This is a genomic window from Pseudomonas reactans (assembly GCF_013385825.1).
In the GTDB taxonomy this organism is placed as follows: domain Bacteria; phylum Pseudomonadota; class Gammaproteobacteria; order Pseudomonadales; family Pseudomonadaceae; genus Aquipseudomonas; species Aquipseudomonas reactans.
In genome coordinates this window covers 123,599-181,269 of the sequence record NZ_JACAPG010000024.1, presented here as the reverse complement: position 1 = coordinate 181,269, position 57,671 = coordinate 123,599, and the positions used below count along the sequence as shown (strand labels likewise).

At 61.0% G+C, this 57,671-nt stretch carries 49 protein-coding genes and 2 pseudogenes (2 of these 51 running past the window's edge); 27 read left to right on the top strand and 24 right to left on the bottom strand.

Features of this window, described 5'->3' with window-relative positions; genetic code table 11:
- From HX868_RS28785 to HX868_RS28730, 12 genes are all read left to right on the top strand, one after another.
- A protein-coding gene (locus HX868_RS28785) for a dermonecrotic toxin domain-containing protein (protein ID WP_177005182.1) crosses the window boundary here: on the top strand, positions 1-633 show its final stretch. It extends 1,035 nt beyond the left edge of the window; 633 of the gene's 1,668 nt are visible here — the last part of the coding sequence; its start codon lies beyond the left edge, outside the window; it ends in the stop codon at positions 631-633.
- A gap of 132 nt (positions 634-765) precedes the next feature.
- Positions 766-1,116, top strand: coding sequence for a hypothetical protein (locus HX868_RS28780; protein WP_425504254.1), 351 nt, complete (start codon positions 766-768; stop codon positions 1,114-1,116).
- Between the two features lie 237 nt (positions 1,117-1,353).
- Positions 1,354-2,313, top strand: coding sequence for an AAA family ATPase (locus tag HX868_RS28775; RefSeq protein WP_003174327.1), 960 nt, complete (start codon positions 1,354-1,356; stop codon positions 2,311-2,313).
- 5 nt (positions 2,314-2,318) lie between these two features.
- On the top strand, positions 2,319-3,251 hold the full coding sequence (locus HX868_RS28770; protein ID WP_025857778.1) for a DUF58 domain-containing protein: 933 nt from the start codon (positions 2,319-2,321) through the stop codon (positions 3,249-3,251).
- The gene (locus HX868_RS28765; RefSeq protein WP_177005180.1) at positions 3,248-3,742 is read left to right on the top strand and encodes a DUF4381 domain-containing protein; all 495 of its coding nucleotides are present in this window, start codon (positions 3,248-3,250) and stop codon (positions 3,740-3,742) included. Before HX868_RS28770 ends, HX868_RS28765 begins: the two co-directional genes overlap by 4 nt.
- Positions 3,735-4,823 (top strand): vWA domain-containing protein, encoded by a 1,089-nt coding sequence (locus HX868_RS28760; RefSeq protein ID WP_177005179.1) that lies wholly within the window; start codon positions 3,735-3,737, stop codon positions 4,821-4,823. Before HX868_RS28765 ends, HX868_RS28760 begins: the two co-directional genes overlap by 8 nt.
- A complete protein-coding gene (locus HX868_RS28755; RefSeq protein WP_177005178.1) occupies positions 4,820-6,565 on the top strand; it encodes a tetratricopeptide repeat protein in 1,746 nt (581 codons plus the stop codon). Before HX868_RS28760 ends, HX868_RS28755 begins: the two co-directional genes overlap by 4 nt.
- Complete coding sequence (locus HX868_RS28750; protein ID WP_177005177.1) at positions 6,562-8,202, top strand: BatD family protein; 1,641 nt, start codon at positions 6,562-6,564, stop codon at positions 8,200-8,202. Before HX868_RS28755 ends, HX868_RS28750 begins: the two co-directional genes overlap by 4 nt.
- A 568-nt stretch (positions 8,203-8,770) precedes the next feature.
- Complete coding sequence (locus tag HX868_RS28745; RefSeq protein WP_177005176.1) at positions 8,771-9,007, top strand: DUF6124 family protein; 237 nt, start codon at positions 8,771-8,773, stop codon at positions 9,005-9,007.
- Between the two features lie 168 nt (positions 9,008-9,175).
- Positions 9,176-10,417 carry an exonuclease SbcCD subunit D C-terminal domain-containing protein gene (locus HX868_RS28740; protein WP_177005175.1) on the top strand — a complete coding sequence of 414 codons (1,242 nt, stop codon included), beginning with the start codon at positions 9,176-9,178 and terminating at the stop codon, positions 10,415-10,417.
- Complete coding sequence (locus tag HX868_RS28735; protein WP_177005174.1) at positions 10,414-14,052, top strand: AAA family ATPase; 3,639 nt, start codon at positions 10,414-10,416, stop codon at positions 14,050-14,052. The genes HX868_RS28740 and HX868_RS28735 overlap by 4 nt, the downstream gene beginning before the upstream one ends.
- A complete protein-coding gene (locus HX868_RS28730) occupies positions 14,049-14,642 on the top strand; it encodes a glutathione S-transferase N-terminal domain-containing protein (protein WP_177005173.1) in 594 nt (197 codons plus the stop codon). The genes HX868_RS28735 and HX868_RS28730 overlap by 4 nt, the downstream gene beginning before the upstream one ends.
- Positions 14,643-14,781: 139 nt before the next feature.
- On the opposite strand, the gene HX868_RS28725 is transcribed toward HX868_RS28730, so the two are convergent.
- The 5 genes from HX868_RS28725 to HX868_RS28705 all read right to left on the bottom strand — a co-directional run bounded on the left by HX868_RS28725 (position 14,782) and on the right by HX868_RS28705 (position 20,074).
- Positions 14,782-14,961 carry a hypothetical protein gene (locus HX868_RS28725; RefSeq protein WP_016980181.1) on the bottom strand — a complete coding sequence of 60 codons (180 nt, stop codon included), beginning with the start codon at positions 14,959-14,961 and terminating at the stop codon, positions 14,782-14,784.
- A 156-nt stretch (positions 14,962-15,117) separates the two neighbouring features.
- A complete protein-coding gene (locus HX868_RS28720; RefSeq protein ID WP_177005172.1) occupies positions 15,118-16,293 on the bottom strand; it encodes a lactonase family protein in 1,176 nt (391 codons plus the stop codon).
- Complete coding sequence (locus HX868_RS28715) at positions 16,280-16,576, bottom strand: DUF5629 family protein (RefSeq protein WP_177005171.1); 297 nt, start codon at positions 16,574-16,576, stop codon at positions 16,280-16,282. The genes HX868_RS28720 and HX868_RS28715 overlap by 14 nt, the downstream gene beginning before the upstream one ends.
- Before the next feature lie 78 nt (positions 16,577-16,654).
- Positions 16,655-19,030 carry an efflux RND transporter permease subunit gene (locus HX868_RS28710; protein WP_177005170.1) on the bottom strand — a complete coding sequence of 792 codons (2,376 nt, stop codon included), beginning with the start codon at positions 19,028-19,030 and terminating at the stop codon, positions 16,655-16,657.
- Between the two features lie 15 nt (positions 19,031-19,045).
- Positions 19,046-20,074, bottom strand: coding sequence for a WD40/YVTN/BNR-like repeat-containing protein (locus HX868_RS28705; protein ID WP_177005200.1), 1,029 nt, complete (start codon positions 20,072-20,074; stop codon positions 19,046-19,048).
- 306 nt (positions 20,075-20,380) lie between these two features.
- Here HX868_RS28705 and HX868_RS28700 point away from each other — a divergent pair, with 306 nt between their 5' ends.
- A complete protein-coding gene (locus HX868_RS28700; RefSeq protein ID WP_177005169.1) occupies positions 20,381-21,499 on the top strand; it encodes a Gfo/Idh/MocA family protein in 1,119 nt (372 codons plus the stop codon).
- Positions 21,500-21,609: 110 nt separating this feature from the next.
- Here HX868_RS28700 and HX868_RS28695 read toward each other — a convergent pair whose 3' ends face one another.
- The 10 genes from HX868_RS28695 to HX868_RS28650 all read right to left on the bottom strand — a co-directional run bounded on the left by HX868_RS28695 (position 21,610) and on the right by HX868_RS28650 (position 35,229).
- Positions 21,610-23,313, bottom strand: a complete 1,704-nt coding sequence (locus tag HX868_RS28695) for an AMP-binding protein (RefSeq protein WP_177005168.1) — start codon at positions 23,311-23,313, stop codon at positions 21,610-21,612.
- Positions 23,314-23,344: 31 nt separating this feature from the next.
- Entirely contained in the window at positions 23,345-24,643 is a 1,299-nt protein-coding gene (locus HX868_RS28690) for an acetyl-CoA C-acetyltransferase (protein ID WP_177005167.1), read from the bottom strand.
- Positions 24,640-25,530 (bottom strand): MaoC family dehydratase, encoded by an 891-nt coding sequence (locus tag HX868_RS28685; RefSeq protein ID WP_177005166.1) that lies wholly within the window; start codon positions 25,528-25,530, stop codon positions 24,640-24,642. The genes HX868_RS28690 and HX868_RS28685 overlap by 4 nt, the downstream gene beginning before the upstream one ends.
- 3 nt (positions 25,531-25,533) lie before the next feature.
- Entirely contained in the window at positions 25,534-26,877 is a 1,344-nt protein-coding gene (locus HX868_RS28680) for a 3-oxoacyl-ACP reductase (protein WP_177005165.1), read from the bottom strand.
- 142 nt (positions 26,878-27,019) lie between these two features.
- Positions 27,020-29,545: an acyl-CoA dehydrogenase gene (locus HX868_RS28675; protein WP_177005164.1), complete on the bottom strand. Its 2,526-nt coding sequence runs from the start codon at positions 29,543-29,545 to the stop codon at positions 27,020-27,022.
- A 272-nt stretch (positions 29,546-29,817) separates the two neighbouring features.
- Positions 29,818-31,263, bottom strand: a complete 1,446-nt coding sequence (locus HX868_RS28670) for an outer membrane protein transport protein (protein WP_177005163.1) — start codon at positions 31,261-31,263, stop codon at positions 29,818-29,820.
- Positions 31,264-31,385: 122 nt separating this feature from the next.
- Positions 31,386-31,895 carry an alkane oxidation protein activator PraB gene (gene praB / locus HX868_RS28665; protein WP_095016522.1) on the bottom strand — a complete coding sequence of 170 codons (510 nt, stop codon included), beginning with the start codon at positions 31,893-31,895 and terminating at the stop codon, positions 31,386-31,388.
- Between the two features lie 132 nt (positions 31,896-32,027).
- The gene (praA, locus tag HX868_RS28660; RefSeq protein ID WP_016980194.1) at positions 32,028-32,522 is read right to left on the bottom strand and encodes an alkane oxidation protein activator PraA; all 495 of its coding nucleotides are present in this window, start codon (positions 32,520-32,522) and stop codon (positions 32,028-32,030) included.
- Positions 32,523-32,655: 133 nt separating this feature from the next.
- The gene (locus HX868_RS28655) at positions 32,656-33,936 is read right to left on the bottom strand and encodes an alkane 1-monooxygenase (protein WP_016980195.1); all 1,281 of its coding nucleotides are present in this window, start codon (positions 33,934-33,936) and stop codon (positions 32,656-32,658) included.
- Between the two features lie 294 nt (positions 33,937-34,230).
- Positions 34,231-35,229, bottom strand: a complete 999-nt coding sequence (locus tag HX868_RS28650; protein ID WP_177005162.1) for an alpha/beta fold hydrolase — start codon at positions 35,227-35,229, stop codon at positions 34,231-34,233.
- Positions 35,230-35,495: 266 nt separating this feature from the next.
- Here HX868_RS28650 and HX868_RS28645 point away from each other — a divergent pair, with 266 nt between their 5' ends.
- From HX868_RS28645 to HX868_RS28635, 3 genes are read left to right on the top strand one after another with little or no spacing between them, the layout of a single operon-like run.
- Positions 35,496-37,040, top strand: a complete 1,545-nt coding sequence (locus HX868_RS28645) for a flavin-containing monooxygenase (RefSeq protein WP_177005161.1) — start codon at positions 35,496-35,498, stop codon at positions 37,038-37,040.
- A complete protein-coding gene (locus HX868_RS28640; protein ID WP_177005160.1) occupies positions 37,037-37,927 on the top strand; it encodes an SDR family NAD(P)-dependent oxidoreductase in 891 nt (296 codons plus the stop codon). The genes HX868_RS28645 and HX868_RS28640 overlap by 4 nt, the downstream gene beginning before the upstream one ends.
- A gap of 15 nt (positions 37,928-37,942) precedes the next feature.
- The gene (locus HX868_RS28635) at positions 37,943-38,776 is read left to right on the top strand and encodes a metal-dependent hydrolase (protein ID WP_177005159.1); all 834 of its coding nucleotides are present in this window, start codon (positions 37,943-37,945) and stop codon (positions 38,774-38,776) included.
- Here HX868_RS28635 and HX868_RS28630 read toward each other — a convergent pair.
- Positions 38,773-40,848 (bottom strand): EAL domain-containing protein, encoded by a 2,076-nt coding sequence (locus tag HX868_RS28630; RefSeq protein ID WP_177005158.1) that lies wholly within the window; start codon positions 40,846-40,848, stop codon positions 38,773-38,775. The genes HX868_RS28635 and HX868_RS28630 overlap by 4 nt on opposite strands.
- A 277-nt stretch (positions 40,849-41,125) precedes the next feature.
- Here HX868_RS28630 and HX868_RS28625 point away from each other — a divergent pair, with 277 nt between their 5' ends.
- Positions 41,126-41,455 (top strand): DUF6388 family protein, encoded by a 330-nt coding sequence (locus HX868_RS28625; RefSeq protein WP_177005157.1) that lies wholly within the window; start codon positions 41,126-41,128, stop codon positions 41,453-41,455.
- A gap of 4 nt (positions 41,456-41,459) precedes the next feature.
- Here the strand turns inward: HX868_RS28625 and HX868_RS28620 are convergent, their stop codons facing one another.
- From HX868_RS28620 to HX868_RS28605, 4 genes and pseudogenes are all read right to left on the bottom strand, one after another.
- Positions 41,460-42,305, bottom strand: a complete 846-nt coding sequence (locus tag HX868_RS28620; protein WP_177005156.1) for a serine/threonine-protein kinase — start codon at positions 42,303-42,305, stop codon at positions 41,460-41,462.
- Positions 42,302-43,045 carry a PP2C family protein-serine/threonine phosphatase gene (locus HX868_RS28615; protein ID WP_218168849.1) on the bottom strand — a complete coding sequence of 248 codons (744 nt, stop codon included), beginning with the start codon at positions 43,043-43,045 and terminating at the stop codon, positions 42,302-42,304. Before HX868_RS28615 ends, HX868_RS28620 begins: the two co-directional genes overlap by 4 nt.
- Positions 43,012-43,674 (bottom strand): annotated as a pseudogene (locus HX868_RS28610) (type VI secretion IcmF C-terminal domain-containing protein); the annotation flags it as partial. The pseudogene HX868_RS28610 and the gene HX868_RS28615, both read right to left, overlap by 34 nt.
- Positions 43,671-44,630 (bottom strand): annotated as a pseudogene (locus tag HX868_RS28605) (TssA family type VI secretion system protein); the annotation flags it as partial. The pseudogenes HX868_RS28610 and HX868_RS28605, both read right to left, overlap by 4 nt.
- Before the next feature lie 477 nt (positions 44,631-45,107).
- On the opposite strand from HX868_RS28605, the gene HX868_RS28600 reads away from it, so the two are divergent.
- The gene (locus HX868_RS28600; RefSeq protein ID WP_010209954.1) at positions 45,108-45,623 is read left to right on the top strand and encodes an Hcp family type VI secretion system effector; all 516 of its coding nucleotides are present in this window, start codon (positions 45,108-45,110) and stop codon (positions 45,621-45,623) included.
- A 62-nt stretch (positions 45,624-45,685) separates the two neighbouring features.
- Here the strand turns inward: HX868_RS28600 and HX868_RS28595 are convergent, their stop codons facing one another.
- Positions 45,686-46,507 carry an aldo/keto reductase gene (locus HX868_RS28595; RefSeq protein WP_177005154.1) on the bottom strand — a complete coding sequence of 274 codons (822 nt, stop codon included), beginning with the start codon at positions 46,505-46,507 and terminating at the stop codon, positions 45,686-45,688.
- A 105-nt stretch (positions 46,508-46,612) separates the two neighbouring features.
- On the opposite strand from HX868_RS28595, the gene HX868_RS28590 reads away from it, so the two are divergent.
- The 5 genes from HX868_RS28590 (at position 46,613) to HX868_RS28570 (ending at position 51,370) form a co-directional block, all read left to right on the top strand.
- Complete coding sequence (locus HX868_RS28590; RefSeq protein WP_177005153.1) at positions 46,613-47,107, top strand: DUF1543 domain-containing protein; 495 nt, start codon at positions 46,613-46,615, stop codon at positions 47,105-47,107.
- A 97-nt stretch (positions 47,108-47,204) separates the two neighbouring features.
- Entirely contained in the window at positions 47,205-48,305 is a 1,101-nt protein-coding gene (locus HX868_RS28585) for a polyamine ABC transporter substrate-binding protein (protein WP_177005152.1), read from the top strand.
- A gap of 25 nt (positions 48,306-48,330) precedes the next feature.
- Entirely contained in the window at positions 48,331-49,749 is a 1,419-nt protein-coding gene (locus tag HX868_RS28580) for an aminotransferase (protein WP_177005151.1), read from the top strand.
- Positions 49,750-49,814: 65 nt separating this feature from the next.
- Positions 49,815-50,657 carry a helix-turn-helix domain-containing protein gene (locus tag HX868_RS28575; protein WP_177005150.1) on the top strand — a complete coding sequence of 281 codons (843 nt, stop codon included), beginning with the start codon at positions 49,815-49,817 and terminating at the stop codon, positions 50,655-50,657.
- A 35-nt stretch (positions 50,658-50,692) separates the two neighbouring features.
- Complete coding sequence (locus HX868_RS28570) at positions 50,693-51,370, top strand: class I SAM-dependent methyltransferase (protein ID WP_177005149.1); 678 nt, start codon at positions 50,693-50,695, stop codon at positions 51,368-51,370.
- A gap of 5 nt (positions 51,371-51,375) precedes the next feature.
- Here HX868_RS28570 and HX868_RS28565 read toward each other — a convergent pair whose 3' ends face one another.
- Positions 51,376-52,575 carry a TPM domain-containing protein gene (locus HX868_RS28565; protein ID WP_177005199.1) on the bottom strand — a complete coding sequence of 400 codons (1,200 nt, stop codon included), beginning with the start codon at positions 52,573-52,575 and terminating at the stop codon, positions 51,376-51,378.
- A gap of 128 nt (positions 52,576-52,703) precedes the next feature.
- On the opposite strand from HX868_RS28565, the gene HX868_RS28560 reads away from it, so the two are divergent.
- Positions 52,704-53,519 carry an alpha/beta fold hydrolase gene (locus HX868_RS28560; RefSeq protein ID WP_177005148.1) on the top strand — a complete coding sequence of 272 codons (816 nt, stop codon included), beginning with the start codon at positions 52,704-52,706 and terminating at the stop codon, positions 53,517-53,519.
- Positions 53,509-54,651, top strand: coding sequence for a PAS domain-containing sensor histidine kinase (locus HX868_RS28555; RefSeq protein ID WP_177005147.1), 1,143 nt, complete (start codon positions 53,509-53,511; stop codon positions 54,649-54,651). The genes HX868_RS28560 and HX868_RS28555 overlap by 11 nt, the downstream gene beginning before the upstream one ends.
- Here the strand turns inward: HX868_RS28555 and dapF are convergent.
- Positions 54,639-55,442 (bottom strand): diaminopimelate epimerase, encoded by an 804-nt coding sequence (gene dapF / locus HX868_RS28550; protein ID WP_177005146.1) that lies wholly within the window; start codon positions 55,440-55,442, stop codon positions 54,639-54,641. The two genes, HX868_RS28555 and dapF, sit on opposite strands and share 13 nt — an antisense overlap.
- 72 nt (positions 55,443-55,514) lie before the next feature.
- Here dapF and HX868_RS28545 point away from each other — a divergent pair, with 72 nt between their 5' ends.
- Entirely contained in the window at positions 55,515-56,090 is a 576-nt protein-coding gene (locus HX868_RS28545; RefSeq protein WP_177005145.1) for a P-loop nucleotide/nucleoside kinase family protein, read from the top strand.
- Here HX868_RS28545 and HX868_RS28540 read toward each other — a convergent pair.
- Positions 56,005-57,600 carry a L,D-transpeptidase family protein gene (locus tag HX868_RS28540; RefSeq protein ID WP_177005144.1) on the bottom strand — a complete coding sequence of 532 codons (1,596 nt, stop codon included), beginning with the start codon at positions 57,598-57,600 and terminating at the stop codon, positions 56,005-56,007. The two genes, HX868_RS28545 and HX868_RS28540, sit on opposite strands and share 86 nt — an antisense overlap.
- A 39-nt stretch (positions 57,601-57,639) precedes the next feature.
- Here HX868_RS28540 and HX868_RS28535 point away from each other — a divergent pair, with 39 nt between their 5' ends.
- Positions 57,640-57,671, top strand: the 5' end (the start) of a protein-coding gene (locus HX868_RS28535) for a murein L,D-transpeptidase catalytic domain family protein (protein WP_016977141.1). The gene runs 682 nt beyond the window's last position; 32 of the gene's 714 nt are visible here — the first part of the coding sequence; it begins with the start codon at positions 57,640-57,642; its stop codon lies off the right edge, out of view.

The following is a 57,671-nucleotide window of genomic DNA, read 5'->3' as shown; positions in this document are numbered from 1 at the left end:
AATGCCTCGCCTATCCACAGTTTTGATTCACCCGAGGCCATGAATAAATGGCTGGGAAGTCAATTGACGGATGAGCATAAAGTCGAAGCATTCAAAACGTATTTCTCGTTGAGCGACTTGGATTCATCGTTGTTTTTCAGAGGACTGAATGATCGCATCCACTTCCTCCACAATCACTTAAAAGAGCCCGGCGCAGTTGATTATTATGAACGAAGGGGCTACTGGAAAGAAGGTGGCGTCTTCAGTGGAGACACGGTTGAAGGCGACCCCTTCAAAGAAATGCAGGTGCGCACAGAATCGGAGATGAAGCGCACCACGGGGGAGCAGTTCGTGCTGAACTCCGATCACACTAAAAAAACGATTCTCAAAGCAAATCGTTGGTTGAGTACAGCGCTTTTGTTCCTGACGCCTTTGGGTATGGCACTGCCCCCCGTAGGTCTTTTGCTGACGGGCCTGAGTGTGGGAACAGGTGTAGTAGAGCTGGGTGTGGGTATTGATGACAAAGTCCACGGACGTCCTGGTGGCAGTGATCGTATTCTCTTTGGCGCATTCAACGCGCTTAAACCGGTTTTCACTGCGGGCCTGGGAAACGGCTTACCCCCGTTAAAACCGCTCATCCAAAAAATCGTTTAAGCGTAAGCCAGACTGGCAGAGGCATCAAAACCTCTGACCTACGCGTGCGGAGCGCTATCCACATCTAGCTGCGAAAAGCGCCATAATGGAAAGCTAACGACTGGTTCCACACGTTTCTCTATAGGCTTTATGATGAAATTGTCCACCACCCTCCTGATTGCAACCCCGTGCGATGACGAAGAAGACAACATGGCCATGCTCTGCTGCCACGGCAAGAACGGCGAGATGTTCATGCTGACCCGTTACCCGGATGAAGACGAAGTGGAACTGACCTGGGATTACGAGCCGTCGACGCTGGATGGGCTGAAAGTCACCCTGGGCGCCACAACCCTGCTGGTTGAACTGGCCGCAGGCGATGCCGATGCCTTGGGCGGCAAGGACCAGTTGGAGATCACCCACGCCACGAGCGTGTCGGACATGACTGAAGTCGAGGAAACGCTGCAAAACATCCTCAAAGGTACTGGCACCTATCTCCGTAGCTGAACCCTTCCCCTGTAGGAGCCGGCTTGCCGGCGATGGCTGCCTACCAGCCAGCACATCTGCCGACTGATGTATCGCGATCGCCGCGGTGCGACGATTCGACAAGCCGACGCCCACAGTAAATTCCAAATTTTACAAAAACGCCGTTAGTCGCCACCCCCTTCGATGCATTAAAGTAAGCCTCCCAAGCCCGGCGTTTTTTCTTGACCACCGGGCTCATCTCTCCAGGAACCGTCATCGATGGAACATCGTGAAGCGCTGCTTGCGCTGCGAACCTTTCTTTCTACGCAGATTCTCGGCCAGGAAAAACTCATCGATCGCCTGTTGATCGCCTTGCTCGCCGACGGCCATATGCTGGTGGAAGGCGCGCCAGGCCTGGCCAAGACCAAGGCCATCAAAGAGTTGGCCGAGGGCATCGAAGCGCAGTTCCATCGTATCCAGTTCACCCCCGACCTGTTGCCCGCCGACATCACCGGCACCGAGATCTATCGCCCGGAAACCGGCAGCTTCGTGTTCCAGCAAGGGCCGATCTTCCACAACCTGGTGCTAGCGGACGAAATCAACCGTGCCCCGGCCAAGGTGCAGTCAGCCTTGCTGGAGGCCATGGCCGAGCGCCAGGTCAGCGTCGGGCGCAGCACTTACGACCTGTCGCCACTGTTCCTGGTGATGGCCACGCAAAACCCCATCGAGCAGGAAGGCACCTACCCGCTGCCCGAAGCCCAGCTCGACCGTTTCCTGATGCATGTGAAAATCGGCTTCCCGGACGCCGCCGTCGAGCGACGCATCCTGCAACAAGCCCGTGGCGAAGCGCTCAACGGCGAAACCAAGCCGGAGCGGCGTGTCAGCCAGCAAGCCATCTTCGCCGCACGCAAGGAAATCCTTGGCCTGTACATGGCCGACGCCGTGGAGGAATACCTGGTGCAACTGGTGATGGCCACGCGCACCCCGGCCAAGTTCGACCCGGAAATGGCCGAGTGGATCGCCTACGGCGCCAGCCCACGCGGCTCCATCGCCTTGGACCGCTGTGCCCGCGCCCACGCCTGGCTGGCCGGTCGCGACTTCGTCAGCCCGGAAGATATCCAGGCGGTGCTGTTCGACGTGCTGCGCCATCGCATCATCCTGTCGTTCGAGGCCGAAGCCGCCGGCATTGACCAGGACCGTGTGGTGCAGCGCATTCTCGACGTCGTTGCCGTCGCTTGAAACCCATGAACGCCAGCGATGGAATCCGCGTCACGCTCAGCGAATTGATCGAGATGCGCCATCGCGTGCGCGAAGTGCAGCTGTTTTCCACACCGAGCCAGCGCAGCCCATTGATCGGCCTGCACCACTCCAAGCTGCGCGGGCGTGGCGTGGACTTCGACCAAGTGCGCGTGTACCAGGCCGGCGACGATGTGCGCACCATCGACTGGCGCGTCACCGCACGCACCCAGGAACCGCACACCAAACTGTTTCATGAAGAGCGCGAACGGCCGATCTTCATCATGGTGGAGCAAAGCTGCCGGCTGTTTTTCGGCTCGGGGCAGATGTTCAAGTCGGTGCTGGCCGCCCAGGCCGCCAGCCTGATCGGCTGGGCCGCGCTGGGGCATAACGACCGTGTCGGCGGGCTGGTGTTCGGCGACAACGAGCACTACGAAATCAAGCCGCGCCGCAGCAAGCAAAGCCTGCTGCAACTGCTCAACCGCCTCGTGCGCGTCAACCAGAGCCTGAGCACCGAAAGCCGCCCCGAGGCCGATGCCCTCGGCATGGCCCTGCGCCGTGGCCGCGAAGTGTTGCGCCCTGGCAGCCTGGTGATTGTGATCTGCGACGAACGGGCGCTGACCGAAGGCGCCGAGCAACAGCTGAGTTTGCTGTCGCGGCATTGCGATTTGTTGCTGCTACCGATTTCCGATCCACTCGACCACGCCCTGCCCGCCGCCGGGCTGCTGCGTTTCGCCGAACGCGGTGCCCAGTTGGAACTGGATACGCTGAATTTCGACCTGCGCCAGGCCTACAAGGCCCAGGCCGAAGCCCGTATTGCGCGCTGGGAGCTGCTCGCGCAGAAACTGCGCGTGTTGTTGATGCCCCTGAGCACCCAGAGCGAAATGGTCGAGCAACTGCGCGAATACCTCAACCCGCAACGTCCGGTTAAAAAACAATGAGCAGCCTTGACCAACTGCAACCGCTGATCGCCCCACCCGCCATCGGCTTCTGGCCGCCCGCGCCGGGTTGGTGGCTGTTGCTGCTGGTGATTCCGCTGCTCGGCTGGGGCCTGTGGTCACTGCGCCGCTTTCTGCCGACCCGCCGCCCCATCGCCCGTACCGAACAACCGCTGGACCCACTGCGCATCGCCGCCCTGGCAGAGCTTGCGCTCATGCCCAAGCCTTACGATGGCGCACCCGCCGGCGCCTGGCTGCAACAGCTCAATGGTTTGCTCAAGCGCCTGTGCCGCAACGACTACCCCTACAGCCAGAGCCACACCCTCAACGGCCGCAAATGGCTGGCATTCCTCGACAACCGCTGCCCCGCTGCCGGCCTTACGCGCTGGATGGTATTGGTAGAGGGCGCCTACAAACCCGAATGCAAGCTCGATGACAAGGCCATCGCCGGCCTGACCCAGGCCGTCGACACCTGGATTCGCAAACATGTTTGAGTTCGCCTGGCCGTGGATCTTTGCCCTGCTGCCCTTGCCGTGGTTGATGCGCCTTGTGCTGCCGGCCGCCGACAGTGGCGAGCCCGCGTTGAAAGTCAGCTACCTCAGCGACCTCGAAGGCCTGGCCCGTCGCCGCGCTCGCGTCAACCTGCCCGGCTGGCGCCAGCAAGCGCCGTTCGTGGTGCTGTGGTTGCTGCTGCTGACCGCTGCAGCTCGGCCGGAATGGCTAGGCGAACCGTTGCCGATTGCCGCGAGTGGCCGTGACTTGCTGGTGGCGGTGGACGTTTCGGGGTCCATGGACTTCCCGGATATGAATTGGCAGGACGAGGACGTGAGTCGCTTGAGCCTGGTCAAGCACCTGCTCGGAGACTTTCTTGAGGGGCGCGAAGGTGATCGCGTCGGCCTGATCCTCTTCGGCAGCCAAGCCTACCTGCAAGCACCACTGACCTTCGACCGTCGCACCGTGCGTACCTGGCTGGACGAAGCGCGCATCGGCATTGCCGGCAAGAACACCGCGATTGGCGACGCCATCGGCCTGGCCCTCAAACGCCTGCGCCAGCGCCCGGCGCAGAGTCGTGTGCTGGTCCTGGTCACTGACGGCGCCAACAACGCCGGGCAGATCGACCCGCTGACCGCCGCGCGCCTGGCGGCTGAAGAAGGCGTAAAAATCTACCCGATCGGCATCGGCGCCGACCCGGAGCAAACCGGTTCCCTGGGCATTCTGGGCGTGAACCCGAGCCTGGACTTGGACGAACCGGCGCTCAAGGCCATCGCCGAAGCCACCGGCGGCCAATATTTCCGTGCTCGCGATGGTGAGGAGCTGCAAGCGATCAAAGAAACCCTCGACCAATTGGAGCCAGTCGAACAGCAACCCACCCAAGCGCGCCCGGCCCTGGCACTGTACAGCGCGCCGCTGGCCCTGGCCTTGGTGCTGAGCATGTTGCTGGTGATTCAGGAGCGCTGGCCGAACAACGCGCTGCAACGGCTGTTCAACAAATTGTCGAGCAAGGGGATATTCCTGCAACAACACCCTGAGTGGCGCCAGCGCCTCAAACGCCTGCGTTTGCGGAGGCGTCGATGATCGACCTGTGGCCGCACTGGTTCCGTCCGTGGTGGTTGTTGCTGCTGCCGTTGCTTGGCTGGCTGCTGTGGCACCTGTGGCACCGGCAAAAGCGCGCCGGGCGCTGGCAGATGATCCTGCCGCCGGCCTTCCACGCCGTGTTGCTCAGTGGTGGCAACGGCCGCGAGAGCAAATCGCCGTGGGTGGTGCTCGGCATTGCCTGGCTGTTGGCCGTGCTGGCATTGCTCGGGCCGAGCTGGCAACGCGTGGAGCAATCCAGCCAGAAGCCTTCCGACCCGTTGGTGGTGCTGCTGGAACTGACGCCGGAAATGCTCGCCACCGACAGCCCGCCCAATCGCTTGGAACAAGCGCGGCGCAAGCTGTACGACTTACTTCAGGCGCGTACCGATGCGCAAACCGCCATCGTTGTGTATGCCGGCAGCGCCCACACGTTGGTGCCGCTGTCGGACGACCTGGCCACCAGCCGCAACCTGCTGGAAGCCCTGCGCCCGTCGATCATGCCTGAGCCGGGCCATCGCGCCGACCTGGCCGTCGAAAAAGCCCTCGGCCTGCTCAAGCAAGGTGGCCTCGGCCAGGGTCGCCTGCTGCTGATTGGTTCGTCGCTGTCCAAACAGGAACGCCAGGGCATTCGTCTGATACTACAAAGCGCCCAGGCGCCCACCCTGTCGATCCTCGGCATCGGCAGCCGCGAAGGCACGCCGGTCACCCAGGAAAGCGGTGAGTTCCTCAAGGACGAACAAGGCGCAATCCTGGTGCCGCGCCTCGACAGCCCGACACTCAAGGCCTTCGCCAGTGAAATGGGCGGCCGTTACCGCGCGGCGCGCCTGGACGACAAAGACCTGCGCCAACTCGGCGTGCTGGACCCGCCACAAACCCTGCGCAACGACGGCCAATTGCTGCACCTCGACACGTGGGCCGACCAGGGTTACTGGCTGTTACTGCCCTTGTTGCTGCTTGCCGCCTGCGCCGGGCGGCGCGGCTGGTTGTTCTGCTTGCCGCTGCTGCTGTTGAGCGCGCCGCAGCCCAGCTATGCGTTCGGCTTGCAGGACTTGTGGCTGCGTCCCAACCAGCAAGGCCAGTACCTGCTGAAGAAAAAGCGCCCCGCCGAAGCTGCCGAACACTTCGAAGACCCGCAGTGGAAAGGCGTGGCGCTTTACGAAGCAGGCAACTATGCCGAGGCGATCAAGCTGTTTGCCGAAGGCAATGACGCCTACTCCCACTACAATCGGGGTAATGCCCTGGCCAAGTCCGGCGAGCTGGAAGCCGCCATCGACGCCTACGAACAGGCCCTCGAAGCCCAGCCCGACCTGCAACCGGCGCTGAAAAACAAGGCGTTGGTGGAAGCCCTGATGCAGGAACAGGCCGAACCGGAACCCACCGAGCCTGCAAAAAACGAGGATGACGAAACCACCCAACCCGGCCAAACTGCGCAACCGGGCGCCAGTGGGCAAAACAGCACAGGTGGCGAGCAGTCGTCCCAGGGCCAGGGCCAGGGCGAAGCCGGCACCGGTGACACCCAGCCCGGCAACACGCCGCAAACCGCAGGCAATGAAGTGCCGGGCAGCGAATTGGGTGACGAACAGACCACCACCCCGCCGCTGCGCCCCAATGACGCCAGCCTCGACGGTGAACATCGCCAGGCTCTGGAGCAATGGCTGCAGGAGATCCCGGACAACCCCGGCGAGCTGCTGCGCCGCAAATTCTGGTACGAACAGCAACAACATCAGGACAAGACTCGATGAGCCGCCGCACCACCCTACTGCTCCTGCTCGCCCTCTCGGCAGGCCATGCCCAGGCGGCGAACCTGACCGCCAGCGTCGACCGCAGCCGCGTCAACTCCGGGGAAACGGTGGAACTGACGGTGGAGTCCAGCGACGTTACGCAGTTCGGCAAGCCCGACCTGTCGCCGCTGGATGCGCAGTTCGAAGTCAGCGGCACGCGTCAGATCAACCAGCTCACCACCCTGGGCGGCGATAACCACGCCACCACACGCTGGATCATCACCCTGCTGCCCAAGGAAAACGGCACAGTGGTCATCCCGCCCCTGCAAGTGGGCGAGTACAAGACCCAACCGATCAACCTGCAAGTAGTCGAAACCGCCAGCCAGAACACCGCCGCCGAGCTGGCACCGGTGTTTGTCGAGGCCAACCTCGACCAGACCAGCGTCTACGTCCAGGCCCAGGCACTCTTGACCGTGCGCGTCTACCACTCGGTGTCGTTGTATGACGACAGCAGCCTCACGCCCTTGCAGATTGCCGATGCGCGCGTGGAGCAGTTGGGCGAGTCGCGCACCTACGAAAAGGTCATCAACAGCATCCGCCACGGCGTGATCGAAACCCGCTACGCGATCTATCCGCAACACAGCGGCACCCTGGCGATCCCGGCGCAGACCTTCAGCGCGACACTGGTGGAGTCGCGCCCGCCCCAGGAAAACACCCTGCAAGGCACCAAGCCCGGCAAGCTGATCCACGTCAGTTCCGCAGAGTTACCGCTGGTGGTCAAACCCAAGCCCGCGCTTTACCCCGCCGATACCCCGTGGCTGCCAGCGCGCAGCCTCACCCTCAGCGAAAACTGGAACCCAGAGCCTGAGCATGTGCAGGTCGGCGACTCCCTGACCCGCAGCCTCACGGTCAAGGCCGAGGGCCTGTCCAGCGCGCAACTGCCGGCCCTGCCCAGCACCGAGATCAACGGCCTGCGCCGCTACCCGGACCAACCGGTGCTCGGCAATCTGACCAACGACCGTGGCCTGATCGGCAGCCGCGAAGACCGCGAAGCCCTGGTGCCCACCCGCGCCGGCAGCCTGGAACTGCCCGCCGTGGACGTGGTGTGGTGGAACACCCATGAAGATCACCTGGAGCGCACCAGCCTGCCGGCGCGCACCGTGCAGGTTGCGATCAACCCGAGCCTGGCAGTGGACACGCCCGCCACACCCACCGTCATCACCGCGCCGGATGATGAACGCCTGTGGCTGTGGCAACTGAGCACCTTGATCCTCGCCTGCACCACCCTGCTGGGTTTTGGCTTGTGGTGGCGTGCCCGCCGGCAACCGGCCGTGTTGCGCGCCGCACAAACCGGCCCGAGCCCGCGCACGCTGCTCGACGACCTCAAGCGCGCCACCCAGGCCAACGACCCGCAAGCCACCCGCCAGGCACTCGACGCCTGGGCGCGGCAGCAGCCGGAAACGCTCGCGGATATGGCAGCGCGGTTTGTGCCGCTCTCGGATGCGTTGGATGGGTTGAACGGCGCGCTGTACAGCGAGAGTGGGCATTTCTGGCTGGGTGAAGACCTGTGGCGTGCGGTGAAGGCGATTCCGATGGCTGAGCGCGAGGTGGACCCGGCGGCGGATACCACTAGCTTGCCGCCGCTCTATCCCAAATAACCCGCCTGCGGTGGTAAGCGGGCTTGTTGTGGTGAATGGGTTTGTTGTGGCCAGTGGGCTTCTTGTGGCGAGCGGGCTTGCCCCGCGTTGGGCTGCGAAGCAGCCCCAAAACCTGCCGATGAGATCTGGCTGAATGATGGAGTCGCCTGGATTAGGGCCGCTTCGCGCCCCAACGCGGGGCAAGCCCGCTCGCCACAAGAAGCCCGCTCACCACGAGAGGCCCGCTCACCACAGTCAGGTCGCTCGGCAAACCCTGTGTCATGCATTGTTAAAGGCCAGCAATCCATATCGCTTTAATTTGCAGGAAGTTTCCTAGACAATCCCACGGCCTTGCGCCTGCTCATTCCACTGGCTAGCCTTCGCTCCGTCGCTGCATATCAGCGATCGGGTGTGAGATCCCGTGAATTTGTAGGCGCCACGAGCAACATGCTCTATGGCAGCTGTGTGCGGGCAGACTTCGGTCTGGCCGGGTGCGCCTACAAATCCGGTATCTCACCCCGCACATAGCTGCCACCTTTTGACGTGTGAGATCGGCAAAAGAATGGCTCCAAACCCTGTAGGTATTTCCATGAACAAAATCGTCCCCGACCCACCGCCCACCTTCACCGTGCACCACGACCTCAGCTTCGAAGACGCCCTCGCCCAGATCTGCGACCTGCTGCGTTGCGCCGCCGCGACCGCTGCTGGCACCACCCAAGCGCCAAGCAGTGATCAGCGCTATATGGCCGGCGCCACCGAGCACTTGATCAACAGCGCCAAAACCCTCGCTGACCGGGCGCTGGACTGCCTGCAACCAACGCCTTAAGCAACGGCACAATCCTGTAGGAGCCGGCTTGCCGGCGATTGCGGTACGTCAGACACATTGGCAGTAACTGATTGGACGCTATCGCCGGCAAGCCGGCTCCTACAGGGGGTGCGCTGACGCATTTACAGGTAAACTCCCCTCCTTTTCATCTCTTCAACGGAGTTCGCCTTGCGTCTGTTTCACACCTCCGACTGGCACCTGGGTCAAAACCTCCACGGCCAGGAACGCGACTTCGAACACGCCTGTTTCCTCGAATGGCTGCTGGGTCAACTGAACACCCATCTGCCGGATGTACTGCTCATCGCCGGCGATATCTTCGACACGGTCAACCCGCCACTCAAGGCCCAGGAACGTCTGTATGACTTCATCATCAGCGCCCACGAACAGAACCCCAAACTGACCATCGTGATGATCGCCGGCAACCACGACTCCGGCTCCCGTATCGAACTGCCCGCGCCATTGATGCGCCGCCTGCGTACCCACGCTCTGGGCCGGGTGCTGTGGCTGGATGACGGCCAACTCGACGCCGAACGCCTGCTGATCCCCCTGCCGGACGCCAAAGGCAAGATCGCCGCCTGGTGCCTGGCGCTGCCGTTCCTGCGCCCGGCGGAAGTGACCGGTGCACAGTTGGGTGACGACTACCTGCGCGGTATCGGCCAGGTACATGAATGGCTGATTGCCGCCGCCAACGCCAAGCGCAAGAAAGGCCAGGCGCTGATCGCCATCAGCCACGCGCACATGGCCGGTGGTTCGGTGTCGGAAGACTCCGAGCGCAGCCTGATCATCGGCAATGCCGAGGCGCTGCCGGCCAGTCTGTTTGATCGAAGTGTCGCTTACGTCGCCCTCGGCCATTTGCACAAGCCGCAGAAGGTCAATGGTGAGGAACGCATTCGCTATAGCGGCTCGCCGATTCCGCTGTCGTTTTCCGAAATCGGCTACAAGCACCAGATCCTCGACGTCACCTTCCAGGGCCAATGCCTGGTGAGCGTCGAACCGCTGCTGATTCCGCGCTCGGTCGACCTGCAACGCCTGGAAGCCGCGCCTCTGGCCGATATCCTCAAGGCCCTGGCCGAGTTGCCCGATGTCGACCTGCTGGCCGAAACCCAGCGCCACCCTTGGCTGGAAGTCCGCGTACGCCTCGACGAGCCGCAACCCGACCTGCGCCAGCAGATCGAAAGCGCCCTGCAAGGCAAAGCCGTGCGTCTGGTGCGTATCGCTGCCGAATACGCGGGTAAAGGCAACCGTGAGGACGAAGGCGACGACCGCCTGATCGAACTCGACCAGCTCACGCCCCAGGAACTGTTCAGCCGCGCCTGGCAGGACAGTTATGGCAGTGAAGTGGATGAACAGACCTTGAAGGACTTCGCCGTGCTGCTCCAGGAAGTGCAACAGGAGGGTGAACAGCCATGAAGATCCTCGCCATCCGCCTGAAAAACCTGGCTTCACTGGCCGGCCCGTTTGAAATCGACTTTACTGCCGAGCCCCTGGCCAGTGCCGGGTTGTTCGCGATTACCGGGCCGACCGGCGCCGGTAAAAGTACCCTGCTCGATGCCTTGTGCCTGGCGCTGTTTGGCGCGGTGCCACGCCTGGGCGATACCGGCCAGGCGAAGATGCCGGACGCCGACAGCGACATTTCCATCGGCGACCCGCGCACTTTGTTGCGGCGCGGTACCGGTGGCGGTTATGCCGAGGTGGATTTTGTCGGCGTCAGTGGCCGTCGCTATCGCGCGCGCTGGGAGGCCAATCGCGCCCGCGACAAGGCCAGCGGCAAGTTGCAGAACAGCCGCCAGAGCCTGATCGACCTGGACAGCGACCAACTGCTGGCCAGCCAGAAAACCGAATACAAAACTCAGCTGGAATTGGCCCTGGGCCTGAACTTCGAACAGTTCACCCGTGCCGTCTTGCTCGCGCAGAGTGAGTTCAGCGCCTTCCTCAAAGCCAATGACAACGAGCGCAGCGAACTGCTGGAAAAACTCACCGACACGGCCCTGTACACCCAACTCGGCCGGCGCGCGTTCGACAAGGCCAAAGACGCGCGGGATGCGCATAAGCAGTTGCAGGACCAGGCGACCGGCGTGGTGCCCCTGGCGCCCGAGGCACGTGTGGAGCTGGATCAGCAGTTCGATGCCGCACAACAGCAACTCAAGACCCAGCAAGCCCAACTCAAGCAACTTGAGCTTCAGCACACCTGGCTCAAGGAGCTGCGCGAATGGCAGGAACGCCAACTCGCCGCCACCGAACAACTGCAGCGCGCACAGGCGGAATGGTATAACCAGGGCCAGCAACGTGAAGACCTGAGCCGCCTGGACCAATTGGCGCCACAGCGTCACCAGTTTGCGCGCCAGGCCGAACTCGTTACCGTGCTTGCCCCGTTGGCCGTACAGATTCAGTCGCATATCCAACAACAGGCCGAATTGCACACCCGCCAGGAGCAGGCCCAGCAACAACAAGCCACCGCTCAAACCGCTTTGGCGCAAGCCCTGAAAAACCAGAATGACGCCGTGCCGTTGCTGCGACAGGCGTTTGAAGAGCAAAGCACCCTCGCCCACTTGACCAAAGAGCTGGCCAAACGCACCGAGGAAAAACAGCAGCACGAAAGCGCCTGTACCGAAGGTCAGGCCCAACTCACCGGGCTGCTGGAAAAACAGCGCCACGTCGCCGAACGCCTGCAACGCCTGGCGACCGAGCTTGAGCGCAGCGCCGTCTTCGCGCCACTGAGCGATGCCTGGAGCGCCTACCGCGACCGTCTGCAACAGCTGATGCTGATCGGCAATCGCCTGAATAAGGGCCAGGCCGAACTGCCGCAATTGGAACAACGCGCGACAGGCGCCGCCGAACAATTCACTCAGCAACGCGAAGCCTTGGACCTGCTGTATCAGGAGGCCGGTGCCGAGCCTCACGCCGTGGCTGAGCAAATCCAATTGCTGGCGAGCCTGCTGCAAGACAATCGCAAGCAACAACGTGCTTTCGAAGACCTGACGCGCCTGTGGGACAACCAGCAACAGCTGGATCAGCAAGCCGCCAGCCTGACGCAAAAGCTCAGCGATGCCCAACAGCAACGCGAGCAATTGAACCAGACCGGCCTGCAAACCAAGGCCGAGCTGACCGTTGCCGAACAGACGCTGAGCGTGACCAAGCAATTGCTGGAACGCCAACGCCTGGCCCGCAGCGCCAGCGTCGAAGAGTTGCGCGAACAGTTGCAGGATGACCAACCCTGCCCGGTGTGCGGCAGCCACGAACACCCGTACCACCAACCCGAAGCGTTGCTGCAAAGCCTCGGCCGTCATGACGAAAACGAAGAAGCCACCGCGCAGAAAGCCGTGGACACACTCAAGGAAAAACTCACCGAGCTGCGCGGCGAAGTGGGCGGTTTGATCGCCCAGCAAAAGGAATACCTGCAACAACAGGAGCAACTGGCCACGCAACAGCAAGCACTCAAGCCAAGCCTGGATGCGCACCCGCTGGCCGCCTCGTTGCTCAACCAGGAAGCCGCCAAACGCAGCGTCTGGCTTGAACAGCAACTGGGCCAGCTGACCCAAAGCATCACTCAGGACGAACAACGCCAAGGCGCCCTGCTCAACCTGCAACAAAACGCCGGGCGCCTGCAGCAACAACTGCAAGCCGCCCAGGAAGCCAGCCAGCAGGCCCGTCAATTGCTGGTCGATCAGCAGCGCGAGCTGGCCAGCGACCGTGAACGCCTCGACCAGGAACTGAGCGCCTTCGCCAGCCTGTTGCCCGCAGAAATCCTGGAGGGCCTACGCGCCGAGCCGGCTGCTACCTTCATGCAGCTGGACCAGCAAGTCAGCCAGCGCCTGGAGCAGCTAGGTCACCAACGCGATGAGCTGGCCGAACAACAAGAACGCCAACAGGCGATCGAGAAGGAACAGACCCACCAGCAACATCGCCAGCATCAGCTTGATGCGCTGATGCAGCAGGTCACCGAACTGACTGCCCAGCAACAGACGGCCCAGGAAAAACTCAGCGCGCTGCTCGGTGAACACACCAGTGCCGAACACTGGCAGCAACAGTTGGATGAGGCCGTGACCCAGTCGCGCCAAAGCGAAACCGATGCCAACAAATACCTGCAAGAAATCCACAACGCCCTGATCCAACTGGCCGCCGACCTCAAGGCCCAGCAGGAGCGCGAACAGGCGTTGCAGGCCGAACAACAGGCCCTCGTCACGCGTATCAGCGAATGGCGCGCCTTGCACCCGGAACTCGATGACGCTGGCCTCACCCGCTTGCTGGCCTACGAAGACGCCCAGGTCAGCCAATTGCGCCAACAGGTGCAGCACAGCGAAAAAGCCGTCGAACAGGCCAAGGTGTTGTTGCAAGAGCGCGAACAGCGCCTCGCCGACCACCAGGCCCAGCACAATGGCAACCTCGCAGCCGAAGAGCTGAACGGTACCTTGACCACGCTCAATCAACAACTGGCCGAGAGCGAGAAACACTGCGCCGAATTGCGCGCGCGCCAATCCGAAGACCAGCGTCGCCAGGACGCCAACCAGGCCTTCGCCGAGCAGATCGCCAAGGCCTATGACGAATGGCAACGCTGGGCACGCCTGAACGCGCTGATCGGCTCTGCCACTGGCGACACCTTCCGCAAGATCGCCCAGGCCTACAACCTCGACCTGTTGGTGCACCACGCCAACGTGCAACTGCGCCAACTGGTACGGCGCTACCGCCTCAAGCGTGGCGGCAGCATGCTCGGCCTGTTGGTGATGGACACGGAGATGGGCGACGAGCTGCGCTCGGTGCATTCATTGTCCGGCGGCGAAACCTTTCTGGTCTCACTGGCGCTGGCCCTGGGCCTGGCGTCGATGGCCTCCAGCACATTGAAAATCGAATCACTGTTTATCGATGAGGGCTTCGGCAGCCTCGACCCGGAATCGCTGCAATTGGCGATGGACGCGCTGGATGGCTTGCAGGCTCAGGGCCGTAAAGTGGCGGTGATTTCACACGTGCAGGAAATGCACGAACGCATTCCGGTGCAGATCCAGGTCAAGCGTCAGGGCAATGGGTTGAGCACGTTGGAGGTCAAGTGAGCGAGGCGCTGCTGTATTCGTTCCGGCGCTGCCCCTATGCGATGCGGGCGCGACTGGCCCTGCGCTACTCGGGCATACCGGTGCACATCGTCGAGGTAAGCCTCAAGGCCAAGCCCGCCGAGATGCTGGCGTTGTCGCCCAAGGGCACCGTGCCAGTGCTGAACGTTGACGGGCAGGTGATTGAAGAAAGCCTGGAGATCATGCAGTGGGCCTTGGCGCAGAACGACCCGGATAACTGGTTGCTGCACGGCGACCCGGCGGTATTCGCGTTGATTGCCGAGAACGACCAGAGCTTCAAGTATTACTTGAATCGATACAAGTACGCCGAACGCTACCCCGAGCAACCGATGGAACAGTATCGGGCCGGGGGTGAAGTGTTCTTGCAGAAGCTGGAAGCGTTGTTGGCAGAACGGGATTACCTGATGGCCAACCACCTGACCCTGGCGGATGCTGCACTGGCGCCGTTTGTGCGCCAGTATGCCCATGTGGATCGAGTGTGGTTTGCCGGTACATCGTATAAACGGTTGCAGGCTTGGCTTGAGCGCTTCTTGGAATCGCCACTGTTTATCGCGGTAATGGCAAAGGCCTGAGCTCAACACAATCCAATGTAGGAGCTGGCTTGCCAGCGATGGTCGTCAACCATAACGCGGGAAGCCAGACAAAACGCGGCGCCCTCACGTTTTTCGCCGGCAAGCCGGCTCCTACATGGGGCCGTGGCTCAACGTCAGGTTATTGCTGGGTTTTGTGATCCAGTGCGGCGTAGAAGTTGGCGCTTTGTTGCAGGTATTTCTGGGTGTAGGCGCTGGTGCTGGATTTTTTGCCGGAGACTTCCACGCTGGCCGCGGCTGGCAGGGCAACAGTGGCGGAAACAGCGGAAGCGGCGATGATGGAGAAGAGATTCAGATTCATGTCGGTAACCCTTGTGTTCGTTTGGTTGAGTGGCCGGGGAAGGCCTTGGAACCAAACTTACGCCCGAGGGCTAAGCCTTAGAAATGCTTTGAAACAGTAGCCGCTATTAATGGAATTAATAGAAAGGCTCAGGCCCCGCATGGCGGGGCCTGTGGCTTATTGACGCACCAGGAACTTGAGGTCGCTGGGTGCATCGATCGGCAATTTCTGCACGGTTTTACCCAGCAGGCCAGTTTTGGGGTCGCGTTCGACCACCACGATTTCGTTGCTTTTCTGATTGGCTATCAGCAAGAACTTGCCGCTAGGGTCCAGGCTGAACTCGCGCGGGTGGTCACCTTCCACGGAACGGCGTTGCAGTTCCTTGAGGTGCGCGGTGGCCGGGTCGATGCTGAACACCAGCAGTTGATTGGCCGTGCCACGGTTGCTCACGTAGAGGAATTTGCCATCGCTGGAGGCGTGCAACGCGGCGCCGGCCTTATCGGCCACCGGTTGCCCGGCGGCGAAGTCCACCAACTGCGTCTGGGTCAGTTGGCCGTCCTTGTAGTCGAACACCGCCACCTGCGCGCTCATCTCGGTGGTCAGCCAGGCATGCTTGCCATCCGCACTGAACAGCAGGTGGCGCGGGCCGCTGCCGGGCGGCAATTGCACCGAGGCCGGGTTGGCCGGGGTCAACGGCAGCTCAGGGTTGGCCTTGGGATCGTAGTGGTAGGCAAATACCTTGTCCGCACCCAGGTCCTGCACAAACACGTACTTGCCATCCGGCGACGACACCACCGAATGCACGTGGTTGGACGCCTGGCGCTCAGGATTGACGCGACTGGCCGGGTGCCCGCTCAGTTGCACCGGCGCCGACAGCTTGCCTGTGGCATCCACCGGCAGCACCGCCAGGCTTCCGCCCGGATCTTCCAGCACCGAATAGTTGGCGACGAACAGGTAGCGTCCATCGGCAGCCACGCTGGAATGGGTCGGCTCATTGCCCAGGCTCTGCACCTGGTTGATCAACGTCAGCTGATGATTCTGCGGATCGATGCTGTAGCTGCTCACCCGCCCGACCGGGTCTTTTTGGCCGGCGCCGTTCTCGTTGACCACAAACAGGTGCTTCTGGTCCTTGGAGATCGTCAGCCACGACGGATTGGCCGCCTTGGCCGCCAATACCGGCTGGCCTTGGAACTTGCCAGTGCGGCTATCGAATTGCAGGCGATAGATGCCTTCGCTGCTGCCGGCGGTGTAGCTGCCCACCAACAGTTCATAGGTGTCGGCCGGCGCGGCTTGCACCGACATGGCACCGACACTGCCCGCCATCAGCAGGGGCCAGAATTTACGCATCATCATCCGCTTCATCCTCATCGTTATTGTTGTCGCCCTTGATCGCACTCAGGCAGACCAGACGGTGTTCACCGTCTTCGTTGCGCAAGAGCCAGCTTTGCAAACTGTCATCAAAGGTGGCGGCGTTCAGTTGTTCTGGACTGAACTTCCAACGCTTGAGTTCCCGGCCGTCCATGCTTTCGATCAGCAAGTGCTGGTCGAACGTGAAGTCGAAGGCGTGCAGCCCATTGATGATCAGCATGTCGCTGCCGGTCAGGGCGGTGCTCAGGTTGGGTTGCGAATCGGTCATGATGTGAAGTCACTGCGGGGGAAAAGACACATGATAGGTCAATTCCCCCGCGGTGCCTTGCGGCAATGGTCTAATCGATCAATGCGCGAAGAGTGAGTTGCCCTTCTGCCCCGCCAGTTTCTCCGGCTTGATCAGGAACCGCGCCAGCGCCGGCAACAGCCACAGCGCGCCGAACATGTTCCACAGCAGCATGAAGGTCAGCATCAGGCCCATGTCGGCCTGGAACTTGATGGCTGAGAAGATCCAGGTGCACACGCCGATTGCCAGGCACAGGCCGGTGAACAGCACGGCTTTACCCGTGGACTTGAGCGTCTGGTAATACGCCTCTTGCAGCGGCAGACCGGCGCGCAGGAAGCTTTCCAGGCGACTGTAGATGTAGATGCCGTAGTCCACGCCAATCCCCACGCCCAGCGCCACCACCGGCAAGGTCGCCACCTTGACACCGATGCCCATGAACGCCATCAACGCGTTGCCCAGCACCGAGGTCAGCACCAGCGGCAGCACGATGCACAGGGTCGCCGCCCAGGAGCGGAAGGTGATCATGCACATGGTCGCCACGCACAGGTACACCAGGATCAGGATGGTCAGCTCGGATTCCTTGATCACCTCGTTGGTGGCCGCCTCGATCCCGGCGTTACCGGCGGCGAGGATGAATTCCAGGCCGTGCTTGTTGTTTTCCTTGGCGAAATCCTGCACGGCATGCACCGCGCGGTCGAGGGTTTCGGCCTTGTGGTCGTTGAGGAACACCAGCACCGGTGCCAGGGAGCAGTTGTTGTTGTACAGGCCATCGGCACGGGCGATGGAGTTGTTCAGCACATCCGGGTTACGCGACAGGGTTTCCCATTTCAGGTTGCCCTCGTTCATGCCCTTGATCATTTGCTTGGACACGGTCACCAGCGAGATCGCCGACTGCACGCCCTCGGTGTTCTGCATCTTCCACATCAACTGGTCGATGGGCGCCATGGCTTCATAGCGCGAGCAACCTTCGGCCTTGGTCTTGACCATCACCACCAGCACGTCGGAACTGGTGGAGTAGTTGCTGATGATGAAGTTGTTGTCTTTGTTGTAGCGCGAGTCCGGGCGCAGTTCCGGCGCGCCCTGGTCAAGGTCGCCGATCTTGAGGTTCTGGCTGTACCAGAGGCCGCCCCCAAAGGCGATCAGGGCCAGGAAGATCGAGACCGGTGCGACTTTCGGGCTGGCGAATTTCGACAACAGGCGCCAGAACGGATGCTCGCGGTTCGCGTCTTTCTTGCTCTTGGCGATCGCGCGTTTGCTGATGCCGACGTAGGAAATCGCCACTGGCAGCAGGATCAAGTTAGTGAACACGATCACCGCCACGCCGATAGAGGCGCCGATGGCCAGTTCACGGATCACGCCGATGTCGATGATCAATAGCGTGATAAAGCCCACCGCATCAGCAAGAATCGCGATCATCCCCGGCAGGAACAGTTGGCGGAAGGTGCGGCGTGCAGCGGTCAGCGCGTTGTCCGCTTCGCTGGATTGCAGGGCGATACCGTTGATCTTCTGCACGCCGTGGGAAATACCAATGGCGAAGATCAGAAACGGCACCAGCATCGAGTAGGGATCCAGCCCGAAACCAGCGGCATGCATCAGGCCCAATTGCCAGACCACCGCCACCAGGGTGGTGCTCAACACCGCAATGGTGCTGCGCAGGCAGTTGGTGAACCACAGCAGCAGAACCAGGGTAATACCGAACGCCACGCCGAAGAACAGCACGACCATGATCAGGCCATCGATCAGGTCACCGACTTTCTTGGCGAAACCGACGATGTGGATCTGGACGTTGGGGTTCTGCTCCTGGAACTTGGTGCGGATCTTGTCTTCCAGTTCATGGGAGAACTTGCGGTAGTCCAGGGCCAGCAACTTGCCCTGATCCTGCGGGTCCGGGTAGGACTCCAGCAGCGGGATGTCGACGATGCTCGACTTGAAGTCGTTGGCCACCAGACGCCCGACCTGGCCGGACTTGAGCACGTTATTGCGCAGTTGATCGAGGCTTTCCGGCGAGCCGTTATAGCTCTGCGGGATCACTTCACCGCCGGCAAAGCCTTCTTCGGTCACTTCGGTCCAGCGTACGCTGGGGCTCCACAGCGACTTGAGGCCCGAGCGGTCGACGCCGGAGATGTAAAACACTTCGTCGTTGATCTGACGCAGGGTCTCCATGTACTCCTTGGTGAAGATGTCTCCGTCCTTGGCCTCCACCGAGATGCGCACCGTGTTGCCCAGGTTCGCCAGGTCATTGCGGTGCTCCATCATCTTCTCGATGAAGGGGTGCTTGAGCGGAATCATTTTTTCGAAGCTGGTGGACGGGCGAATCAAGGTCGCCTGCCAGAACAGGAAAATACTCACCAGCAGGCAGATCACGATCACTGCCGGGCGGTTGTTGAAGATCAGGCGCTCAAGAAAGGTCGCTTTATCGTTGTGATGACTGCTCATTCTTTCCCCGCCTTCTTATTGTTTTGTCGGTTCGGCGCCATCGGCTTTAGCGACGCGAACGCCCCCCTGCCCGGCCAGAATCAAGTTGCCATTGCCTGCCGCCGTGACGGACGACAGGGATATCCGGTCCGCACGGTTGAACACGCTGAAGGTCACGCCGTCGTCATGGCTGACCACCACGCTGCCGCCGTTGCCGACCACGACAATCGAGCCGTCCTCCAGCAAGGTCGCGCCCGACAACCCAAACTCCAGCGCTCCCCGCGCAGCGTTCAGTTCAACTTGCTCCCAGGTGCTGCCAAAATCCGTGGACCGGTACAGGTTGCCGCGCAAGCCATAAGCCAGCAGGGTTTGCGGCTGAGCGGTGCCGATCACGCCAAACAGCGAGCCCTCGTAGGGGCCTTCGAGTTTCTCCCAGGTCTGGCCGTCGTCGCTGGAGCGGAACATGCTGCCCTGCTCGCCAACGATGAACAGGCCGGCGTCCTTGATATGGGCAATGGCGTTGAGGTGATATTGGTCTTCGTTGTCGAGGCGGTCGCTGACGTCGTCCCAGGTCTTGCCGCCGTCGGTGGTTTCGATCAGCGCACCGTAGGCGCCGACGGCCAGGCCGTGGTTGGCATCGTTGAACCACACGTCGAGCAACGGCGCTTCGCGTTTAAGATCCTGGTACTGCTGGGTCCAGGTGGCGCCGCCGTCGGAACTGGCAAGAATCTGCGCATCGTGGCCCACCGCCCAGCCCTGCTTGTCATCGACGAAAAACACCGCCGTGAGCAACTGCCGGGTGGGGACTTTGGCTTGGGTCCAGGTGCTGCCCTGGTCATCGGAATAGAGGATGTGCCCGCGATCACCAACCGCCACCAGGCGCTTGCCCGCGTGGACCACATCGATCATCAGGCCTTTGGCGGCCTTGGGGGATTCAATCGCAAACGAGGTATCGCTGGCGGCCTGGACGGCTGCCGGTAATACGACAGCGCCAAACAGCGAGAGCGCTGCGGCCAGCATCGCGACCCTGCGTGCGGCGCGTGGGCGGCAGACAACCCAACCCATGACAGGCTCACTCATAGACCTTTCTCCCATTTATTATTGTTATCGCTGCCTTCCGGGGCCTTGAAACCTGCAATCTAGAGCGCCTGGAGGAAGCAGGGGCCATCCTATCGGGCTTTCGAATCGTCTGACAATCGGCGCTACGTTATCTTTTGTTAACTGAGCCCCTTTCGTCAGCGCCTGAATATAGCTGCATTCGCGGGGCTGATCGCCGGAGCATCAATGAATTTTTATTCCATCTATTGAAATATGGGAATTTTTATTCCATTAATAGTCTTCCTGAAAACAATAATCCAAAGGACCACGGCGATGCGTGAACTCGGAATCGGCTTGATCGGCACAGGCTTCATGGGGCGCGCCCACGCCTTGGCCTTCAATAACGCCCGTGCGGTATTCGAACTGCCGGTACACCTCAAGCTGGCAGCACTGGCCGACGCCGACACCGAGCGCGCCCACCGCTGCGCCAAGGATTGGGGCTTTGCCCAGGCCCATGGCGACTGGCAGGCGTTGATCAATAATCCCAACGTCGACGTAGTCGCCATCACCACCCCCAACCATTTGCACTACCCCATGGCCATGGCGGCCATCGCGGCGGGCAAGGCGGTGTACTGCGAAAAACCCCTGGCCGTGAGCCTGGAACAGGCCGACGCCATGCGCCGCGCCGCCAGTGCTGCGGGTGTGGTGACGCGGGTGGGCTACAACTACCAGCACAACCCGATGATCACGCTGGCGCGGCAGATGATTGCCAGCGGCGAGTTGGGCGAGATCATCAGCTTCCAGGGTGAGTTCAGCGAAGATTTCATGGCCGACCCGGCCTCGCCATGGTCGTGGCGTTGTGAAGTCGAGCATGCTGGCGGTGCCCTGGCGGACCTGGGCAGTCACTTGCTGTCGATGGCGCGCTATCTAGTGGGCGACGTAGTGAGTGTGTGTGCCGACACCCAGACCGTCCACGCCCGGCGCCCTGCCGTCAAAGGCAGCACCGACCACCTTAAATCGATTGCGGTGGATGACCAAGTGCACGCCCTGCTGCGTTTTGCCAATGGCGCACGCGGTACGGTGAGCAGCAGCTGGCTCAAGCAGGGCTACAAAAACCACCTGAGTTTCGAGATCAGCGGGACGAAAGGCACCTTGGCGTTCGATCAGGAGCGCTTGAATGAATTGCAGGTCTGTCGCGTTGGCCAGGACGGTTTCCAGCGTTTGCTCGCAGGCCCTGCCCTGCCCGGTTATGCGGCGTTCAGCCCGGCGGCGGGGCATCAGTTGGGCTACAACGAGCTGAAGACGTTGGAAGTGCAGGAATTGATTCTGGCGCTGGCCGGTCAAGGTGCGGATGGCACTGACTTTGAGGCAGCGTGGGAAGTTGAGCGGTTGGCGACGGCGATTCGCGTGGCGGCCAAAGAGGAGCGTTGGGTAACCGTGAACTCACTCTAAAATCCACCACAGAACTTTGTAGGAGCTGGCTTGCCTGCGATGGCGGTGTAACAGGTACACCGCTATCGCAGGCAAGCCAGCTCCACATTTGGATCACCTAAACCTTCAAATTAGCGCAGTGCCCGGCGCAGAACTTTGCCGACGGTGGTCTTGGGCAGCTCAGTGGTACGGAACTCCACGTACTTCGGCACCTTGTACCCCGTCAGGTACTCCCGGCAATGCGCAAGAATTTGCTCCTGGGTCAGGCTCGGGTCCTTGCGCACCACGATGATCTTGACCTTCTCGCCGGTCACGCCATCTTCCACGCCAATCGCCGCCACTTCGGCCACGCCAGGGTGTAGCGCTACCACGTCCTCGATTTCATTGGGATACACGTTGAAGCCCGAAACCAGGATCATGTCCTTCTTGCGGTCCACCAAGCGGATATAACCGCGCGCGTCCATCACGCCGATGTCCCCGGTCGACAACCACCCTTCGGCATCCAGCACCTCGGCAGTGGCCTCCGGACGTTTCCAGTAGCCCTGCATCACCTGCGGCCCGCGCACTTGCAGTTCGCCCTGCTCGCCAATCTCAGCCAACTCACCGTCTTCGCGGATAAACCGCACCCAGGTCGAGGGCAATGGCACGCCGATGCTGCCGGTGAACTCCATCTCACGCATGCGCGCAATGTTGATCGGGCTGATGCTCACCACCGGCGAGCATTCGGTGAGGCCGTAGCCTTCGATGATCGGCAGCCCGGTGACTTCCTTCCAGCGCTTGGCCACCGCCGTGTGCGTGGCCATGCCGCCGGCAATCACCATGCGCAGATCGGAAAAGTCCCGTGCGCAGAACTCCTTGTTCTCGAGCAGGCCGTTAAACAAGGTGTTGACCCCGGCAATCCCGTTGAAGCGCTCCTTGCGCAGGATCATCTGCACGCGCTTCACGTCCCGTGGGTTGGCGATCAGGATGTTGCGCCCGCCCAGGCACATGAACATCAGGCAATTCACCGTCAGGGAAAAGATGTGGTACAGCGGCAACAAGGTGACGTTGGTTTCCTGCTTGTCCTGGTCCAGTTGGTCGCCAACCCAGGCCTTGGCTTGCAGCAGGTTGGCGATGATATTGCGATGACTGAGCATCACACCCTTCGCGTCGCCAGTAGTGCCGCCGGTGTATTGCAGGAAGGCCAGGTCGTCGAGGTGCATCTCCACCGGGAAATGAGTGAGCGCCCGCCCCTGTTTCAGCACCTGGTTGAAGCGCAGCGAACCGCGCAGGTTGAACGCCGGCACCTGCTTTTGCACACGGCGCAGGATGAAGTTCATCGCGGCGCCCTTGAACGTCCCCAGCAAATCGCCGATGGCGGCGATCACCACGCGCTTGACGCTGCTGCCGGTGATGACTTTTTCCAGGGTGTGGGCGAAGTTTTCGAAGATCACCACAGTTTCCGCACCACTGTCCTTGAGCAGGTGCTTGAGCTCATGGGAGGTGTACAGCGGGTTGACGTTGACCACCACCGCGCCGGTCAGGATGGTGCCCAACAGGCAAATCGGATACTGCAAGCAGTTGGGCATCATCAGCGCCACACGATCACCTTTCTTGACGCCCTGCCCCTGCAGCCAGGCGGCAAAGGCATAGCCTTGCACCTGCCAGTCGGCGTAGGTCATTTCGGTGCCGATGCTGACATACGCCACTCGCTCGCGGAATTTTTCCAGGTGCTCCAGGAACACCTCGCGCAGCGACGGATAGTCCTCGATAGCGGCGTCGATATCCGCCGGGACGCCGGGCAGGTAAGCGTTCAACCAGATCCGTTCGGCGTGTTCCAGGCTTACAGCGTTCATGGCAGTGTCCTTATTGTTGTTTTTGATAGCGCTACTTTTCGACGATGGCAGTAATGCCCAGCCCGCCGGCCGCGCAGATGGAAATCAGGCCGCGCCCGCCGCCGTTCTCATGGATGATCTTGGCCAGTGCCGCCAACTGCCGGCCACCGGTGGCGGCGAAGGGATGGCCGCAGCCGAGCGAGCCGCCGTTGACGTTCATCTTCGCGCGATCGATGGTGCCCAGAGGCGCTTCCAAGCCTAGGCGCTCGCGGCAATAATCGGGGTCTTCCCAGGCCTTGAGCGTGCACAACACCTGGGCGGCAAAGGCTTCGTGGATCTCGAAAAAGTCGAAGTCCTTGAAGCTCAGGCCTTCGCGTTTCAGCATGCGCGGCACTGCGTAGGCAGGGGCCATCAGCAAGCCTTCGGTGCCGTCGACAAAGTTCACCGCCGCTGTCTCGCCAGTGCGCAGATAGGCCATTACCGGCCAGCCGTTGGCGACGGCCCATTCTTCACTGGCCAGCAGCACTACCGAGGCGCCATCGGTCAGGGGGGTGGAGTTGCCGGCTGTGAGGGTGCCGTTCTGGCGGTCGTAGGCTGGAGACAGGCCAGCGAGCTTTTCTAGGCTGGCATCGGCGCGCAGGTTGTTGTCCCTGGCCAGGCCGCGATGGGGGCTGATCAAGTCGTCGAAGAAGCCGCGTTTGTAGGCCGCATCCAGGCGCTGATGGCTGGTGAGGGTCAACTCATCCTGGGCCAGGCGCTTGATCTGCCAGCGCTTGGCCATTTCTTCGCAGTGTTCGCCCATGGACAGGCCAGTGCGCGGCTCGCCGTTGCGCGGCAACAGTGGTTTGAAGAACATTGAGGGCCGGACCTTGAGCAACGTCTTCAACTTGTCGCCCATGCCCTTGGCACGATTGGCTGCGAGCAAGGTGTGGCGCAGGGATTCATTGATACCGATGGGCGCGTCGGAGGTGGTGTCGGATCCCCCCGCAATGCCCACCTCGATCTGCCCGAGGGCAATCTTGTTCGCCACCAGCAATGCCGCCTCCAGGCCGGTGCCGCAGGCTTGTTGCACATCGTAGGCCGGCGTATCCGGCGACAAGGTGGTGGACAGCAACGACTCACGGGCCAGGTTGAAATCCCGCGAGTGCTTGATCACAGCCCCGGCGGCAAACTCACCGAGGCGTTGGCCGTGCAGGTTGTAGCGGTCGACCAAGCCCTGTAGCGCGGCGACCAGCAGGTCCTGGTTGCTGTCGTGGGCGTACACCGTGTTGGAGCGAGCAAACGGGATGCGGTTGCCGCCGATGATCGCGACGCGGCGGACCGGGGCCGGGTTGAAGCTGTAGTCACTCATTCCAGGTTCTCTTTCCAGATGAAAAGGCCACGCATATGGGGTTTGTCGCCGGCGAAATTGCGCACTTCGAATTCGCGGGGCGGGCTGGTCACCGGGTGGCTCCACAGCGCGACCTGGCCGGGCAGGAAGATCGGCAGCTTGAAGTCACAATAGGCCTCGGCCTGGTCCAGGCCACCGGGCGGTTGCTGGGCGGCGAGCGCACGGCCCAGGGTCCACATGCCATGGGCGATGGCGCGGCGAAAGCCGAACAGCTTGGCGCCGATCACCGAGGTGTGAATCGGGTTGAAATCCCCTGACACCTTGGCAAAACGCCGGCCCAGGTCGGCGGGCAACACCCAGCGCTGGGTGCGCAACAAGCCCGCCTCCTGCAAGGGCAACACGTCAGCCCAAGGTTCGCCAACCGGGTCCTTGACGTCCCGGCGCAGGTACAGGCTATCGCTTTCCCACACCAGCGTGTCGGCACCGTAGGCACGGGTGGCGATGCTCAGCGCCTGGCCCTTGGGATGGGCGACCCAGCGCTCGCAATACACCTCAATGCGCAACGCCTGGTCTTCGTGCAAGCGTTGGTGCTGACGGATGCGATTGGCCAGGTGCACCATGCCGCTGGCCGGGTACGGAAAGCTGGGGCGCGTCAGCAGCATCAAGTGCAAAGGGAACGCCAGCACATGGGGATAGGACAGCGGCACCCCCTGCTCGCAGCGAAAACCACAGGCACGACCATAGGCGGCGATGTCGGCGGCAGACAACGCCACTGCCGAACGCACCAGGCGTTCCGTGGGCAGCACAGGCGCACCGTCAAGCTTGGGCTTGCGCAAGGCGCGCACGCCGTCCAGCAGCAAGCGGGTGCGTGAAGGCGGCGGGTCAATGATCTGCGTCACGTAGTCCATGGCTCAGGCTCCCAGCAGGCTTTGGCCGCACACCCGTACGACTTGGCCGTTGACCCCGCCGGACGCCGGATGTGCCAGCCAGGCGATAGTTTCGGCCACGTCGATCGGCTGCCCGCCCTGGGACAGCGAATTCATGCGCCGCCCTGCTTCACGGATCATCAGCGGGATCTTGGCGGTCATCTGGGTTTCGATGAACCCCGGCGCCACCGCATTCACCGTCACTTGCTGCGCCGCCGCACGCGGTGCCAGGCCCTGCACCAGGCCGATCACACCGGCCTTGGAGGTGGCGTAATTGCTTTGTCCGAGGTTGCCGGCGATGCCGGAAATCGACGAGACACAGACAATTCGTCCCCCAGGATTCAAGCCTTGGCTGTCCAATAACGCATTGCTGAGCTGCAACGGCGCTTCGAGGTTCACCGCCAATACGCTACGCCACGCGGCCTCGGTCATTTTGGCGATGGTTTTGTCACGGGTGATCCCGGCGTTGTGCACCACCACGTCAAAGGCGCCGTATTGGCTGACATGGGCCTGCAGCAGTGCGGCTGCGTCCGTCGCGGTGATGTCCAGGGGCAGCGCCGAACCGCCGACGCTGTCCGCCGCCTGTTGCAACGCTGCCTGGGCCTGGGGCACATCCACGCACACCACGTGCGCGCCGTCCCGCGCCAACACCTGGGCAATCGCCAGGCCGATGCCACGGGAGGCGCCGGTGACCAGGGCGCGACGACCGGCGAAGGGTTTGTCCCAATTGACCGCGACTGGGCCGTCCACCGGTTTTTCCAGGCGCACCACCTGCCCCGACACATAGGCCGAACGGCGCGACAGGAAGAAACGCAAGCTGCTGTCCAGCGCGTCTTCAGCACCCGGCGCCACGTAGATCAATTGCACGGTGATCGCCCGGCGCAGCTCCTTGGCCAGTGAGCGCACCAAGCCTTCAAGGGCGCGCTGGGCGATGGCCTGGGGCAAATCCTGGCAATGTTCCGGTGCGGTGCCGAGCACCACGACGCGGCCATGGTGGCCAAGGCGCTTGGCGTTGGCGTGGAAGAACACATAGAGCTCGTCCAACTGTTGCAGGTCGGCCACGGCGCTGGCGTCATACACGGCGCCCTGCACTTTCACCGTGGACGGCGCCTTGAGCGTGGCCGGGGTGGCACTGACGGTGTCGGTTGCCGTGAAGATCCGCTGCACCTCGCCGGTCAGGCGCCCTGCCCCGGCGACGATCACCGGGTTGGCCAAGCCCTGCTGGCCGCTGCGATGACGTTGCAGTGGCAAGGGTTGCGGCAAGCCGATGGCCTGGGCCAGGCGACGGCCCCAGGCGGAATTGACGAAAGAAAGGTAGCTGTCGCTCATATAGGGTTCCACTCAATCCTGCCGTGTAAACCGCCCCTTGTAGGAGCCGGCTTGCCGGCGATGGCGGTGCATCAGTCACAGAGGTGTTTGCTGACAGATCGCTATCGCCGGCAAGCCGGCTCCTACAGGGGGTGGGGTTGAGTTAGTTCACCGAGGCGTTTTCGCTTTGGCTGGTGCGACGTTTCGCCGTCGGTTCCAGCGCTTGCTTGCGCTGCTGCAACGCCTCCAGCAAGCCGAAGTCCTGCGGGAAGTCATCCACCTGGATGCCGTGGTCGGCGTATTCCACGTAGCGGCCGAGCAAGGTGTCCTCGTCATCGCTGATCAAGTCCAGCGCGCGCGCCTTGACGCGCCAAGCGGTGAAGGCCGTGGCGGAGATCGGCATCGGTTCGATCACGCCTTGCTTGACGGCAGGCTTGAGCCGGGCATCGATCAACTCGACCTGTGGCAGCAGGCGGAAACCCAGTTCGCCGTAGGCCAATTTGTCGATTTCCGGACGTGGGATGTAGGAATTGGCCAGCAAGCGGTCGCGGGTTTCGCCCGGTGTCTGCACCACGTCAGCCACTTGGGCCAGCAGACGATCCGAGGGTTTGCGCAGTGGGATCCCGAACGGGAACGTCAGGCCACGCAGCATCGCTGCGGCAGGTTTCGACGGGTAGTTGTCGAGCACTTCCGCCAGCGCTTCGTGGGCCCGCAGCAACGCATCCTGGGCCGCCCAGTGCACCAGCGGCAGATCCGCCTGGGGCCGCCCATCGTCCTCAAAACGCTTGAGCACGCAGGACAGAATGTACAGCTGCGACAGAATATCGCCCAAACGCCCGGTGATACTTTCCTTGCGCTTGAGGGCACCGCCCAGCACGCCCATGGAAATGTCCGAAATCAGCGCGAGCACCACTGACAGACGATTAGCCTGGCGGTAGTAGGACGCCAGCGCGGGGTCGGTCTTGGCCGGGGCAGAAATCAATCGGCCTCCTGTCAGGGAATGCACCGCAGCACGGACGGTATTGGCCAGCACAAAGCTCACATGGCCGAACATCGCGCTGTCGAAGGCTTCCAGCGCTCGACGTTTGTCCGGATTGCGCGCCGCTTCCATCTCGCGGAATACATAGGGATGGCAACGGATCAGGCCCTGGCCAAAGATGATCAGGCAGCGGGTCATGATGTTCGCGCCTTCCACCGTAATGGCAATGGGGCTTTGCTGGTAGGCACGGGCCAGGAAGTTGTTGGGGCCCATACAGATGCCCTTGCCGGCAACGATGTCCATGCCGTCATTGACGATGATCCGCGCACGCTCGGTGACGTGGTACTTGGCAATCGCCGAGATCACCGACGGTTTCTCACCCGCGTCCAAGGACGCCACCGACACCTTGCGCACCGCATCGCAGGCATACAGATGCCCAGCCATGCGCGCCAAGGGCGCCTGCACGCCTTCGAATTTGCCGATGGGCAGGCCGAACTGTTTGCGCATCGCGGCATAGGCGGTGGTGCCACGCACCGCCACCTTGCCCAGGCCGACGTTGGCCGACGGCAAGGAAATCGCACGGCCGGCCGCCAGGCACTCCATCAACATGCGCCAACCGTTGCCGACTTGCTCGCGGCCGCCAATCACCCACTCCAGCGGAATGAAGACATCCTTGCCGGTGGTAGGGCCGTTCTGGAATACCGCGTTCAGCGGCCAGTGACGGCGGCCGCTGTTCACGCCCGGATGGGACGTCGGGATCAGCGCGCACGTGATGCCGAGTGAACCCGCAGCGCCGAGCAACCCATCCGGGTCTTCTGCGCGAAACGCCAGGCCAAGCACCGTGGCAATCGGGCCCAGAGTGATGTAGCGCTTGTCCCAAGTCACACGGAAGCCCAGGACGTCCTCGCCTTCATGGCTACCTTTGCAGACGATGCCCAGGTCGGGAATCGCCCCAGCATCAGAACCGGCATACGGGCTGGTCAGGGCAAAACACGGGATGTCTTCACCCCGGGCCAAGCGCGGCAGGTAGTAATTGCGCTGGGCATCGGTGCCGTAATGCAACAGCAACTCGGCCGGCCCCAGGGAATTGGGCACCATCACCGAAATCGCCGCCGCCGAACAACGCGTCGACAGCTTCATCACCACCTGCGAGTGCGCGTAGTGGGAGAAGCCTTTGCCACCGTATTGCTTGGGAATGATCATGCCGAGGAAGCCGGCCTCCTTGGTGTATTGCCAGCCTTCGGGCGACATGTCCTGCCACACCTGGGTGGTTTCCCAGTCGTTGGCGATGTCGCACAGGGTTTCCACTTCGTTATCGAGGAAGGCTTGTTCTTCGGCGCTCAGGCTGGCCGGTGCGGCTTGCAGCAAGCGCTGCCAGTCGGGCTTGCCGCTGAACAGCTCAGCGTCCCACCACACGGTGCCGGACTCGATGGCGGCGCGCTCAGTGTCCGACATTGCCGGCATGATCGTACGAAACAGGCCCAAGGCCTTGCTGGTCAGCAGGGTGCGGCGCAGGGGTTTGATCGTCATCAGCAGCGCGGGCGCGACCACCAGCACCGCCGCGACGGTGGCGCCGAACCCGGCAACCACGTTGAGCAGGTAACCCGCTACCAGCCAGACCAGGCCTGCACCCAACCAGTGAAGGGCAACGGCTTGTCGATACGCCAGGGCAATCGCAGCTGCGAAACCCACCAATAACCAGATAACCATGGGATACCTCTACTTGATTCAGGGCAAGGCTTGGGTGCGGCAGGTCGGAATGACCCGCGACGTAAAACCACCTTACAAACTCGGGAACAAAAATTAAAATATTATTTTAAATTTTTATTTAACTTCCAGGCAAAAAAATAGCCGCTGAACCCGTCAGGCAGATTTCAGTGGGCCGTTGGAATTGGAACGGGTCGCATGGGCGACCCGTCGATGCGGTAAACCCGCGGAGCAACAGAAAGATGCGCTGACTGACTGCTCCACCACCCCATGCATTAGAACTTGTAAGTGGCCGACAGGCTGACAACCTCACCTTTGCTGTCGACTTTGCCATCCAGGCGCGCCGCGCCCAGGCGGTCGACGTTGACGGTTTTGAGCTTCACCTGCTCGACAAATTGCCGTGAGTAGGCACCGTCGATACTCAAGCCGGGGATGGCCTTGATATCGTAGCCAAAGCCGAGAGAAGCGAAGTAACGATCGCCGTCGGGGATACGTGGGTCACGCGTGGAATTGCGGGTGGGGGTCTGGTCATAGGCAACACCGGCGCGCAGGGTGAAGTCATCGGTAAGCTTATAGTCGCCCCCGAGGGAATACATCATGACGTCCCGGTACTTGTAGGGAATCGATACGATGGTATTGCCATCGGACTTCAGGGTCAGCGCCTTGAATGACGACCATTGGGTCCACAGCATACTGGCGCCGAGGCTGAATCGGTCGTTGAACACATGCACCCAGTCGATGGCGGCGGTGGCCGGAATGTCCAACTGAGTGGATGCGTTCGCGCCGTCCGGAAACAGTTTGAGGCCGGGGTAAGCACGCTCGACCAGCGTCAAGCCATCCCCTCCGGCATCGGTCATCAGCAGCCTGCTGCCTGGATCAGCATAGATGTTGTATTTGCCTTCCATTTTGTTCTTGATCTTGGCGTGGTAGTTGAAACCCAGCGTGTCTTTCTCAGTGGGTTTCCAGGCCAGGCCGGCGAACCAGCCCACCGAGGTGTTATCGACCTTGACGCGCATCAGCGACTGCCCTACCCCCGATGGGAACGGGATGCCGAGACCACCCAGCCCCGGCGAGACCGCCGCCGCCGCATAAAGGTCGACGTTCTGGCTCACGAACCCTGTGCTGTGCTGAACAATGGCACCTGCACCAATAGAAAACTGGTCATTGACCTTGAACGACAGCGAACCGGTCAACCCTACGGTTTCAATTTTGGTGTCAACGGCGAAGTCACGGCCTTTCCAATCCTGATCCCAAGTGGACTTCATGCCCTGCGGAACGACCTGACTCAAGCCAAAACTGAAACGGTCGTTGATGGGTATCACCAGGAAGCCGGTGGGCAACCAAGCCGTAAAGCCCGCTTCACCCCCATTGCCTTCACGCGGCGTGGAGGTCACACCGCCGAATTCGTCCATGACCCCGGAGGACGTCGGGTCCCCTTTGTAGTCATAGGCATTTCCCTTGAATTTGATATTGATACGCGCATAGATAACGTTCTGCTGCGCGATGGTTTGGTCAATGAACGCCATGGCGGCCGGGTTGTTATAGGCTGAAGAAGGGTCATTCTTGAACAGTGAACCACCGCCAAACGCACGGCCCCAGCCTTGCGCGCCAAATGTAGGAGTCGAGTACCCGCCAGCCTGAACGGGCCCGGCTGCGACCATAAACCCGCTCAACAACGCCAGGCCAAGTAACGCCTGGGCCTGTTGTTTCTTATTATTCATGCTCCACTCCTTATTATTTTTATCCACCACAGCCGGAATCACCGTCTTGGCTTGCCTTAACAAGTGCCCTTTGCAGGGCACTTGCGTTTCAACGTGTGATCATCACGTCAAGCGCACGCCTATCAAGGGTTGACAGTGAGCGTTGGGGTTGGCGTCGCGGTCAGCGCAGTGATTTTGCAACTGCCGACGGTTTGTGCCGATGGAACAGTGATGGTGTGGGTGCTGTTGTTGTAGACCACATTGATGGTGGCGGGAGCGCTTGCGCAGTTGCTGACGATCTTGAAGTTCACGCCTGAAACAGTGCCTGCAAAGGTGTCAGGCCCGGTGGCGGTGGAGGCGGTCAAGGTCCATGGCAAACCCAGCAACACTGGCACACCGCAAAGTGGGTTGGAGCCGCTCACAGTGGCGCCGGTGATCGAAGCGTTGGCACCACTCGCAGCCACGCTGCCGGTAAAGACGATGGTGCAAGCCACGGGCGCCCCGAACGACGCAGGCGATGTAACAGTGATAGCACCTGCGGGCGTGGTGAAACCCGCGCCAGGAGGAGAAATGGTAGCGGCATTCACCATGGAAGCAGCACCCATGCAAACAGTCAAAGCAGTCAACGACACGAGAGTTTTCAAGCTTTTCATTGTTTTTCCTCACATGTTATGGCGAATTCATTTCGCCAGGGGTAATGGCCATGATCGAGAGGTCACGGTGTAACTGCAGAACTTCCCTTTCCAGCCAAATCTCAATTCAACTACCGAAACAACATCGAACGCTTATTCAACAACTTTGAAGTTCGGCGGCATCTTGATCGACACCGTCTTGATCTTGCAGTCTTCGCCGATCGGGACGTTGGCGGCTTCCAACTTACCCGTGGCGTTATCCCAGGTGCCGTCGGCCGTTGAGGGCCCACACTTGCCGCCCAGACCAAACGCGTGGACATCCACACTGATCTTCGACATAGAGCCGCTTTTGGTATCCTTGGCGACCAAGATCCACGGCAAGTTGATGGCTTCCACCCGGCTGCACTTGAGGCCACCATCGAATTCGACTTTATCGACATTGACCGATGAACCATCAGCCGCCACTTTGCCGGCCACCTTGATGGTGCAGTCGGCACTGATCAACGCGCCTTTGGAAAAGCTGATGGGGCCCTGGGCGGTAAATGCACTGCCGGCGGGTTCGATGCGCGCTGCCTGGGCCTGGTGATAGGCGATCAGGCCCAGCGCGGCCAATACGATATGTGTGGTGAATTTGGCAGGTGCTTGCATGGTGTACGTCCTTCCCTTTAATTATTTTTGTTCGGGTCAAACAACTTTCTGGCAACCGATCTGAAAAATCCCGGGCGATAGAGGCCTGCGCGGCACGCAGGCCCCGAGTACGCAAACAACGTGTTACTTGAACTTAAAACGGTTTGGCGCTGTTGCTGTACTTCTCCAGGTACTTCAACCGTTGTGAGGGCTGAAGATTGGTCAGGGTGATATCCCCGGCATAATGGTTCAACACTCGGTGATCCATTCGCCGCCGCCACAAGTACGGCACATACGCCCAGACAATCATGCTCGCGTAACCATAGGGAAGTTGCGGCGACTCATCAAAATGACGCAACGACTGATAACTACGGGTGGGGTTGGCATGGTGATCGGAGTGCCGTTGCAACTGGAACAGGAAGATATTGGTAACAATGCGGTTACTGTTCCATGAATGCCGTGGCGAACAACGCTCGTAACGGCCATTGGGCAACTTCTGACGTTTAAGGCCGTAGTGTTCGACGTAGTTCACCACTTCCAACAGCGAGAAACCGTAGATGCCCTGGATGATCAGGAACGGCACCACCGCCCACCCCAGCCAGGCGATCATCGCGCCCCACAGCACTACGCTGTACATCCAGGCGCTGAGCACACCGTTTTGCCAGTGCCAGGCAGGCAGGCCGAGCTTACGCAGGCGTTCGCGCTCCAGGTTCCACGCCGAGCGGGCGCTGAACCAGACCGAGCGTGGCAGGAAAGCCCAGAAGCTCTCCCCCAGTCGCGAACTGGCTGGATCTTCCGGCGTGGCGACACGTACGTGATGGCCGCGGTTGTGCTCGGTATAGAAGTGCCCGTAGAACGTCGGCGCCAGGGTGACCTTGGCCAGGAACACTTCGAGCGCGTTGGGTTTGTGCCCCAGCTCATGGGCGGTGTTGATCGCGATGCCGGTAGCGGCGCCGGTCGACATGGCCATGCCCAGGTAAGTGAACCAGCTCACCTCGCCATGCAGTTGCGTGCGCGCGGTGAGGTAGCTGGCCGCACGGGACAGCCAACTGGAAGGTTCCAGGTTCGCGGCAGCCTGTAACAGTCCACCCTGGATGATCCACTCGATACCGCCGGCGGCAAGCCAACCGGTGATCACCACCGACGAGATCACAAACAGCACGCCGGTGTAGACGATCCAGCGGTAGTAGCTTTGGGATTCAAGGTGGCTGACGGCGGATTCCGGCGGGTTGCTCACGTCTTCACCGAGCATGCCATCGATCAGCGGGATCAGGCCGAAGATCACCAGCACGCCGACCCACCAGAGTTGCTGGATACCGGTGGTGATGGCCAGTGCACCAGACAGCAAAGGCGTGGCCAAGGGCATGATGCCCAACCACCACAGGTGACGCTTGCCGTCGGTCCAAGTGCCTGGAGCTGCCAAAGTCTGATTCATGGCAGCCACCGTTGCGGGGCAGAAGACAGTAGGTTCAGGGAGCGTTGAATGCTCCGAGAATTCAACCATGCGATAAAAGACGTTTTTTTCATTTTTATTCGCTCTTAGGCATTTCAAAAATCATTTCAAATTAAACATTGAAATATTTTTTTAAAGAAATAGCGCGGAATCGTTAGGTCGTCAACTACTTTTTCGAGGCCTTTTTTATGTGACCAGGCAGTCTCTTTTTCAGCCGCTTGGTCAGGTCTCTACGGCAAGCGTTTCGGACGGTACAAACCGCAATGAGGGCCACGATTATTTGCTTGCCAGGGCAAACGGCGGATGCAGGATCGCGGCGGTTTGCCCTGGCCGCGCACGCTTGGCCAACTGTTGCACCGCCTCCACCACCCGCGCGGTGGCGGTGATCGGCAACATGTGCCCGCGCCCCTCCACCACCTGCAGCTTCAGGCCTGGGACCTTGTCGGCCAGGGCCTGGCCGTGTTTGCGAAAGTCCAGGACCTTGTCTTGCGCGCCATAGATCAGGCTGATGGGCAACGTCAGTTGCGGGTAACGCTTGACCATCTGCGGCAGGTCGTCGTTGACCAGGGCGATCTCGCTGGATGCAGCATAGAAGTTGCCGGGGCGCATCCCCAGCAGTCCGCCGCCACGGGTGGCGAAATCTTCAGGAGCGTTGTCGGGTGCAAACACACCTTTGACCACCGCACGGCGTGTCAACAGGCCAATGGGCACCGTGAGCGTGTGAGATACCCAGCGCCTCAGCCAAGCCGGCCGTACCGCCAGTGACCAGAACACCAGGGGCAAGGTGGGTTGCGGATGGGTCAGCGGCGCCACTAACACCAACCCCGACACTGCGTGGGGATGGTCAAGGGCCAGCGCCAGGGAAATCGCACCGCCTAGGGAATGCCCCAACACCAGGGGCTTATCCAGGCCCAGGGTGTTGATAAAGGCGGCCACTTGCCGCGCCTGGGCCGGCAGGTCCGCAGCGGTGCCTTTATGACGCGTGGAATAACCCGACCCAGGACGATCGAGTGTGATTACCCGGAAGTGTTCACGCAATTGCCCGGACAGCGCATACGTCAGGTTGCGGCTGCTACCCATCAGCCCGTGAATCATCACCAACGGTGGGCCCTTGCCCTCTTCGTAATAATGAAAGCGCTCGCCATTCACCTCCACAAAGCGCCCGTTGTTCGGAACGGCGGCTTCAATGCGTCGTGTCATCCACGCGCTGAACCCCCATAAAACGGCGCTCGCGCCTATGAAAACAGCCGCAGCGATAACCCATTCAACAGCCATAGCTCGGTCCTCTGCTTCCCTGCTGCTGTCGACCCGACCGGAATTGATCGAGCCTCAGCTATCGCCCAAACCACGGACCTGAACGTCGCGGCTATCCGTCGGACAAGTCGCACATGAGGAACCTGGGACTAGCGTAGGCGATATTTTCAGGTAGATTATTTAAAATCTTTTTTAAAATAAGTAATTCAATTTTTCTTTGCAATGGTGTTCTATCTAAAAGACACAACAAGAAAAGGACCACACCCGATGCCCATGAAGGAATGCTTATGAATGCCCTGAGCGACTCAATCGACATCGACATCGCCATCATCGGCTCCGGCTTTGCTGGCCTGTGCATGGCGATCAAACTCAAGGAAGCCGGGTTCACCGACTTCTTTGTCGCCGAACAGGCCAACACCCTTGGCGGCACCTGGCGTGACAACCACTACCCTGGCTGCGCCTGCGATGTGCAGTCCCATGTGTATTCGTTTTCCTTCGCGCCCAACCCGGACTGGACTCGGCAGTTCGCGCCTCAAGCAGAAATCCGCGCTTACCTGGAGCAATGCGCCACGCGTTTCGAGCTGGCGCCCTACTTGCGGTTCGGCATGGGCCTTGAACGGGCGGTATTCGATGAGCAGCACCAGCGCTGGCAATTGCGCTTCAGCAATGGTCGCCAGGTCAGCGCACGGGTACTGGTGTCGGGCATGGGCGGCTTGTCGCGTCCGGCGCTGCCGGATATTCCGGGGCTCGACAGTTTCAAGGGCAAGCGCTTCCACTCCCAGCAGTGGGACCACGAATATTCCTTGAGGGGCAAGCGCGTGGCGGTGATCGGCACCGGTGCCAGTGCCATCCAGTTCGTGCCGCAGATCGCACCACAGGTCGCTCATCTGGACCTGTTCCAACGCACTCCACCCTGGATCATGCCCAAGCCCGACCGGGAGATCTCGCCTGCCGAACGCTGGCTGTTCAAGCACCTGCCCTTCACCCAACGGCTGGTGCGTGGCGCCTTTTACTGGGCGCTGGAAGGCCGTGTGGTCGGCTTTGCCCTGCACCCAAGGCTGATGAAGATGGTGCAGAAAATCGCCCTGCGCCACCTGCACAAACAAGTGGCGCGCCCTTCCCTGCGCAAGACCCTGACCCCGGACTACACCATCGGCTGCAAACGCGTGTTGATCTCCAATGACTACTACCCCGCACTGTCGCGCAGCAATGTCGAGGTGGTCACCGACAATGTATTGCGCATCGAAGCCGACGGTGTGATCACCGCCGACGGTATCAAGCACCCGGCCGACTGCCTGATCTTCGGCACCGGCTTCCAGGCCACCGATCCCCTGCCCCGCGACTGCATCATCGGGCGCGGCGGCGTGGACCTGATGGACACCTGGCAAGACGGCGCTCATGCCTACAAGGGCACGACGGTGCCCGGCTATCCCAACCTGTTCCTGATCGTCGGGCCCAACACCGGCCTGGGGCATAACTCGATGATCCTGATGATCGAAGCCCAGGTGACCTACATCCTCGACGCGCTTGAGCAAATGCAGCGGCATCGCATCGCCAGCGTAGACGTCAAACCCAACGTGGAAGGCGCCTACAACCAACAACTGCAAGCCAAGCTCAAGCGCACCATCTGGAACACCGGCGGATGCCAAAGCTGGTACCTGGACCCACGCACGGGCAAGAACACCACGTTGTGGCCGGGCTCGACCTGGCGTTTCAAACGCGTCACCCGCCAGTTCGCGCTCAAGGACTACGTATCCAGCCTGGTGCCGGTCAATGCGCCCAGCCGCCCCGTGCCTACGCCCCACTCCACTGCCGAAGGGAGCCTGTCATGAAGTCATTCAACGGCCGCGTGGCGGCCATTACCGGCGCCGCCTCCGGCATGGGACGCGCCCTGGCGTTGGCCTTGGCGCGAGAGGGTTGCCACCTTGCGCTGGCGGACAAAAACAGCCAAGGGCTGGAACAGACATTGGCATTGGTCAAGGCCTCAACCCTGGCACCTGTGTTGATCACCACCCAGGTACTGGATGTGTCCGATCGCACTGCCATGGAGGAATGGGCTGCAAGCTGCGTGGCCGATCACGGTCAGGTCAACCTGGTGTTCAACAATGCCGGGGTGGCCCTGTCGAGCACGGTGGAGGGCGTGGACTACACCGACCTGGAATGGATCGTCGGCATCAACTTCTGGGGCGTGGTCCACGGCACCAAGGCGTTTCTACCGTACCTGAAAGCCTCAGGCGACGGCCATGTCGTCAACACCTCCAGCGTGTTCGGCCTGTTTGCCCAACCGGGCATGAGCGGCTACAACGCCACCAAGTTTGCCGTGCGCGGCTTTACCGAATCCCTGCGCCAGGAACTGGATATGCAGCGTTGCGGCGTATCCGCCACTTGCGTGCACCCTGGCGGCATTCGCACCGATATCTGCCGCAGCAGCCGTATCGACGCAAACATGACCGGGTTCCTGATCCACAGCGAACAACAGGCCCGCGCCGACTTCGAAAAACTGTTTATCACCGATGCCGACCAGGCCGCCAAGGTGATCCTGCACGGCGTACGCAAAAACAAACGTCGCGTGCTGATCGGCCGCGACGCGTATTGCCTCGACCTGCTCGCCCGCTGCCTGCCGGCGGCCTATCAAGCCCTGGTGGTGTTCGCCAGCAAACGCATGGCGCCCAAGCCACGCACGCCGGTGTTTGAAACCAACGACGAGCCCCGTCTCTGAACAGGAGCACGCATTATGTTGCCGATCCGCCGTGACATCCGTTTCGCCCTGCCCGCCGAGCGCATCAAGGACTGGCATGAACAGGGGCCGTTCATCACGCACTTCTTCAATGCCCTGTCGCTGCTGTTCCCTCAGGGCGAGCTGTTTTTCATGGACAGCGTGCGCCACTACCGTCAACGCATCGACGACCCTGCGCTGAAGAAAGAGATCCAGGGTTTTATCGGCCAGGAAGCCATGCACAGCCGCGAGCACGTGGCCTACAACGATCTGCTGCAAGCCGCCGGCTTGCCCGCGCATACCCTGGACCGCCGACTGAAATTCATCCTCGACCTGCAGAAAAAACACCTGCCAGCGTCCTTCAACCTGGCCGTGACCATTGCCCTTGAACACTACACAGCGATGCTGGCCGAGATCCTGCTGAGTGACCCGTCCCGCTTCGGCGAGTCACTCAAGGGCTACCAACAGATGTGGTACTGGCACGCCCTGGAGGAAACCGAACACAAGGCCGTGGCTTTCGATGTCTGGAACACGGTGATCAAACCCGGGCCTAAGCGCTATCTGCTGCGCACCGCAACCATGCTCACCACTACGGTGTTTTTCTGGCTGGTGGTGCTCGACTTCCATTTGCGCCTGCTGATCGCCGACCGCACGTCCGGCGGGCACTTGAAAGGCTTCTGGAGAATGCTGAAGTTTCTGTATGGGCCCAAGGGCGTTTTCCCACGAATGCTGGTGCCGTGGCTGCATTACTTCAAACCCGGATTTCATCCCTGGGACCACGACAACCGTGCCCGCCTGGCCGGGATTGACAAGCTGGTCGACGACATCGAGCGGACCCAGCGCGGGTATTAGGCTTGCGCCAACGCGGCGCGCTCACGCACAAAGCCTTCCAACTCGTCCCCCGGCAGTGCCTTGCTGAAATACCAGCCTTGGATGATCAATTCGGCGCCGGTGTTCAGGAAGGCCAACTGCTCGGCCGTCTCCACGCCTTCCACTACCACCCCCAGGTTCAGCGCCTCACAGAAGCGCAGCATGCCAGTCATGACCTGGGCACCTTTGGGGTCGTGCTGGGCCACCACGAAACTGCGGTCGATCTTGATGAAATCCACCGGGAACTGATGCAGGTAACTCAAGGCCGAAAACCCGGTGCCAAAGTCGTCGATATAGACCTTGGCGCCGATGGCTTGCAGCTTCTGGATGGTCTGGCGCGTAACCTGGATATCGTTGACCAATGCATCTTCAGTGATTTCCACGGAGACTTGCCCGTGGGCCTGGGCCAGGATTTCTACCAGGCGGTCTCCGTAGGCGGCGTCGGTCAGGGTCGCGCTGGAAATATTGATGGTCATCGGCAGGGCAAAGCCGAGCTTCTGCCACTTCTGGTATTGGCGCACCGCTTGGGACGCTACCCACACATCCACGTCGGGCATCAACCGCGCCTGGGCCAACCATTGCAGGAACTCCCACGGCGAATGCACCTTGCCCTGGGCATCTCGGGCACGCATGAGGGCTTCACAGCCGGTGCACAGGCCGGTGCGGGTCGAGACTTGTGGTTGGAATTCGAGGTAGAACTCATAGTCGCTGATTTGCTGGATGCGGCTCAGTTCATTGGCCTGACGCGCCAGGGTCTTGTGGGACGCGAGCACCGAGTCCAGTTCACGCAGCCGGCCCTTTTCCTCAAGACCACGGAAGGTCATGTCCAGGGACTTGAGGTAGACCGTACCGCCTTCAGCGGCCTGGCGATGAATGGCACGCACGTACGGCGCATACACCAGAGTGCCCAGGCCCAGAAGCCCGAGTTGCAGGGCCACTGCCGCGAGGTCGCCATGCGTGCTCAGGTAGGCATTGAGCAACACCGGCGCGGTGAAAGGAACGCTGACCACCGCCGGCGAGACCCAGCCCATCTGCACCACTGTCAACGCCACCATGGCATTCAACGCGGGCACGACCAGAAAGGGAATGAACAAGCGCGGATTAAGGATGATCGGCAAACCGAACAACAGCACTTCACTGACGTTGAACAGTGACAGCGGCAGGCTCGCCATCGCCAACAAGCGCATGGACTGGCTCTTGGAGAACAGCAGGATCGCCAGCAACAGGCATAACGCTCCGCCCGAACCGCCGATAAACGCGAAGCTGCCCAACAAGCCGCTGTTCAGCATGTATTTGATCGGCTCGCCCGCCGCCGACGCCGCATTGTTCAGCACCACGGCCTGGTCCAACACATCGAACAGCGGCTGCATCGCATACACACCGTGGATGCCGAAGAACCACAGCAGCGAATTCATCAGGGTCACAAACAGGCCACTGCCGTAGGGCGACTCCAGGGCATGGAGCACTTGGGGCCCTTGAAGCTGCGCCACATAAGGGATCTGCAGCAGCAAAGACAGCACCACCACCAACAACAGCGCGGTGATGGCGCCCGGTACCACCATATTGATGGTGCCCCGCAGGTTGTGGCCTACCAAGTCTTCATTGACCAACCGAGTCCAGCGGTAACGGTGCAGCCAGGCAATTGCCGGCACATTCAACAACGGCGAGGCAATCGCTATAAACAGGACGAAGGTGGCCGAAGCCCGTGGGTATTCACGCAGGATAAACGTTGCCACCACCACATGGGCCAGGCACAAGAACGCTACCGGCAGTTGTGGCAGACGATGCTGGATTGCCAGCATGTAACCGATGGACGCAGCGACCAGCAGCGGGATCACGGAGCTGATCTGGTTATGCAAGCCGGCGAGGAACGCCACCACTTGCGCATCGAAACCCAGCACCCGCGCGCATTCAGACAGGATCAGGAAGCCTGCCGACACCAACAGGCATGGCAGGATCCACAACAAACCTTCGCGAATCGCTCGAAGAGACTCAGTGCTGGCCAAGGCAGCCAGACGTTGGGTGAAGAAAAGCTTGAACAGCGTTTGCGCCATGACCCATCCCTCTGCCCATCACCCACTGTCCCTGGAAGGCAGGGCCGGAAACACAGGGTTAACGCTACACGTGCTGGCACAGTGAGCGAAAGCCTTTTGCCATTCACCCTGATGTTTTTTCCGTAATGGATGACAGGTAATTCCCTAGATTTTCTAAAATAATTGAATTTTCTTACGCGGACCACTGACCGAATCTGCTTCGGCACTGAGGACCTACCTGCTATTGTTTTTACTCAGCGCCATAATCCAAAGCCCGGCCATCGAATGGAGTAAGTCCTTGTCACCACCCGGCGATAACCACCAGTTGGCATTGAACAGGTTCCTCAACGAACACCCCGATGTCGCCGCAGAACTCGATACCCTGAACCCGCTGGCCGCACAAGCCAAGGGTGAAACCCTGGCGCACTACCGCGCCGAACGGCTGCACGAGGCCTTCGAAGCCGAGGCCGAACGCCAGGGCCTGTTTGCCTGGGAGTTGACCCTGAAACTGACCGCCGAGTCCCCCGAAGCGTTTGAAACCCAACGCCTTGAAGTACACAAGGAAGTGGCGCAGATGGCGGGGTTGAGCTGGGAAGAGTACCGTCAGATGCATGATTTGGCCGGTTGACGCACTAGCCCATGAACCATAGGCACCGGCGGGCTGCCAAGCCCTCGTACAGCTCGGCAACATCGACGGTTCGCTGCTCGGGGTCCATGGCCAGTGCTGAACATAACAAAGGCCAGTACTGCCTGGGCAGTTGCCTGGGCCGAGGCAATCGTTGATTGCGTTGACGCTCTACGGGCCGGCGTCCCTCAGCCATTTCGTAGAGTACTCGGGCCGCCCCATACAAGTCCGCGCTCGCCGACGGCAACCCGCCTGCCATCAGCTCCGGCGCTGCATAGGCGGGAGTCCAGGCATTCAGCCGATTGCGGCTCAAAACGGGTAATCCTGCCTCTGCCTGGGCTTGCGCGTGACCCAAGCCAAAATCGAACAGGCGTACCCCCTGCTCCCCCACCATGATATTCGCCGGTTTCACATCGCCATGCAGGACACCTTGCCGATGGGTATAGGCCAGTGCCTCCAGCAGTTGCAGGGCCATGGGCTGCAACGCTTGCCATGGCAATCCCTGCGGAGATGCCGGAAGTACGCGGTCGAGCGTCAGGCCAGACATCAGTTCCATGGTGAAGAACGCCACTTGGTGCGCCGTGTCTACCTCGAAAGAAAATGCACGCACCACATGGTCATGTCGCAGGCTTCGGGTCAGGGCGAATTCGCTGTAGAGCAGCACATGCGCGTCGGTGGCCGCGGATAGGGTCTCGCCTGACAATTTCAGCGCCACGCGACAGTCTGGCTCGCCGAACGCTTCATGCAGCAAGTCCCGCGCGCGATAAACCACACCCATGCCCCCGGCACCGAGGATTCGCTCAAGCTGATAGCGCCCCGCCAGCACTTTCGGCAGGCCTGTCGCCGCGCTCATGGCTGGATCACTACGGCGGTGAGGTCATCCCGCGCCGGCCCCTGCAGCACGCCACTGAACAACCGATCCACCACCTGCCGTGGCGTGCCCGCGCTCATGGCACTCCCCAATTGCTGGTGACTGAGCCCCTGGTACAGCCCGTCGCTGCACAACAAAAACACATCACCGGGCTGTACGCACAGTTCTAGTATCTCAAGGCTCAATGGCTGCCTGGCACCCACCGCGCGGGTCAAGGCTCTTGCGCCAGGATGAGCCTGGGCCAGGTCCGGGCTCAACTGTTGCGTGTCAATCAGTTGCTGCTGCAAGGAATGGTCCCGCGACAGTTGATACAGCCGCTGCCCTCGCCACAGGTAGCATCGGCTATCCCCGGCCCAGACACAGGCGGCGCGATGGTGCTCCAGCAACAGCACCACCACCGTACTGCCCATGATGCCCGCTACGCCATCCGCGGGTTGTAACTGGCTGTCGAGGCCGCGCAAGCAACGCCGAACAGCCTCGATCCGTTGCTCAAAACCGCCTTGGCCTGGCAGTGCAGCAAGGCTGCGGACTACCCATTGGCTGGCCACATTCCCGGCATGATGCCCGCCCATACCATCCGCCACCGCCCAACAGCCACGTTGCGGGCAATCGAGGAAGGCATCCTCGTTGCGTGCACGGCTCTTGCCTTGCGCCGTGCGCCCGGCACTGCGCCATGGCTGCGCACCGCTCACAATTGCTCCGGCAGGCGGAAGCTGCGCCATGTCGCCATATGGAACGGGCTTGGGTCGCGTTGACTGGTCAGCAGGTAATTGGCCCGTAGGCCAGCCAGGTCAGCCTTGAGCACCTGCGCATTCCTGCCGCTCGCGGGCTCGCTTTGCATCAGCTCGAAAAAGCGGAACATAGACCAGGCGCCACTGTCTTTCTCAATGCCCATTGGCCGTTCGGCACCGCGCTCCAGTATCAGGCTGCTGCGACCATTCTGCGCCTCGCTTGGCCAACGGAACGTCATCGGCACGATCGGGCCGTGGCGGTATTCCAACTGCTGATCACCCACCCGCAACGTCGCCCGACTGACCGCCTGGTCAAGGCTATAGGGCGCCAGCGTGAAGCGTACGGCCCAATCCCCCTGATCCTCGGTAAAAAAACCTTGGCGAATGATCTGGGCCCTGGTCAGTTGTTCCAGCAAAGAGCGCGACATCGGCAGGCTGCGCCCCTCCATCCCCCGCAGGCGATAGCGGTTGCCCTCAACGATGACGAACGGCCGCAGGTAACTCTCATAAAAGCGCGCCATGGCGCCCCGTGGCTTGAAAAACGCTTGGAAGTCCGCCAGGGCAACGTCACTGCCCGCATGCGCATCGAAGGGGTAACGGCGCTGAATGGCTTTCGCATATGCAACCCGTCGAACCAGAACATCGCGCCGGCGAGACTGGTTTCGAGTTCCAGTATCAGATCGGCGTAATGCCCCTGAGCAAAACGCTCCTGATAACGCTTGAGCTTGTCAGGGGCAGGCCCGCGCAAGGCGGTAATCCGTTCACTGTCGGCATCCGGATACCCGCTCAGTACGAGCCAGTTCAAGGTTCGGTTGAGGCGCAAGGCACGCAGATCGGTAGCGTTCTGGCGCAACCACCAGGCACACAAGGAACGGGCCTGCTCCTGCAGAGTGCGTAGCAACTTGTTGGCGTCTTTTTCGTTGTCCACCACGGCTTCAGGTTTGAGCAGTTGGCTGGTCGCGTGCCTGACCTGCGCTATGACACCGCTAATCCCCGCCGCCGGAACATCGCCCTGAACAGCCAACTCCAGCCGCTGAGCCAATTGCCTGCGGATCGGCAGCAGCAAAGGCGCCTCATCTCCCAAGTGCCTGGTCCATACCTCATCCAGGCAAACCAGTTGCTCAAGTACTGCACGAAACAAGGGCTGCTGGCTCTGCAGGGGCAGGCCTTGCGTAAACAGAGCTTCGAGACGCAGTACCAACCAAGCGAATGCCGCACCACGAGTACGCAGTTTTTCGGGGTAGACCTCCGACCAATGGTGCTCGCAGAGATAACGCAGCAATCCGAGCCCGGCTAGCAGGCCTGTATAGGATTCGCACTGGTGCAACGCCCAGGTCAGCCAGACGGCCGAGCGCAGATCCTTGGACTGATGTCGCAACATTAGCTCGCTGGTTTCCAGGACCTTGCGCCAATCGGGCTGGCTGCTGCCATGAATCGATTGCGCCTTTGCCAACTCGGATTCCAGGCATTCATATTCACTCGAAAAGCGCATATCGCTGCCCGCAAAACTCGATTGCGCACAGGGTGACCTTGCAACTTCAAGATAATGATCACACAGAGTGTCCGAATAAGACATTTCACACCAGACGCAACTAACCAAGACAGGAATAGCCAACTAACCACACGTAAAGTGCGCAGCAGAAAGCCATCTAAACCTTGCAAGAATCTCTGCAAAGCTCCGGAACCTTAGCTACGACTAAAACATTCAGCAAGCGAAGAAATAATACTTAATCCTTTTCCTACAACCCCGTTAAATCAGCCACTGCGCAGCATTTTGCGCACTCATTCATGCCCGCTCGCTTGGATTGACGTTACAACCCAGCCATTCAAATAAATTCTCGCCTGAGCAACTAAGTGCGCACTGATGCGCAAGAAAAACCAGTTCAAACCAACCAAACATACCCTGACCGCTCAACAACCCTAACTTATATAAAGCCTAACCCTAACAATCATTACCCCACACACTTTCAGGCACGCTTCTTGTAATAGGCAAATTCCCAGCCGCTGCATTTATCGCTGGGACTACCCCTTCAATCAGACAAGGAAACCCGTCATGCCAACACCCGCGTATCTCTCCGTCACCGGCGTCAAACAAGGTTTGATCACGGCAGGCACGTTCACCCAGGACTCGGTAGGTAACATTTATCAGGAAGGCCATGAGGATCAGATCCTGGTCCAGGCCTTTTCCCACCAAGTGATCATTCCGCGCGACCCTCAATCCGGCCAGCCAACGGGCCAGAGAGTGCATAAGCCCATGATGATCAGCAAAGTCTTCGATAAGTCCTCACCGTTGCTGTTCAGTGCATTGACCAGCGGCGAAGAGGTCAAGTGCCGACTGGAATGGCTGCGCACCTCTTCAGCCGGCACCCAGGAGCACTACTTCACGATTGAGCTGGAGGGGGCGACCATCGTGGATATCCAGTCACGTATGCCCAACTGCCAGGATCCGGACAACGCCCACTTCACCCATCTGGAGGATGTGTACTTCACCTATCGCAAGATCGTGTGGACCCACGAAGTGTCCGGCACTTCCGGGTCCGATGACTGGCGTAGCCCGGTTGCCGGTTAACCCGGATCAGCCCGGATTAGCCCGGGAACGGTGCCAAGGAAGGCGCCGCTCCTGAGGGTTGGCTAAACCATCGCCAAAGGGTGCTTGCGCTTGGGTGCACCAAACACGCGATCAATCGCGTCCAGGTCGTGCTCATCCAGCACCAATTTGGCGGCGGCTGCGTTGAGTCGCACATGTTCCGGGGTGACGGCCTTGGGGATTGCGATCACGCCGTCATGGCGCAGCACCCAGGCCAGGGCGACCTGTGCAGGTGTGACCTCATGGCGACGGGCAATCTGCTTAAGAGTCGGACTGGACAACAGCTCACCACCCTGGGCGATCGGGCAGTACGCCATCAAGGGTAAGTGATGCTGTTGCCACCAGGGCAGCAGGTCGAATTCGATGCCGCGCTCTTCGATGTTGTAGAGCACCTGATTGGTGGCGCAGGCCGGGGATGCGAGTTCCTGCAGGTCAGCCACATCGAAATTGGAAACACCCCAGCGGCCAATCTTGCCGGCTTCACGCAGACGTTCGAAGGCTTCGACGGTTTCTTCAAGAGGGTGTTGGCCGCGCCAGTGCAGCAGATAAAGATCAATGTAGTCCGTGCCCAGTCGCTGGAGGCTGGCTTCACAGGCACGGGGCACGCCCTTGTGGCTGGCGTTGTGCGGGTAGACCTTGCTCACCAGAAACACCTGGTCGCGCCTGCCTCGAATCGCTTCTCCAACAACGGTTTCAGCACCGCCCTCGCCATACATTTCGGCGGTGTCGATCAGGGTCATGCCCTCGTCGATACCCAGTTGCAGAGCGGCGACTTCGGCGCGGTGCTGGTCGGGATCTTCGCCCATGCGCCAGGTTCCCTGGCCGATGACAGGAACGGGAGCGCCCGCCAGATCAATGGTACGCATGACAACCTCCTGGAGTGTTCGCGGATTAACAGTGTGGCATTGGCCGGACAAAAGGGTTCAATCGAAGTAAGGTTAGCCTCTGCCAATCGCCAGGAAGAATCTGCAATGCTGTTTGTCGTCATGCTCGGGGGCAAGCACCCACGGGCAAAGATTGAGGTTCACGATGTGGTGTTCGCTGTGGCGGACACGCTGGAAGCGGCCTACCCGCAACTACGCGCCGACTGGTTCGGCAGCCCCAAGGGCGTACATATCGATTCTTGGATGGCAGTAGAGGGCGTGGACGGCTGGAAAATCGAACTTAGCCATCTGGCACCGGCTGCTGGCGCGCATCACCTGTATTTCATCAACCTTGGCGGTTACGAAGCCAACAGCTTTGGTGAAGCCCATCACTACCTGCTGGTGGTAGCCCGCAGCAAACAGGAGGCCATGAACAAAGGCAAGCAACACACGCATTGCCAATGGTCCCAAGCCCACACTGATGGAGTGCTGGACATCGACGACTGCCTGCCCATCGACCTGGTGAGCGGTCGCTATATCCACTTGGTGCAGGGCCCACACCGACCGATCCTGCAGCAGAACGACTACATCGTCCTGAACTGAACCCTACCCGAACGGGGTATGGCGCCTAACGGCCATCTGCCTGACAGTGCAATCAGTCCCTCAGCCTGATAACAAGCACAACTCAAGGTGGGTCCCCATGCGTAAAGCCTTTATCGCTCTGTTCAGCGCCGCATTGCTCGTCTCCTCCACCTTGACTCAGGCCGCCGACGACCCAGGCAATACCTTGCGCATCTACAACTGGGCGGACTACATCGGCGACACCACCCTGGCCGATTTCCAGAAGGCCACAGGGATCAAAGTGATCTACGACACTTACGATTCCTACGAAACCGTGCAGGGTAAGCTGCTTTCCGGGCACTCCGGGTACGACCTGGCCCTGCTCAACGCCTCCCTGGTGCCGCTGCTGATCAAGGGCGGAGTCTTTCAGCCGCTGGACAAGTCCCAACTACCCGACTGGAAGAACCTTGACCCTGTTGTGCTGAAAAGCCTGCAAGCCCACGACCCCGGCGTCACCTATTCCGCGCCCTACACCTGGGGCAGCAATGGGGTGACCTACAACGTCGACATGATCAAGGCGCGGATGCCGGACGCCCCGCTCGGCTCCCTGGCGATGATCTTCGATCCCAAAATCGTGTCGAAATTTGCCGACTGTGGCATCACCTTCATGGACTCACCCACCGACATGATTCCTCTGGCCCTGACCTACCTCGGCCTGGACCCCAACAGCGTCGCGCCAAAAGACTTGAAGGCGGCCCAGGACGTGCTGATGGCCGTACGACCGTACATTCGCAAATTCGACTCCAGCGGTTTCATCAATGGCCTGGCCAACGGTGACCTGTGCCTGGCAACCACGTGGTCAGGCGACTACGCCACCTCCCAGGCACGGGCGACGGAAGCCGGTGCCACTATCAAGCTGGACTACTTCATTCCCAAAGAAGGCTCGTTGATCTGGTTCGACAACTTCTACATTCCCACCGACACCCCCCATGTCGCCAATGCCCACAGGTTCATCGAATTTCTCCTGCAACCCAGCACGATGGCCGGTGTCAGCAACACCATTCACTACGCCAACAGCAACCTGGCGTCCAAACCGTTGGTCAACGCCGATATCCGCGACAACCCGGCTATTTACCCGGACCCAGCGACGATGCAACGCCTGTTCACCCAGCAAAGCCAGTCACCCGCCGCCGTGCGCCTGATCACCCGTACGTGGAACGCCGTTAAGACCGGCAAATGACTTCCAGCCATTGAAGGTAAATGCCATGACTCTGCCCAATCCTGAATTCTTCGCCCAGTTCAACCACGAGCAACTGGACGCTGCGGATAAAGCCCACTATATGCACGGCTTCCACATGTTCGACGAGCACCGCGAACAGGGCTCATTGAATATCGCCGCAGGAGACGGTGCCTATATCTATGACACCCACGGCAATCGTTACCTGGACGCGGTCGGCGGCATGTGGTGTACGAATATTGGCCTGGGCCGTGAGGAAATGGCCGACGCCATCGCCGACCAGGTGCGCCAACTGGCCTACTCCAACCCGTTTTGCGACATGGCCAACGTGACCGCCATCGAACTGTGCGCCAAATTGGCAAGCCTGGCCCCGGGCGACCTCAATCATGTGTTCTTGACCACCGGCGGTTCCACGGCGGTGGATACGGCCTACCGGCTGGTGCAGTTCTATCAGAACAGCCGCGGCAAACCGACCAAGAAACACATCATCTCGCGCTTCAGTGCCTATCACGGCAGTACATTCCTGACGATGTCCATCGGCAACAAGGCCGCGGACCGCGCGCCGGAATTCGATTTCATGAGCGACCTGTTTCACCACATCTCCTGCCCCAATTACTACCGGGCGCCGGAAGGGATGAGCGAAGCGGACTTTCTCGACTTCCTGGTGAATGAGTTCGAAGACAAGATCCTGACCCTGGGCCCGGACAACGTGGCCGCGTTCTTTGCCGAACCCGTCATGGGCTCCGGTGGTGTGATCATTCCCCCCAAGGGCTATCACCGGCGGATGTGGGAAATCTGCCAACGCTACGACCTGCTGTATGTCGCCGATGAAGTGGTCACCTCGTTTGGACGCCTGGGCGCATTTTTCGCTTCCGAGGACGTCTTTGGCATGCAGCCGGACATCATCACCACCGCCAAGGGCTTGACCTCCGGCTATCTGCCGCTGGGCGCGTGCATTTTTTCGGAGCAGATCTGGCAGGTGATCGGCGAGCCAGGCAAGGGCCGCTGCTTTACCCATGGGTTCACCTACAGCGGACATCCTGTCAGCTGTGTAGCGGCACTGAAGAACATCGAGATCATTGAGCGGGAGAACCTGCTGGCCCATGTCGAGGAGGTTGGCACCTACCTGGAGCAGCGCCTGCAAACCCTGGCCGCACTGCCGCTGGTAGGCGATATTCGCTGTCAGCGCCTGATGGCCTGTATTGAGTTTGTCGCCGATAAACACACCAAGGCATTGTTGCCGGATGCGGTGAATATTGGCGAACGCATTCACCTGCGGGCCCAGGCAAAAGGTTTGCTGGTACGCCCTATCGGGCATTTGAACGTGATGTCGCCGCCGCTGATCATCACCCACGCACAGGTGGACGAGGTGGTCGAGACCCTGCGCCAGTGCATTCTCGACACCGCGAGCGAACTTCGCCAGAGCGGCGATTACCAGGGACGATGAGCCGCAACGCCGAGCCTGCTTCGAGGTTTTTGCCGGGACGCTGGCCGGCGGGTAGACTGGCCAGCATGAACGCACCGATCGACCCGTCCCCTGCCCTCGGCCCCCAGGCTCTCGAAGCCTGGCACGACGCCTTGGCCCAGGCGTTTATCCAGGTCGATGAAGCAGCATTCCTCGAACACCTCGCCGCCGCGCTGTGTGCCCTGTGCCCCATCGAATCGATGATGATCAGCCTGGAGCGTCAGGGCCAGGCGCCACGCCTGCTCTATCAGCAAGGCATCCCACCGGATCATCAGGACGAAATCATCCATCGCTACTTTTCCCGTGGTTACCAGTTGGACCCCTTCTGTCTGGCCGTCGATAAAGGCTTGGCGGAGGGCTTCTACTCGTTGGCGGAAATCGCGCCGGATGACTTTTTCAACAGTGAGTACTACAAGACCTATTACCTGCGCAGCGGCGGCGCGCTGGAGAGTTACTACATCGTTGACCTGTGCCCACGCAGCAAGCTTTCCCTGTGCATGTTCCAGGGACTCAGCGCCGGCCAATTCAGCGATGCACAACTGGCCATACAGCGCTCAGCGCACCCGGTGATCCGCGCGCTGTTGCACCGGTTTGGCACAACAGGTGGATTGGACAAGGTGGTGGGCGACCCAGCCTTAAGCCAAACCCGCGTGCATCAACAGATCGAAGCGGCCTTCATGGGCTTTGGCGGTGGGCTGCTGACGGTGCGTGAGCGGGAAATTGCGCACTTGATCCTGCGCGGGCACTCGGTGAAATCGACAGCGCAAGTGCTGGGGATTTCGCCGGAGACGGTGCGCATGCATCGCAAGCATGTGTACACCAAGTTGGTCATCAACTCCCAGGCGGAGCTGTTTGCATTATTTATTGAATGGATGACGCGACAGCAGTAGGGTTTACGCCCCTCCCTTTTCGCAGGCGCCCACCGATGACCTGGTTTTCCGACCCCGATGCCGTCGCCCGCTACGCCGAAGGCCCTGTGCGCCTGGTGCCCGGTTTCGATGGCCTGCAGCGCATGACCACCCTGTTGTTGCGCGAACACGTACCGGCAACGGGCAATGTGCTGGTGCTGGGTGCGGGTGGAGGCCTGGAATTGAAGCGGTTTGCGCACGCCGAGCCCGGATGGCGGTTCGTGGGGGTGGACCCCTCGGCTGAGATGCTGAAGCTGGCCGAGGCAACCTTGGGCCCGTTGATGGAACGGACCCAGTTGCATGAAGGCTATATCGACACGGCGCCGCTGGGGCCTTTCGACGGTGCTACGTGCTTGCTGACTTTGCATTTCATCCCGGCCGAGCAGCGCCTGCAAACCCTCAAAGCGTTGTGGCAACGCCTGCTGCCGGGCGCGCCGCTGGTGGTGGCCCATCACAGTTTCCCACAAGCACCGCAGGACAAAATCCGTTGGTTGAAGCGCTACGCGGCGTTCGCGGTGGACTCGGGCGTGCCGGCGGCGGATGCCGAGCGGGCGATTGCGGCAATCAGTGAAAAGTTGCCGGTGTTGTCACCCGAGACCGATGAGGCCTTGATGAGAGAAGCCGGGTTTGAAGGTGTCGAACTGTTCTACGCCGGCTTCAGCTTCAAGGGATGGGTGGGCTACAAGCCGCGCTAGCGAGTTTACCAACTGCCGGAGGCGCCACCGCCGCCACTGGAGCCACCACCCCCTGAGGAACTGCTGCTGGAACTGGAGCTGCTGGAGCTCGAACTCGATCCACCGCCCGAAGACCCCGACCCGCCGCTGGTCTTGCCAAAGATGAACAGCGCGGCAAACGAGGCAATCGGGAACGCGTACAACCAGCCATTACGGCCGAGTTCCATCAGCACCCCCGCCGCCACATACACGCCTACCGCCGCCAGCAGCCGTGCAACAAAACCCACGCGGCTCTGCTTCCAGGCGTCCTTCATGATCACCAACAGCACCAGGTACAACCCCAGAACGACCAGCGCACCCAACGGAAATACCAGCCAGTGGATAAAGTTGACGTCGGCATATCGCTGATCAACCACCAGCAAGCCCAGGATGTAGACCAGCAGCCCGATCACGCCGTAAAACACCGAACGTGCCATCCACAATGCACCGAAGGTCGCGCCGCCGATCAGCATGATCAGTGGCATCACCAGCAGAAACATCGCCCAGTCGCGGCCCTCACCCACGATCACCAGCAGCAACGTGGCAACCACCGCGGCAATCAAGGCGCGGCGCCACGGCAGTTTGCCGGCACTGATCAGCACGCCGCCAATGGCGCCTATGACAAACGCCAGCGCGATTGCGATGAACTGCGGATTGACCCTTGTCGCTGCGGCTTTAGGCAAATCACCGCCATCCACCAGTACCACCAGGTCGTTCACGCCCTGGGAGACACCGCCGACGAAATCCCCCTGGCGAAAGGCCGGGGTGATGTGTTCTTCGATGATGCGGTGTGCGAGCAAATCTGTGACCGTGCCTTCCAGGCCGTAACCCACCTCAATGCGTACCTTGCGGTCGTCCTTGGCCACCACCAGCAGGATGCCGTCATTGACGCCCTTGCGTCCCAGCTTCCAGGTGCGGAACAGTTGGTTGGCGTAGTCCTCGATGCTCGCGCCGCCGGTGGTGGGCACCAGCAGCACAGCCACTTGTGAGCCTTTACGTTGCTCAAGATCGGCGAGTTGGTTTTTCAGCCGGGTGGTGGTGCTGGCATCCAGGGTGTTGGTGAGGTCGATCACCCGTTGGTCGAGGGCGACGCCGATCGGCGAAGTATCCGCCTGGGCGGTGCCCAACACGCCTAAAAACACCAGCGCCACCAGACTCAAGACGGACTGCCGCAGAATCGCCATAATGTTTTGTTACCTGAAGTTTCTTCCTTAAGGCGGCGACTTTACCTTATCTGCGCTATATCGCGTGACCCCGCACCGATGACTATCTAAACTCCCTCCACGCATAGCAAAACGCCATAACCGAGAAGCCCATGGACCTACGCCACCGCAACAATGTCAGTGTGATGGGCAACGGCCGCTCGACCCTGGTGTTTTCCCACGGCTTCGGCTGCAACCAAGCCATGTGGAATTATCTCGCACCGCAATTTTTCGAGCGTTTCCGCGTAGTGATGTATGACCTGGTAGGTGCCGGCCTGTCGGACCTCAGCGCGTTCGACAAGGGCAAATACAGTGCCCTGGACGGTTACGCGCGCGATTTGAACGAGATTATCGACGCCTTCACCGTGGGCCCGGTGGTCCTCGTGAGCCATTCGGTGAGCGCCATGATCGGCACCCTCGCCGACCGCCACGCCCCCGGCCGCATCGCCGCCCACGTCATGATCGGCCCCTCGCCGCGCTATATCGATGCCGACGGTTATGTCGGCGGCTTCAAGTTGGCGGATATCCAGGACCTGCTCGACACCCTCGACAGCAACTACCTCGGTTGGTCCAGCGCCATGGCCCCGGTGATCATGGGCGCGCCGGGGCAACCGGCGTTGAGCGAGGAATTGACCGACAGCTTCTGCCGCACCGAACCTGAGATCGCCAAGCAATTTGCACGGGTGACGTTCATGTCGGACAACCGCCAGGACGTGATCGGCCTGGCCACGCCGGTGCTGATCCTGCAATCGAGCGACGACCTGATCGCCCCCGTGGCCGTGGGCGAGTACCTGCACAGCGTGTTGCCCAACAGCACCTATTGCCTGGTGGACAACGTCGGCCATTGCCCGCACATGAGCGCGCCGCAAGCGTGCGCGGCGGCGATGGAAAGTTTCCTGGCGCCGTGGGCGGTCGCCCATGTCGGCTGAGTTGTTCGACAGCGCCGCCTGCGCCCTCGCCGTCACGGCGGAGGACGGCACGATCCTGCAAGCCAATTCGCGCTTCAGCGAGTGGCTGGGGTTCAGTACGACGGAGCTGTGCGGCAAGCGTTTCCAGGATTTGCTGACCATGGGCGGACGGATCTTCCACCAGACCCACCTGGCGCCGATGCTGCGCATGCGTGGCAGCGTCACCGAAGTCAAACTCGACATGCTGCACCGCGAAGGCCACAAGCTGACCGTCCTGCTCAACGGCGTCAAACGCGAGCAGGACGACGGAACGCTGTACGACCTGGCGCTGTTCGGCACCACCGACCGCGACAAGTACGAGCGCGAGTTGCTCAATGCACGCAACTTCGCCGAAGCGCTGTTGCAGGAAAAGACCGCCACCGAACTTGCGCTCAAACTGGCCCAGGCCGAATTGAGCGAGGCCTATGCCATTTCCCAGCGCCGAGCGCTGTTTGCCGAGCAGATGGTGGCGATTGTCAGCCATGACTTGAAAAACCCGCTCACGGCAATCCGCATGGCCTCAGATTTTCTCAACCGAGGCGAACGCACCGCCAAAGAGCACCAACTGCTGGGGCACATTGGCCAGTCGTCCGAGCGTGCCCAGCGCATGATCGCCGACCTGCTGGACTTCACCCAGGCGCGCGTCGGCCAAGGCATCACCATCAAGGCGGCGCCGTTGGACCTGCATGAGGTGATTCATCGGGCCGTGGATGAACTGCGCGTGGCGTTTCCCAAGGCAACGCTGGAGCATCTCGTCGAAGGCAACGGCGATGCGAGCCTGGACGCCGACCGCGTGCAGCAGATCATTGGCAACCTGGTGGCCAACAGCGTGGCGTATGGCGACCTGCAACGGCCCATCACCGTCACATCACGGTTGGGACAGGGTAGGTGCGAAGTATCAGTACACAACCACGGCAAGGTCATCCCCGAAGCCTTGCTCACCGAGCTGTTCGAACCTATGACCCGTGGCACCGACCAAGGCAGTGACGTGCGTAGCGTAGGCCTGGGCCTGTATATCGTTCGCGAGTTGGCCAGAGTACATGGCGGCGATGTGGCGGTGAGTTCCTGTGTCACGGGCGGCACCACGTTTACCGTCAACTTTCAGCCAACGTAGGCGCTGCCCTGCATCACCGGCTCTACGCTGCCCGTCAGCACCACACCGCCCTCGCCCGCCCAGTGCACGGTCACCGTGCCGCCGTCGCATTGCACTTCGACGGTATCGTCCAGCAGTCCACGACGAATCCCATTGACCACCGCGCCACAGCAACAAGAACCCGAGCCCAACGGCACACCGCCGCCGCGCTCCCAGATGCGCAGGCGGATATGGCCTCGGTCGAGCACCTGCACGAAATGCACATTGGTCTTGGCCGGGAACAACGGGTGAGTTTCCAGCGCCGGGCCCAAGGCCGCCACATCGACAACTGCGATGTCTTCCACGAAAAACGTGCAATGCGGGTTGCCCATGCTGCACGCCGCCGGATTGCCGTCGATGGGCAGCGTGCGGGTATCCATGGACTCGGCCAACGGCACGGCCGACCAATCCAGTGACGGCTCGCCCATGTCCACCGACACTTGCCGCCCCGCTGCCCGCGTACACATCAGCAAGCCACGGTCGGTACGCAGCACCACCGAGTCCGTGCCCGTCTCATGCATCAAGCGATCGGCCACGCCACGGGTGGCGCTGCCGCAGGTGGCCAGCGGCGTGCCGTTGGGGTTCCAGAACTTGATGCGTGCGGCGGCGTCGTCACAATCGAGTATCACCGCCAGTTGGTTGAAGCCAATACCGGTGTGGCGGTTGCCGAGTTGACGGGCGATTTTCGCGGTGACCGGATCTTCAAGGCCTCGGCGATCGATGATGATGAAATCATCGCCATGGGCGTGCATTTTCACAAATGGCAAGGGCATGGGCTGTCCTGTGGTCGACCGGTGAGGAACTGAAGGATACCCTGAACCGGCCCAACCCTATCGAGAGACCCCATGCTAATTGTCTTCAGCGGACTGCCCGGCACCGGCAAGACCACCCTTGCCCAGGCACTTGCAAGCCAGATCGGCGCGGTGTACCTGCGCATCGACGTGATTGAGCAGGCAATCCGTGATGCGGGTGTGTTGGCGGGCGACGTGGGCGCCAGCGGTTATGGGGTGGCGAATGCCTTGGCGCTGAGCAACCTGCGACTGGGGCAGACGGTGGTGGCTGACTGTGTGAACCCGGTCCAGGAAAGCCGGGAGGCGTGGAAGACCTCGGCGGCAACGGCGGGTGTGGCGTTGCTGGACGTTCGGGTGATTTGCTCAGACCGGCAGGAACATCATCGGCGAGTGCAAACGCGTACGGGGGATATTCCCGGCCTGGCCCCACCCACTTGGGAATCGGTGCTAGCGCATGAATACGAGGCTTGGGCTGAAGTGCCGCTCACGCTCGACACCGCACTCATGACGACGGATCAGGCTGTGACAAGGTTGCTGGTCACCCTCAAAGCACACTCCCCATCGCCTTCATCAACACCAGATCCCGTCCATAGATATCCGGCGCATACACCAAACCGCCCTCGCGATTGACCTCCACCGTCCAGTAACTCAACAACACCGGCACCGGTGTAGCCAACCTGAATTCATGGGTCACGCCGGTGGCCAGCAGCTCATCGGTGCGGGCGCGTTCGGCCGGGCTTACCAGCAAATCCCGCAGCAACAAGGGTTGTTCGACCCGCACACACCCCGAACTGAACGCCCGCGGCCCTTTGGTGAACAGCGGCTGGCTCGGCGTGTCATGCAGGTACACCGAATACGGGTTGGGAAAACGCATCACGATCTTGCCCAGCGGGTTGCGCGGGCCGGCTTCCTGGCGCAGCAGGATATTGCCGGGGCGAGCCCAGTCGATTTGCTCGGGCGCCAGCGGGTGGCCCTCGGCGTCGAGCACTTGCAGGTTTTGCTGGCGCAGGTATTCGGGGTTGAGGCGGATGGCCGGGAGTTTGTCCTCGCGCATGATGGTGGGCGGGATGGTCCAGGTGGGGTTGAGGGTCAAGCGGGTGATGCGCGATTTGAGCAGCGGCGTCTGCCGTTCGGCGCGCCCGACCTGCAGACGGGTTTGCCAGACCGGGATGCCACTCTGGTACACGCTCAGTTGTGCGGCGGCGACATTGACCAGCACGCCTTCGGGCTCCAGGTCCTGGGCCAGCCAGCGGAAGCGTTCAAGGTTGATGCGCAGTTGTTCGCGGCGCACCGCGGGGCTGATGTTCAATTCGGCCACGGTGCCGGCGCCGATCACGCCGTCGGCCTGCAACGAGTGGCTGAGCTGGAAGGCCTTCACCGCCTTGACCAGCTCATCGCGGTACTGCTTGCCGCTGGGGGCCTTGGTCAGGTAACCGCCACTGATCAGGCGCCGCGCCAGCTCCGGCACGCGGGGGTCTTCCATGCCGGGGCGCAGCAGCGGGCCGCTGGCGACCGGGTCCCAATGCGGTAACGGTTGCTGGCGCACGCTGGAATAGGCGTTGCGCAAGCTGCGATACAAGTCGGCACTGGGCCGTGCCTGGTCGAACGCCTGGGCCATGTCTTGCAGGCCTGTGGCGGCAAACGCCAGCACCTCGACATTGGGGTCGCGGGTGGGTGGTTGGGAATGCCACAGGGGTTCGAAGCGCGATTGTTGCAGGCGGCCGTAATGCAAATCTTGCAGGGCTTGCAGGTAGTGCTGGCTGCTGGCGATGTCGCTGCACAGCACGTTGGCCGTGGCATCCGCCGCAGGCAAGCTATAGTGGGTGGGGTCCAGGCCGTCATCGGCGAGCATCAGCAACTGAGATTGCAGGGCTTGTCGGCGTTCATCGGCGGACCACAGCGGCACGTTGCCTTGCTGCTGGTAAAAGGCTTGCAAGCGCAGTTGGGCGGAGGCGTCGAGCTGCGGCGCCAGATCGGGGCAGACACTCTGCAGTTGCGCCAACGCCTGTTGCACGGGGGCCAGATCCACCGGTGCCGGCGTGGTCACCGGCAACGGCTCGACCGGCAGCGCGTCGGCTGTCGCGACCAATGGTGCAACGAGCAGGCAAATGCTCAAGTAACATGCGTGTTTTTTGAACAATTGACCAGGCTCCAATCCACACCGGGGGACACTTCGTAGATGCTGACTTTCATGCGCCGCCTCGGTTTGAT

What these genes read in the sequence shown, in the direction of transcription:
- HX868_RS28645 (WP_177005161.1), top strand. Translation starts at nt 35,496, where the DNA reads ATGAATGCCCTGAGCGACTCAATCGACATCGACATCGCCATCATCGGC.
- HX868_RS28715 (WP_177005171.1), bottom strand. Translation starts at nt 16,576, where the DNA reads ATGACCGATTCGCAACCCAACCTGAGCACCGCCCTGACCGGCAGCGAC.
- HX868_RS28685 (WP_177005166.1), bottom strand. Translation starts at nt 25,530, where the DNA reads ATGGACTACGTGACGCAGATCATTGACCCGCCGCCTTCACGCACCCGC.
- HX868_RS28570 (WP_177005149.1), top strand. Translation starts at nt 50,693, where the DNA reads ATGACCTGGTTTTCCGACCCCGATGCCGTCGCCCGCTACGCCGAAGGC.
- HX868_RS28680 (WP_177005165.1), bottom strand. Translation starts at nt 26,877, where the DNA reads ATGAGCGACAGCTACCTTTCTTTCGTCAATTCCGCCTGGGGCCGTCGC.
- HX868_RS28630 (WP_177005158.1), bottom strand. Translation starts at nt 40,848, where the DNA reads ATGGCGCAAACGCTGTTCAAGCTTTTCTTCACCCAACGTCTGGCTGCC.
- praA (WP_016980194.1), bottom strand. Translation starts at nt 32,522, where the DNA reads ATGCAAGCACCTGCCAAATTCACCACACATATCGTATTGGCCGCGCTG.
- HX868_RS28710 (WP_177005170.1), bottom strand. Translation starts at nt 19,030, where the DNA reads ATGAGCAGTCATCACAACGATAAAGCGACCTTTCTTGAGCGCCTGATC.
- HX868_RS28555 (WP_177005147.1), top strand. Translation starts at nt 53,509, where the DNA reads ATGTCGGCTGAGTTGTTCGACAGCGCCGCCTGCGCCCTCGCCGTCACG.
- HX868_RS28585 (WP_177005152.1), top strand. Translation starts at nt 47,205, where the DNA reads ATGCGTAAAGCCTTTATCGCTCTGTTCAGCGCCGCATTGCTCGTCTCC.
- HX868_RS28560 (WP_177005148.1), top strand. Translation starts at nt 52,704, where the DNA reads ATGGACCTACGCCACCGCAACAATGTCAGTGTGATGGGCAACGGCCGC.
- HX868_RS28670 (WP_177005163.1), bottom strand. Translation starts at nt 31,263, where the DNA reads ATGAATAATAAGAAACAACAGGCCCAGGCGTTACTTGGCCTGGCGTTG.
- HX868_RS28770 (WP_025857778.1), top strand. Translation starts at nt 2,319, where the DNA reads ATGAACGCCAGCGATGGAATCCGCGTCACGCTCAGCGAATTGATCGAG.
- HX868_RS28675 (WP_177005164.1), bottom strand. Translation starts at nt 29,545, where the DNA reads ATGGTTATCTGGTTATTGGTGGGTTTCGCAGCTGCGATTGCCCTGGCG.
- HX868_RS28705 (WP_177005200.1), bottom strand. Translation starts at nt 20,074, where the DNA reads ATGGGTTGGGTTGTCTGCCGCCCACGCGCCGCACGCAGGGTCGCGATG.
- dapF (WP_177005146.1), bottom strand. Translation starts at nt 55,442, where the DNA reads ATGCCCTTGCCATTTGTGAAAATGCACGCCCATGGCGATGATTTCATC.
- HX868_RS28765 (WP_177005180.1), top strand. Translation starts at nt 3,248, where the DNA reads ATGAGCAGCCTTGACCAACTGCAACCGCTGATCGCCCCACCCGCCATC.
- HX868_RS28595 (WP_177005154.1), bottom strand. Translation starts at nt 46,507, where the DNA reads ATGCGTACCATTGATCTGGCGGGCGCTCCCGTTCCTGTCATCGGCCAG.
- HX868_RS28775 (WP_003174327.1), top strand. Translation starts at nt 1,354, where the DNA reads ATGGAACATCGTGAAGCGCTGCTTGCGCTGCGAACCTTTCTTTCTACG.
- HX868_RS28650 (WP_177005162.1), bottom strand. Translation starts at nt 35,229, where the DNA reads ATGGCTGTTGAATGGGTTATCGCTGCGGCTGTTTTCATAGGCGCGAGC.
- HX868_RS28725 (WP_016980181.1), bottom strand. Translation starts at nt 14,961, where the DNA reads ATGAATCTGAATCTCTTCTCCATCATCGCCGCTTCCGCTGTTTCCGCC.
- HX868_RS28690 (WP_177005167.1), bottom strand. Translation starts at nt 24,643, where the DNA reads ATGAGTGACTACAGCTTCAACCCGGCCCCGGTCCGCCGCGTCGCGATC.
- HX868_RS28760 (WP_177005179.1), top strand. Translation starts at nt 3,735, where the DNA reads ATGTTTGAGTTCGCCTGGCCGTGGATCTTTGCCCTGCTGCCCTTGCCG.
- HX868_RS28655 (WP_016980195.1), bottom strand. Translation starts at nt 33,936, where the DNA reads ATGAATCAGACTTTGGCAGCTCCAGGCACTTGGACCGACGGCAAGCGT.
- HX868_RS28640 (WP_177005160.1), top strand. Translation starts at nt 37,037, where the DNA reads ATGAAGTCATTCAACGGCCGCGTGGCGGCCATTACCGGCGCCGCCTCC.
- HX868_RS28695 (WP_177005168.1), bottom strand. Translation starts at nt 23,313, where the DNA reads ATGAACGCTGTAAGCCTGGAACACGCCGAACGGATCTGGTTGAACGCT.
- HX868_RS28720 (WP_177005172.1), bottom strand. Translation starts at nt 16,293, where the DNA reads ATGATGATGCGTAAATTCTGGCCCCTGCTGATGGCGGGCAGTGTCGGT.
- HX868_RS28735 (WP_177005174.1), top strand. Translation starts at nt 10,414, where the DNA reads ATGAAGATCCTCGCCATCCGCCTGAAAAACCTGGCTTCACTGGCCGGC.
- HX868_RS28575 (WP_177005150.1), top strand. Translation starts at nt 49,815, where the DNA reads ATGAACGCACCGATCGACCCGTCCCCTGCCCTCGGCCCCCAGGCTCTC.
- praB (WP_095016522.1), bottom strand. Translation starts at nt 31,895, where the DNA reads ATGAAAAGCTTGAAAACTCTCGTGTCGTTGACTGCTTTGACTGTTTGC.
- HX868_RS28635 (WP_177005159.1), top strand. Translation starts at nt 37,943, where the DNA reads ATGTTGCCGATCCGCCGTGACATCCGTTTCGCCCTGCCCGCCGAGCGC.
- HX868_RS28615 (WP_218168849.1), bottom strand. Translation starts at nt 43,045, where the DNA reads ATGGCGCAGCTTCCGCCTGCCGGAGCAATTGTGAGCGGTGCGCAGCCA.
- HX868_RS28600 (WP_010209954.1), top strand. Translation starts at nt 45,108, where the DNA reads ATGCCAACACCCGCGTATCTCTCCGTCACCGGCGTCAAACAAGGTTTG.
- HX868_RS28750 (WP_177005177.1), top strand. Translation starts at nt 6,562, where the DNA reads ATGAGCCGCCGCACCACCCTACTGCTCCTGCTCGCCCTCTCGGCAGGC.
- HX868_RS28700 (WP_177005169.1), top strand. Translation starts at nt 20,381, where the DNA reads ATGCGTGAACTCGGAATCGGCTTGATCGGCACAGGCTTCATGGGGCGC.
- HX868_RS28545 (WP_177005145.1), top strand. Translation starts at nt 55,515, where the DNA reads ATGCTAATTGTCTTCAGCGGACTGCCCGGCACCGGCAAGACCACCCTT.
- HX868_RS28755 (WP_177005178.1), top strand. Translation starts at nt 4,820, where the DNA reads ATGATCGACCTGTGGCCGCACTGGTTCCGTCCGTGGTGGTTGTTGCTG.
- HX868_RS28780 (WP_425504254.1), top strand. Translation starts at nt 766, where the DNA reads ATGAAATTGTCCACCACCCTCCTGATTGCAACCCCGTGCGATGACGAA.
- HX868_RS28620 (WP_177005156.1), bottom strand. Translation starts at nt 42,305, where the DNA reads ATGAGCGCGGCGACAGGCCTGCCGAAAGTGCTGGCGGGGCGCTATCAG.
- HX868_RS28590 (WP_177005153.1), top strand. Translation starts at nt 46,613, where the DNA reads ATGCTGTTTGTCGTCATGCTCGGGGGCAAGCACCCACGGGCAAAGATT.
- HX868_RS28745 (WP_177005176.1), top strand. Translation starts at nt 8,771, where the DNA reads ATGAACAAAATCGTCCCCGACCCACCGCCCACCTTCACCGTGCACCAC.
- HX868_RS28580 (WP_177005151.1), top strand. Translation starts at nt 48,331, where the DNA reads ATGACTCTGCCCAATCCTGAATTCTTCGCCCAGTTCAACCACGAGCAA.